General features: G+C 69.4%; 41 protein-coding genes, 2 pseudogenes and 1 riboswitch (1 of these 44 running past the window's edge). Of the genes and pseudogenes, 22 read left to right on the top strand and 21 right to left on the bottom strand.

Going from position 1 to position 57,671, the window contains the following annotated elements:
- From ACWD04_RS27665 to ACWD04_RS27635, 7 genes are all read right to left on the bottom strand, one after another.
- Positions 1-1,069, bottom strand: the 5' portion of a protein-coding gene (locus ACWD04_RS27665) for a bifunctional 3,4-dihydroxy-2-butanone-4-phosphate synthase/GTP cyclohydrolase II (protein WP_451136377.1). It extends 218 nt beyond the left edge of the window; the window shows 1,069 of its 1,287 coding nt (coding positions 1-1,069); it begins with the start codon at positions 1,067-1,069; its stop codon lies off the left edge, out of view.
- A complete protein-coding gene (locus tag ACWD04_RS27660) occupies positions 1,066-1,710 on the bottom strand; it encodes a nicotinamide mononucleotide transporter family protein (RefSeq protein ID WP_451136375.1) in 645 nt (214 codons plus the stop codon). Before ACWD04_RS27660 ends, ACWD04_RS27665 begins: the two co-directional genes overlap by 4 nt.
- A complete protein-coding gene (locus ACWD04_RS27655; protein WP_451136373.1) occupies positions 1,707-2,327 on the bottom strand; it encodes a riboflavin synthase in 621 nt (206 codons plus the stop codon). The genes ACWD04_RS27660 and ACWD04_RS27655 overlap by 4 nt, the downstream gene beginning before the upstream one ends.
- On the bottom strand, positions 2,328-3,428 hold the full coding sequence (gene ribD / locus ACWD04_RS27650; protein WP_451136371.1) for a bifunctional diaminohydroxyphosphoribosylaminopyrimidine deaminase/5-amino-6-(5-phosphoribosylamino)uracil reductase RibD: 1,101 nt from the start codon (positions 3,426-3,428) through the stop codon (positions 2,328-2,330). It lies immediately after the preceding gene.
- 161 nt (positions 3,429-3,589) lie between these two features.
- A riboswitch (FMN riboswitch) is annotated at positions 3,590-3,720 on the bottom strand.
- Positions 3,721-4,133: 413 nt separating this feature from the next.
- Entirely contained in the window at positions 4,134-4,484 is a 351-nt protein-coding gene (locus tag ACWD04_RS27645; RefSeq protein WP_451136369.1) for a hypothetical protein, read from the bottom strand.
- Between the two features lie 152 nt (positions 4,485-4,636).
- Positions 4,637-5,272, bottom strand: coding sequence for a hypothetical protein (locus tag ACWD04_RS27640; RefSeq protein ID WP_451136367.1), 636 nt, complete (start codon positions 5,270-5,272; stop codon positions 4,637-4,639).
- 53 nt (positions 5,273-5,325) lie between these two features.
- Positions 5,326-6,552, bottom strand: coding sequence for a DNA sulfur modification protein DndB (locus ACWD04_RS27635; protein WP_451136365.1), 1,227 nt, complete (start codon positions 6,550-6,552; stop codon positions 5,326-5,328).
- Between the two features lie 176 nt (positions 6,553-6,728).
- Here ACWD04_RS27635 and ACWD04_RS27630 point away from each other — a divergent pair, with 176 nt between their 5' ends.
- The 4 genes from ACWD04_RS27630 to ACWD04_RS27615 all read left to right on the top strand — a co-directional run bounded on the left by ACWD04_RS27630 (position 6,729) and on the right by ACWD04_RS27615 (position 15,596).
- Positions 6,729-8,903: an N-6 DNA methylase gene (locus ACWD04_RS27630; RefSeq protein ID WP_451136363.1), complete on the top strand. Its 2,175-nt coding sequence runs from the start codon at positions 6,729-6,731 to the stop codon at positions 8,901-8,903.
- A gap of 95 nt (positions 8,904-8,998) precedes the next feature.
- On the top strand, positions 8,999-11,116 hold the full coding sequence (locus tag ACWD04_RS27625; protein ID WP_451136361.1) for a type I restriction-modification system subunit M: 2,118 nt from the start codon (positions 8,999-9,001) through the stop codon (positions 11,114-11,116).
- Between the two features lie 119 nt (positions 11,117-11,235).
- Complete coding sequence (locus ACWD04_RS27620) at positions 11,236-12,420, top strand: restriction endonuclease subunit S (protein ID WP_451136359.1); 1,185 nt, start codon at positions 11,236-11,238, stop codon at positions 12,418-12,420.
- Positions 12,417-15,596: a type I restriction endonuclease subunit R gene (locus ACWD04_RS27615; protein ID WP_451136357.1), complete on the top strand. Its 3,180-nt coding sequence runs from the start codon at positions 12,417-12,419 to the stop codon at positions 15,594-15,596. The genes ACWD04_RS27620 and ACWD04_RS27615 overlap by 4 nt, the downstream gene beginning before the upstream one ends.
- A gap of 71 nt (positions 15,597-15,667) precedes the next feature.
- Here ACWD04_RS27615 and ACWD04_RS27610 read toward each other — a convergent pair whose 3' ends face one another.
- Both ACWD04_RS27610 and ACWD04_RS27605 read right to left on the bottom strand, forming a co-directional pair.
- The gene (locus ACWD04_RS27610; protein WP_351773273.1) at positions 15,668-15,871 is read right to left on the bottom strand and encodes a DUF397 domain-containing protein; all 204 of its coding nucleotides are present in this window, start codon (positions 15,869-15,871) and stop codon (positions 15,668-15,670) included.
- Positions 15,868-16,752, bottom strand: coding sequence for a helix-turn-helix domain-containing protein (locus tag ACWD04_RS27605; RefSeq protein WP_109881709.1), 885 nt, complete (start codon positions 16,750-16,752; stop codon positions 15,868-15,870). The genes ACWD04_RS27610 and ACWD04_RS27605 overlap by 4 nt, the downstream gene beginning before the upstream one ends.
- 312 nt (positions 16,753-17,064) lie before the next feature.
- On the opposite strand from ACWD04_RS27605, the gene ACWD04_RS27600 reads away from it, so the two are divergent.
- Complete coding sequence (locus ACWD04_RS27600) at positions 17,065-17,364, top strand: NIPSNAP family protein (protein ID WP_398970558.1); 300 nt, start codon at positions 17,065-17,067, stop codon at positions 17,362-17,364.
- A 15-nt stretch (positions 17,365-17,379) separates the two neighbouring features.
- On the opposite strand, the gene ACWD04_RS27595 is transcribed toward ACWD04_RS27600, so the two are convergent.
- On the bottom strand, positions 17,380-20,928 hold the full coding sequence (locus tag ACWD04_RS27595) for an nSTAND1 domain-containing NTPase (protein WP_451136354.1): 3,549 nt from the start codon (positions 20,926-20,928) through the stop codon (positions 17,380-17,382).
- A 514-nt stretch (positions 20,929-21,442) separates the two neighbouring features.
- Between ACWD04_RS27595 and ACWD04_RS27590 the strand changes: the two genes are divergently transcribed.
- From ACWD04_RS27590 to ACWD04_RS27550, 9 genes are all read left to right on the top strand, one after another.
- A complete protein-coding gene (locus ACWD04_RS27590; RefSeq protein WP_451136352.1) occupies positions 21,443-22,495 on the top strand; it encodes a MarR family transcriptional regulator in 1,053 nt (350 codons plus the stop codon).
- Positions 22,496-22,610: 115 nt separating this feature from the next.
- The gene (locus tag ACWD04_RS27585; RefSeq protein WP_451136350.1) at positions 22,611-24,374 is read left to right on the top strand and encodes a hypothetical protein; all 1,764 of its coding nucleotides are present in this window, start codon (positions 22,611-22,613) and stop codon (positions 24,372-24,374) included.
- Positions 24,375-24,508: 134 nt separating this feature from the next.
- Entirely contained in the window at positions 24,509-25,003 is a 495-nt protein-coding gene (locus ACWD04_RS27580) for an ATP-binding protein (RefSeq protein ID WP_451136348.1), read from the top strand.
- Between the two features lie 48 nt (positions 25,004-25,051).
- Positions 25,052-25,543 carry an SseB family protein gene (locus ACWD04_RS27575; protein ID WP_451136346.1) on the top strand — a complete coding sequence of 164 codons (492 nt, stop codon included), beginning with the start codon at positions 25,052-25,054 and terminating at the stop codon, positions 25,541-25,543.
- Positions 25,540-26,187: a hypothetical protein gene (locus ACWD04_RS27570; RefSeq protein ID WP_451136344.1), complete on the top strand. Its 648-nt coding sequence runs from the start codon at positions 25,540-25,542 to the stop codon at positions 26,185-26,187. Before ACWD04_RS27575 ends, ACWD04_RS27570 begins: the two co-directional genes overlap by 4 nt.
- A complete protein-coding gene (locus ACWD04_RS27565; protein ID WP_451136342.1) occupies positions 26,187-30,851 on the top strand; it encodes a putative T7SS-secreted protein in 4,665 nt (1,554 codons plus the stop codon). Before ACWD04_RS27570 ends, ACWD04_RS27565 begins: the two co-directional genes overlap by 1 nt.
- Positions 30,852-31,052: 201 nt before the next feature.
- Complete coding sequence (locus ACWD04_RS27560) at positions 31,053-31,472, top strand: contact-dependent growth inhibition system immunity protein (protein ID WP_451136340.1); 420 nt, start codon at positions 31,053-31,055, stop codon at positions 31,470-31,472.
- A gap of 347 nt (positions 31,473-31,819) precedes the next feature.
- The gene (locus tag ACWD04_RS27555; protein ID WP_451136338.1) at positions 31,820-33,409 is read left to right on the top strand and encodes a serine/threonine-protein kinase; all 1,590 of its coding nucleotides are present in this window, start codon (positions 31,820-31,822) and stop codon (positions 33,407-33,409) included.
- 46 nt (positions 33,410-33,455) lie between these two features.
- Positions 33,456-35,621, top strand: a complete 2,166-nt coding sequence (locus ACWD04_RS27550) for a UvrD-helicase domain-containing protein (RefSeq protein ID WP_451136336.1) — start codon at positions 33,456-33,458, stop codon at positions 35,619-35,621.
- 49 nt (positions 35,622-35,670) lie between these two features.
- Here ACWD04_RS27550 and ACWD04_RS27545 read toward each other — a convergent pair whose 3' ends face one another.
- Positions 35,671-36,870: an ROK family transcriptional regulator gene (locus tag ACWD04_RS27545; RefSeq protein ID WP_451136334.1), complete on the bottom strand. Its 1,200-nt coding sequence runs from the start codon at positions 36,868-36,870 to the stop codon at positions 35,671-35,673.
- 141 nt (positions 36,871-37,011) lie between these two features.
- Here ACWD04_RS27545 and ACWD04_RS27540 point away from each other — a divergent pair, with 141 nt between their 5' ends.
- The 3 genes and pseudogenes from ACWD04_RS27540 to ACWD04_RS27530 all read left to right on the top strand — a co-directional run.
- Complete coding sequence (locus tag ACWD04_RS27540; RefSeq protein WP_451136332.1) at positions 37,012-38,241, top strand: MFS transporter; 1,230 nt, start codon at positions 37,012-37,014, stop codon at positions 38,239-38,241.
- Positions 38,242-38,399: 158 nt separating this feature from the next.
- Complete coding sequence (locus ACWD04_RS27535) at positions 38,400-39,794, top strand: uracil-xanthine permease family protein (RefSeq protein WP_451136330.1); 1,395 nt, start codon at positions 38,400-38,402, stop codon at positions 39,792-39,794.
- A gap of 279 nt (positions 39,795-40,073) precedes the next feature.
- Positions 40,074-40,308, top strand: a pseudogene (locus ACWD04_RS27530) (DUF5995 family protein); the annotation flags it as partial.
- A gap of 15 nt (positions 40,309-40,323) precedes the next feature.
- On the opposite strand, the gene ACWD04_RS27525 reads toward ACWD04_RS27530, so the two are convergent.
- The 5 genes from ACWD04_RS27525 to ACWD04_RS27505 all read right to left on the bottom strand — a co-directional run bounded on the left by ACWD04_RS27525 (position 40,324) and on the right by ACWD04_RS27505 (position 46,789).
- Positions 40,324-42,015 (bottom strand): flavin monoamine oxidase family protein, encoded by a 1,692-nt coding sequence (locus ACWD04_RS27525; RefSeq protein WP_451136328.1) that lies wholly within the window; start codon positions 42,013-42,015, stop codon positions 40,324-40,326.
- A 13-nt stretch (positions 42,016-42,028) separates the two neighbouring features.
- Positions 42,029-42,859: a carbon-nitrogen hydrolase family protein gene (locus ACWD04_RS27520; RefSeq protein WP_451136326.1), complete on the bottom strand. Its 831-nt coding sequence runs from the start codon at positions 42,857-42,859 to the stop codon at positions 42,029-42,031.
- A 210-nt stretch (positions 42,860-43,069) separates the two neighbouring features.
- A complete protein-coding gene (locus ACWD04_RS27515; protein WP_451136324.1) occupies positions 43,070-43,525 on the bottom strand; it encodes an Lrp/AsnC family transcriptional regulator in 456 nt (151 codons plus the stop codon).
- Between the two features lie 127 nt (positions 43,526-43,652).
- Complete coding sequence (locus ACWD04_RS27510; RefSeq protein WP_451136322.1) at positions 43,653-45,113, bottom strand: aldehyde dehydrogenase family protein; 1,461 nt, start codon at positions 45,111-45,113, stop codon at positions 43,653-43,655.
- A gap of 209 nt (positions 45,114-45,322) precedes the next feature.
- Positions 45,323-46,789, bottom strand: coding sequence for a GuaB1 family IMP dehydrogenase-related protein (locus ACWD04_RS27505; RefSeq protein WP_451136320.1), 1,467 nt, complete (start codon positions 46,787-46,789; stop codon positions 45,323-45,325).
- Positions 46,790-47,082: 293 nt separating this feature from the next.
- On the opposite strand from ACWD04_RS27505, the gene ACWD04_RS27500 reads away from it, so the two are divergent.
- Entirely contained in the window at positions 47,083-48,135 is a 1,053-nt protein-coding gene (locus tag ACWD04_RS27500; protein ID WP_451136318.1) for a terpene synthase family protein, read from the top strand.
- Between the two features lie 59 nt (positions 48,136-48,194).
- Here ACWD04_RS27500 and ACWD04_RS27495 read toward each other — a convergent pair whose 3' ends face one another.
- Positions 48,195-49,187: a sugar-binding transcriptional regulator gene (locus ACWD04_RS27495; protein ID WP_451136410.1), complete on the bottom strand. Its 993-nt coding sequence runs from the start codon at positions 49,185-49,187 to the stop codon at positions 48,195-48,197.
- A 132-nt stretch (positions 49,188-49,319) separates the two neighbouring features.
- Positions 49,320-50,003 carry a ribulose-phosphate 3-epimerase gene (gene rpe / locus ACWD04_RS27490; protein WP_451136316.1) on the bottom strand — a complete coding sequence of 228 codons (684 nt, stop codon included), beginning with the start codon at positions 50,001-50,003 and terminating at the stop codon, positions 49,320-49,322.
- Between the two features lie 565 nt (positions 50,004-50,568).
- Here rpe and ACWD04_RS27485 point away from each other — a divergent pair.
- From ACWD04_RS27485 to ACWD04_RS27475, 3 genes and pseudogenes are all read left to right on the top strand, one after another.
- Entirely contained in the window at positions 50,569-50,895 is a 327-nt protein-coding gene (locus ACWD04_RS27485; RefSeq protein ID WP_451136314.1) for a hypothetical protein, read from the top strand.
- Positions 50,852-50,980: pseudogene (locus ACWD04_RS27480) on the top strand (ABC transporter ATP-binding protein); the annotation flags it as partial. The gene ACWD04_RS27485 and the pseudogene ACWD04_RS27480, both read left to right, overlap by 44 nt.
- 67 nt (positions 50,981-51,047) lie before the next feature.
- Positions 51,048-51,983 carry a TauD/TfdA dioxygenase family protein gene (locus ACWD04_RS27475; RefSeq protein ID WP_451136312.1) on the top strand — a complete coding sequence of 312 codons (936 nt, stop codon included), beginning with the start codon at positions 51,048-51,050 and terminating at the stop codon, positions 51,981-51,983.
- Between the two features lie 32 nt (positions 51,984-52,015).
- Here the strand turns inward: ACWD04_RS27475 and ACWD04_RS27470 are convergent, their stop codons facing one another.
- Together ACWD04_RS27470 and fmt are read right to left on the bottom strand one after the other, a co-directional pair.
- Positions 52,016-53,449, bottom strand: coding sequence for an RsmB/NOP family class I SAM-dependent RNA methyltransferase (locus tag ACWD04_RS27470; protein WP_451136310.1), 1,434 nt, complete (start codon positions 53,447-53,449; stop codon positions 52,016-52,018).
- 79 nt (positions 53,450-53,528) lie between these two features.
- Entirely contained in the window at positions 53,529-54,461 is a 933-nt protein-coding gene (gene fmt, locus ACWD04_RS27465) for a methionyl-tRNA formyltransferase (protein ID WP_451136308.1), read from the bottom strand.
- Positions 54,462-54,719: 258 nt separating this feature from the next.
- Here fmt and ACWD04_RS27460 point away from each other — a divergent pair, with 258 nt between their 5' ends.
- The gene (locus tag ACWD04_RS27460; protein ID WP_451136306.1) at positions 54,720-55,232 is read left to right on the top strand and encodes a hypothetical protein; all 513 of its coding nucleotides are present in this window, start codon (positions 54,720-54,722) and stop codon (positions 55,230-55,232) included.
- Between the two features lie 64 nt (positions 55,233-55,296).
- Here the strand turns inward: ACWD04_RS27460 and ACWD04_RS27455 are convergent, their stop codons facing one another.
- On the bottom strand, positions 55,297-57,441 hold the full coding sequence (locus tag ACWD04_RS27455; protein WP_451136304.1) for a primosomal protein N': 2,145 nt from the start codon (positions 57,439-57,441) through the stop codon (positions 55,297-55,299).
- Positions 57,442-57,671: the final 230 nt, after the last annotated feature.

Genomic DNA, 57,671 nt, shown 5'->3' with positions numbered 1-57,671 from the left:
TCCGGGCGCCCGCCGCGTAGTCCCGCGCGTCGGCGGGAAGCCCGAGTTCGAGGTTGGCGTCGAGGGTGTCGGAGCCGAGCTCCTGGAGCTCGTACGCGCGCAGTTTGGACAGCAGTCCGATGCCCCGGCCCTCGTGCCCGCGCAGATAGACGATGATCCCGCGGCCCTCGGCCGTGACGCGTTCCATGGAGGTGTGCAGCTGGGGGCCGCAGTCACAGCGCTGGGACTGGAAGATGTCACCGGTCAGGCATTCGGAGTGGACCCGGACGAGGACGTCCTGGCCGTCTTTGATGTCGCCGTGGACGAGTGCCACGTGCTCGACGCCGTCGGCGACGGAGCGGTAGCCGTACGCGGTGAACAGACCGAAGGCGGTGGGCAGCCGGACCTCGGCCTCGCGGCGGACGGTGGGCTCGAAGCTGCGGCGGTAGGCGATCAGGTCCTCGATGGAGATGATCGTGAGGCCGTGCTTGCGGGCGAACGGGATCAGTTCCGGCAGTCGCAGCATCACGCCGTCCTCGCCCGCGATCTCGACGATGGCGCCGGCGGGGCGCAGCCCGGCGAGCCTGGCCAGGTCGACGGCGGCCTCGGTGTGGCCGTTGCGGACGAGCACACCGCCGGCGCGGGCGCGGAGCGGGAAGACGTGGCCGGGGCGTACGAAGTCGCCGGGGCCGGCCGTGCCGCCCGCCAGCATCCGGAGCGTGGTGGCGCGGTCGGCCGCGGAGATCCCGGTGGTCACGCCGTGTTCTGTGGAGGCGTCCACGGAGACGGTGAAGGCCGTCTTCATCGACTCGGTGTTGTGCGTGACCATCTGCGGGAGTTCGAGGCGTTCCAGCTCGTCGTCCTCCATGGGCGCGCAGATCAGACCGCGGCACTCGCTCATCATGAAGGCGATGATCTCGGGGGTCGCCTTCTCGGCGGCGATGACGAGGTCACCCTCGTTCTCCCGGTCCTCGTCGTCGACGACCACGACGGGCCGTCCGGCGGCGATGTCGCGGACGGCCTGCTCGACGGGGTCGAGCGTGAGGTTTTCGAGGGTGCGGTCGTGCAACCAGGTGGGCTGGGCAGTCATGCCGTGGCTCCTTCCAGAGCGGGTGTCCGCGTACGCAGCCACCAGTCGCGCATGCCCCACAGGACGAGTGCGCCGTAGACGACGTAGATGAGGCCGGAGAAGGCGAGTCCGCTGTGGAAGTTGAGCGGTACGCCGACGAGGTCGACGAGCAGCCAGGCGAACCAGAACTCGACCATGCCGCGTGCCTGGGCGATCATCGCCACGAGGGTGCCGGCGAAGATGTAGGCGTCCGCCCAGGGGCTCCAGGAGAGCGACGGGAAGGCGGTGAACAGCCCGCCGACCGCGAGCGTGCCGAGCGCGGCGCCGCCCACCAGGTACCCGCGCTCGCGCCAGGTGGCGAAGCGTACGGCGATGGACCCGTCCTGCGCCTGCTGCCTGCCGCGGGTCCACTGCTGCCATCCCCAGACGGCGACGGCGATGACGATCAGCTGCTTGCCGACGCTGCCCGCCTGCTGCACGGAGACGTTGGCGGCGACCAGGACGGCGCCGGACAGGAGCTGGGCGGGCCAGGTCCAGACCGAGCGGAGCCAGCCGAGGGCCAGGGCGATCAGGCCGATCGTGTTGCCGAGCATGTCCGACCAGATGATGTGCTGTCCGAAGGCGGTGAACGCCTCCGAGTTCAGCCAGTCCAGGGCGTTCATGCGACGGGCTCCCCGGGTTCCGGCGCGACGCCGTGGCCGAGAAGCCGTTCGACGTACTTCGCGAGGACGTCGACCTCGAGGTTGACCGGGTCGCCGGGCTTTTTCAGGCCGAGCGTGGTCAGCGCGAGGGTGGTGGGGATGAGGCTGATGGTGAAGTAGTCGGGGCCGGCGTCGACGACGGTCAGGCTCACGCCGTCGACGGTGATCGAGCCCTTCTCCACCACGTAGCGGGTCAGACCGGCGGGCAGGGAGATCTTGACGATCTCCCAGTTCTCGGAGACCTGGCGCTCGACGATGCGGCCCGTGCCGTCCACGTGTCCCTGGACGATGTGACCGCCGAGACGGCCGCCCAGAGCCATGGGGCGCTCCAGGTTGACCCGGGAGCCGACCGCCAGGGCACCGAGGCTGGAGCGGTCCAGTGTCTCGGCCATGACGTCGGCGGTGAACTCGTTCTCCCCGAGGTCCACGACGGTGAGGCAGACGCCGTTGACGGCGATGGAGTCGCCGTGCTTGGCGTCCTCGGTCACGACGGGGCCGCGCAGTCGGAAGCGGGAGGCGTCGTCGAGCTTCTCGACGGCGGTGACCTCACCCAGTTCTTCGACAATTCCGGTGAACACTCAGTTTCCCTTCCGAGCAGGAACAGGGACGGCGGTGATGCGCAGATCGGGGCCGATACGGACGGACTCGGTCACGTCGAGGCGCAACGCCTGGGAGATGGTGGAGATTCCGGCGTCGGCGAGGGCCGCGGGGCCCGCGCCGAGGAGAACCGGGGCGAGATAGCCGACGACGGTGTCGACCGCTCCCGCGGCGACGAAGGAGCCGGCCAGGACCGGCCCGCCTTCGAGGAGTACGGAACGGATGCCCCGGCCGTGGAGGGCGGCGAGCAGGGCGGCGATGTCCAGGCCGGGCCCGGTGGCGGCGCGCGGCAGGCGCAGCACGGCCTCCTCGGGGAGGTGGCCCGCCTCGGCGTCGTCGGCGACCGCGATCAGGGTGGGCGCGGACCCGTCGAGGACCCGGGCTCCGGGCCGGACGGCGGTGGCACCGGTGTCGACGACCACCCGGAGCGGCTGGGTGGCGCCCTCGATGCCGCGTACGCCCAGCTGGGGATCGTCGCTGCGTGCGGTACCGGAGCCGACCACCACGGCGTCGGCCTCGGCGCGCAGACGGTGGACGTCGGCGCGGGCCTCGGGGGAGGTGATCCAGCGGCTGGTGGCGTCGGCGGCGGCGATCCGGCCGTCGAGGGTCGCCGCGTACTTCCAGAGGACGTACGGGCGGCCGAGGCGGACCGAGGTGAGCCACGCGGCGTTGCCGGCCTCCGCCTCGTCGCGGAGGAGGCCCTCCTCCACCTCGACGCCGGCGGCACGCAGGGTGGCCGCACCGCCGGTGGCCTGCGGGTTCGGGTCGCCCACCGCGTACACGACACGGCGGACGCCGGCCTCGGTGAGCGCCTGGGCGCAGGGGCCGGTGCGTCCGGTGTGGTTACAGGGTTCGAGGGTGACGAGGGCGGTGCCGCCACGGGCCCGCTCGCCGGCCTCGCACAGGGCGTGGATCTCGGCGTGCGGTCCTCCGGCGCGCTGGTGGAAGCCTTCGCCGGCCTGTTCTCCGGAGGCGTCGAGGATGACGCATCCGACGACCGGATTCGGGCTGGTGGCGCCGAGTCCGCGGGCTGCGAGCGTGATCGCCCGCCGCATGGCGGTTCTTTCGGCTGCGGTGGCCACCGGGTCCTCCTGCCTCTTCGGGCACGGACTCCGGGGCCTGTCGATGACGACAGATGAAGCGGAACGCAACAGGGGAACGCCGAAAACCGAAGACACGGATGTGGTCGTCCCGGGAATTCCCGGAACGCATCCGCCTACGGCGGCGTACCTGTGACGGCCCGCCGCGCACTGCCTCCCATCCGGACTTTCACCGTCGGTCCAGGAATCTCACCTGGTCAACCGGCCACTGGATGCGGACGGGTCGCGGACTATAACCGCCGGTTCGGAATTACACCGACCCCGGAGTGCGCTGCTGCTGGTACAGGGTCATTGTGCCACGGCGCGCAGTGATCCGAACGGGTTACTTCTGTGGGGCGGCTCACAGCTCCCGCTGCGGCTGCGGCTGCGGCTGCGGCTGCGGCTGCGGCGACAGTGGTCGGGGCCAGGGCTGACGACCAGGAAAACGTTCCAGCCCGGCTCCGACCCGGGAGCCAGATGCCCGCCCCCAGGGCCGGGCGTCCCATGAGCCGCGCGTTCGCGATCGAGAGCGACATCGCCCCTGCTATTCGGGGGTCCGCAGCTCTCCAGCATCACCCTGACGCGGCCGCTCTCCGGCCGACACATCCCACACCAGTGCCTGCTCAGCCGCGCCTTGCTGCACTTGGCTGCGAAGTCGGCCTCCGGTGAGCAATCGTCGTAATCATGGCGCAGCTCGAAGCGCGGGAATTACAGGTTCAAGACGTCGTCAGGCGCGCAGTTGCGCAGGGTGGTACCGACTGCGGGCAGCAGGCCGTCCACATCCGGGGATTCGTCCAGGGCTTGGCGTAGGTGCTGCTCATGGCCGTCTTGGAGGTGCTCAAGGACGTCCGGCGAGCGAAGCATCTCCGCGAGAACGTCCCGCACGGCGATGACAGCGTCCGCGCCGTTGACTCCGAGCCATCGCCACTTGCGGAGCACAAAGCCGTTGGGCCGGTGTCCCGAGGCGGCCTCCCGTGACTGCTGCCGCTGTTCCTGGTCGGCAAGCCGCTTGAGCTCGGCCTCGACGGCAGCCTGCTGGGCTGCGACAGGGTCGGTCATGTCATACACCCGAGCGGCGTAACGGTAAGCGCGGACGAAGGTCCTGACCCGCCCATTTCACCTGCACCTCAGTCAGTTGGGACGGCGTCTGCCGCCTCGGCGCGGCTCCGGGTGCAGCACGCCACCCACCCGCCTCTACCAGGACCGCCCACTCAGCCGACGCGCTTCCACTCCTGACAGCGGGTCGACTTGAACACCTCACCTTTGTTGACGGTGACCCGGCCGCTGCCGTCCAGGTTGCCGTTGGCGATGATCGCGTCGAACTCGCCGCTGGCGTTGCTCGCCCGCTCCCAGTAGCAGCCGAAGCTCCCCTCGGGCCCTGACGTCTTGTACGTTCCCGCTTTCATGTCCTCACCCACCAGGTATTCGCCGTCTCCCTCGACGGTGGTGGGCAATCCCTTGGGCTTCGGCGGCTTCGGCGGCTTCGGCGGCGGAGCCGTGACCGTCGCGGTCTTCGTCACGGTGACCTTCGGCCCCGGCACTTCGGCCTCCTTGGTGACGGTCTTGGTGACGGTCACCTTCGGAGCGGGGCCTGCGGAGTCCGTGGCCTGGGCCTGGTCGTCCGAGATGCCGATCCCGACGCCGAGGAACAGGGCGACGAGACCGACGGCTCCGTGGGTGAGCCATTTCTTGCCCTGCGACGGCTTACCGGGGACAGGCGAGGGAGGCATGAACGCGCCCGGGAACGCGCCGTGCGGCGGCGGGGCGGGCCGGGTCGGGTACGTAGCGAAGGGAGGCGGGGTGGTCGGGTAGGGCGGGCGGGGCTGCCGCGGGCTGTCGGAATTCATCGTGCGTGCTCCTGGTCGTCGTGAGGTCGCGTCGGCAGAGGTGAGGAGTCCGGTCACTGGCCCCGGATGCGCCGTCCCGCCTCCGTGCCCGGGTAGAGCATCGCGTCGGCGACACGGCCGCCGGAGTCCTTCACGCCGCCGCTGAAGTTGAGCCGACCGGTCGCCCCGGCCTTCGCGGCCACGCCGTCCCAGTAGCGCGCTTCGCGCTCCCACCGGATGTCGGCGAGGAGCCGCTGCAGCGCGTCGGTGCTCAGCGCGTTCGCCGGGTCGGCCCACGGCGTCGTGTGGTGGACGGCGATCCCGAGTCCGGCGAGCACGGCGGGCGCGGTGAGGGCGCTGCGCGAGACGAAGTGGGAGCTGTGCTCGGCGATGAGCCGGGCGAGCAGCGGTACGACGTGTCCCTCGACCTGACCGGCGTCGGTACCGGCGGGCAGCTCGTCCTCCTGGACGGTCTCCGCGGACCGGGAGAGTCCGTTGCGTCCGTAGATCGCCGTGATGACCAGGGCCCGCAGAGCGGAGAGGGTGATCACCTCGGGGTCGCTCTTGCCGACCTGGCGCTTACTGGCGTTGACGAGTTTCGTGAACGGCACGAGCTTGCCGTCCACGTCCACCTTGACGGCCTCGGCGACGCGGTGCGCGAGCCGGGTGGCGAAGTCCCGCTGGTCCATGGACATCGCCAGGTTCTTCGCGACGGCCACGCCCTGGACGTTGCGGTCGTAGAAGATCTGTCGCGCGTCGGCGACGCTCAGGTCGACGTACAGCTCGAACGGCACGCGGATCGTGGCGAGTTCGGCGTAGGTGAGCCCGAAGTGCTCCGGGTCGTCGTACAGCTCGTGCCAGGCCGTCGTCTGGGTCTCGCCGTCGATGGCGACGACCGAGGTGCCGGGCGTGATGGTCAGGGTCCGCAGTCCGGTGCCGGGCAGCAGTTCGTCGCTGAGCGCGGCGAGGGGTCCGGCGTGCCAGAAGGTGATCGGCGGCGTGGACCAGCCGGCGCCCAGCTCCCCCTTGACGCCGTCGGCGATGTACTCGGCGTACGAGCCGACGTTCTTCCCCTTCTGCGTGGACTTCAGCGCCCGCTGCACGAGCGACCGCAGTTCGGCGTGACGACGCACGGCGCCGGAGGCGGCCTTGAGCGTCTTCGTGTCCTCCTCGCGGCGGGGCGAGGGAACGAGCTGGACGAGCGTCGGGACGGACATGGTCCCGATCACGGCGTCCGCCCGGAACGGCATGACGGTGAGCTGGGTGCCTTCGACGACAGCGGTCGACATGGTGATGCGCATGGCGATTCCCCCCACGGGATCGGCGAGTTGCTCGGACCCCCCTCGGGCCGAGCACCTTCGCTTGGAAGCAACAACAGAGAAGCATCACCGTGAAAGCATTGTCAAACAGCTTGACGCGTTTGACCGACGGTGTAAGTTGTGAGCTGTCAGCTACCGAGAGGCCCAGGACTCCCGCCATGCCCCAGCCACCAGCCCAGGTGACCGCCGCCGAGATCTCACGCATCGCCGGAGTCACGCGCGCCACCGTCAGCAACTGGCGCCGTCGACACGACGACTTCCCTGCGCCGTCCGGGGGCACCGATTCCAGCCCGCTGTACGACCTGGTGGGCGTGCAGAAGTGGCTCGGCGCCCGGGGTCACGCCTCGACGGCCGACCCCGCGGAGGAGCTGCGCACCACGCTGCGACTGCACCCCGGGGGTGGCGGCATGACCGGCGCCCTGCTTCCCCTGGCACTGGCCACGGCCCGGCGAACTCCCGAGGAGCGGACCGCACTGGCCGGCCTGTCCGACGCCGAGCTCGTCGCCCGCGCCGACAGGGCGGTGGCCGACCTCGCGGAGCTGGTCCCCGGCGCGGAGGCCGTCCACTTCACGGCGCCTGACGTCGATGTCCTGCGGGCGCTGCTGCGCTGCGTACAGGACGACGCGAGCGGCGAGGCGGCGCTCGCCGTCCTGGCGGAACGGGAGCTGGAGGACAGCGCGGCGAGCGGCACCTATCGCACCCCGGTGCAGCTGGCCGACCTCGTAGCCCGCCTGGTGCCCGGCCCGTACGCACAGGTCATGGACCCGGCGTGCGGCAGCGGCTCCCTGCTCTCGGCCGCCGCCCGGCGTGGTGCGACGACGCTGTACGGGCAGGACAGCGTGCCCGTACAGGCGCAGCGCAGCGCGGTGAGCCTGCTGCTGGCGGCCCCGGGCGCCGACATCACGGTGCGTGTGGGAGACAGTCTCCGCGCGGACGCCTTCGGCGGGATCACCGTGGATGCCGTCCTGTGCAACCCGCCCTACGGCGACCGCGACTGGGGCCACGACGAGCTGGCGTACGACGCCCGCTGGGCGTACGGCGTACCGCCGCGCGCCGAGTCCGAGCTCGCCTGGGTTCAGCACGCGCTGGCTCACCTGGTGCCGGGCGGCCACGCCGTCCTGCTCCTCCCCCCAGCCACCGCATCCCGCGCCTCGGGCCGCCGGGTCCGCATGGAGCTGGTCCGCAGCGGGGCTCTGCGCGCGGTGGTGGCGCTGCCTCCGGGCGCGGCGGCGCCGTTCCACGTCGGGCTGCAAATCTGGGTGCTGCGCCGCCCCGAGCCGGCGGGCCCCGCGCACACGTCGGTCCTGTTCGTCGACACGTCCGAGGCGGCGGGAGCGGGCGGTGACGCGGCGACGGGTGGGAGTACGCGAACGGGCGGCACCGCCTCCGGTACGCGCACCGGCCGCGCCCCACTGAACTGGACGGCTCTCACCGAGACGGCCCTCACCCAGTGGTCGGCCTTCACGAAGGACCCGGACGCGTACGCCGACGAGCCAGGCACCGCCCGCGCGGTCCCGGTGGTCGACCTCCTGGACGACGTCGTGGACCTCTCCCCCGCCCGCCATGTACGCGCCTCGCGCACGGACGTCGCCCCGGCGGAACTGGCCCAGGAGGCGGACGAGGTACGCCGACGGCTCGTCGCCGGTGCCAAGGCACTGGGCAGGGCTGCCGGTTACGACGACTGGAGCGCGGCCGGCTCCTCCCCGCGCGTGTGGCGCACGGCCACGGCGTCGGACCTGTCCCGGGGCGGTGCACTCACGTTGCTGCGCACGGCGCCGGACTCCAAGGGCTCCGCCGGTGCGGCATCGGTGACCGCCGTGCTCACCGGCCTGGACATCGCGCGCGGTACGGCCCCATCCGGTGACCCGAGCGGGCTGCGGGCGGACGGCGCGCCGGTGATCGCTGCGGGCGACGTGCTCGTACGGGCGGTCGCGGGGGGCAGCGGCGCGATGGCCCGAGTGGCGGACGACGCGGACGCCGGGGCACTGCTCGGCCACCAGGTCCACCTGTTCCGGCCGGATCCGGCAAGGCTCGATCCATGGTTCCTGGCCGGCTTCCTGGGCGCGGAGGAGAACATCGCGAGCGCGTCCACGGGCAGCACAGTGCTTCACGTCAGCCCGGGCCGCCTGCGCGTACCGCTGCTTCCACTGGAGGAGCAGAGACGCTACGGCGAGGCGTTCCGCCGCGTCCACGCCCTGAGAACCGAGGCCGCGCGCGCCACGGAACTGGCCGAGGAGACCGCGCGGCTGCTGGTCGGCGGGCTGACGGGAGGCGGGCTGGTTCCGTCGGCCCCGGCGGCGGCCGGCAGCAGGGCCTCCGCGGAATCGGCCTGAACCAGCACTACGGCCTTCACGCAACCACCACACTTGTCAGTACCCGCTCCGGTAGACCGGAGAGCGGGGGGTCCGAAAGGAAACCGGGGAATCCCTTGAACAGCAGCAAGCACACGGAGTTGGCGAACCACGCCTGGTCCGTCGCCGACCTTCTGCGCGGCGATTACAAGCAGTCCGACTACGGAAAGGTCATCCTTCCGTTCCTGGTGCTGCGCCGCCTCGAATGCGTACTGGAGCCGACACGGGAGAAGGTCGCGGAGACGGCCGCCCGTTTCGAGGGCCAGGAGATCGACACGGACCACTTCCTGCGCCGGGCGTCGGGCCACTCGTTCTACAACACCAGCAGCCTGACCCTGCGGAAGATCGCCGGCGACGCGAGCAACGCGGCGGCGAACCTCCAGGTGTACGTCGGGGGCTTCTCCCCCAACGCCCGTGAGGTCATGGAGAAGTACGAGTTCGCCCAGCAGATCCGCAAGCTGGACAGTGCGAACCTGCTCTACCAGGTCATCGGCAAGTTCACGGACCTGGACCTGCGCCCGGAGGTCGTGCCCAACCACAACATGGGCTACATCTTCGAGGAGCTGATCCGGCGCTTCTCCGAGCAGTCCAACGAGACCGCGGGCGAGCACTTCACCCCGCGCGAAGTCATCAAGCTGATGGTCAACCTGTTGATCGCCCCGGACGGCGACGCGCTCAGCCTGCCGGGTGTCGTACGCACGGCCATGGACCCCGCCTGCGGTACGGGCGGCATGCTCAGCGCGGCCGAGGACCACATCAAGTCGTACAACGACGGCGCCACGGTGGAGGTCTACGGGCAGGAGCTCAACCCGGAGTCCTGGGCGATCTGCCGGTCCGACCTGATGATCAAGGAGCAGAACCCGGAGAACATCGCCTTCGGCAACTCCTTCTCGGACGACGGCCACGCGCGGGAGAAGTTCGACTACCTGCTGGCCAACCCGCCGTTCGGCGTGGAGTGGAAGAAGGTCAAGGACGAGGTCGAGTACGAGCACAGGAACCTCGGTGACTCCGGCCGCTTCGGCGCGGGCCTGCCCCGCATCAGCGACGGCTCACTGCTCTTCCTCCAGCACATGATCGCGAAGATGAAGCCGGTGGACGTGAACGGCGGTGGTGGCTCCCGCATCGCCATCGTCTTCAACGGCTCCCCGCTCTTCTCAGGTGCGGCTGGCTCGGGTGAGTCGGAGATCCGCCGTTGGATCCTGGAGAACGACTGGCTTGAGGCGATCGTCGCCCTGCCGGACCAGCTCTTCTACAACACGGCCATCTCCACCTACTTCTGGATCCTGACGAACCGCAAGGACACCCAGCACAAGGGCAAGGTCGTGCTGCTGGACGCGCGCGACCAGTGGGTGAAGATGCGAAAGTCGCTGGGCGACAAGCGCAAGGAACTGGGCGACGGCACGGGCGGCAAGCCGAACCACATCGGCGACATCACCCGCCTGTACGGGGAGGCTGTGGCCGCCGCGGCGGACCCGGAGCACCCGATACACGCCAAGGTGAAGGTCTTCGACAACACGGCCTTCGGCTACCAGCGGATCACGGTCGAGCGACCGTTGAGGCTGCGGTTCGAGCTGTCGGACGAGACGCTGGCGGCGCTGCTGGCGTCGAAGCCGGTGCAGAAGTGGGCGGAGGAGCGCTTCCTGCCGCGCGAGCCGGAGCTGGCGGCGAAGGTGAAGGCCCGCCGAAAGCTGACGGACGAGGAACAGGCCCAGTTCCAGAAGCTGGCCGACGCCGAGGCGCAGGTGCTCGGGGACGCGCTGAGCCCGCTGCTGAACACGGAGTGGGCGACCAAGTCCGAGGCGCAGGTCGCGGTACGGAACGCCATGGCGGAAGCAGGCGTGCAGGGCCCGACGGGCGCGACGTTCACGAAAGCGCTGCGGGACACGGTGGGGGTACGCGATCCGGAGGGCGAGAAGCAGCTACTCAAGGGCGGCAACCCGGAGCCGGACAGCGAGCTACGTGACTACGAGAACGTGCCGCTAGGCGAGGACATCGAGGCGTACCTGAAGCGGGAGGTGCACCCGCACGTGCCGGAGGCATGGATCGACCACTCGAAGACGAAGGCGGGGTACGAAATCCCGTTCACGCGGCACTTCTACGCGTATGAGCCGCCGCGGCCGTTGGCTGAGATCGACGCGGAGCTGAAAACGCTCGAGGCGGAGATTCAGGCACTGTTGGGAGAGGTGACAGAATGACCCAAGCAATCATTAGCTCCTTCCCCGTGACCCCACTTCGACGATTCATCAGGAACTTGACAGACGGTCCCTTCGGGAGCTCGCTCACAAGTAGTCACTACTCAGATGAGGGCGCCCGAGTGATTCGTCTCGGGAATATTGGATCAGCCGAGTTTCGAAATTCCGACGAAGCGTATATTCCACTGAAATATTTCTACGAGCTGCAACGCCATGAGGTGAGAGCAGGAGATCTAATCATTGCTGGCCTTGGCGACTCCAACCATCCGGTTGGCCGTGCTTGCCTGGCACCAGAAGACTTGGGGCCGGCAATAGTCAAAGCCGACTGTTTCCGCGCTCGCCTTGATGAATCTCGTCTCACACATCGCTACGCCGCCTGGGCGCTGAGCTCGTCAGCTGTCTCTCAGCAAATCCGCACACTCACCCGCGGAACGACGCGCACTCGAATCAATCTCGATGTCGTACGCGAGATCCAAGTGCCGATGCCTCCACAAGAGGAGCAGCGCCGCATCACCGAATTCCTCGACGCTGAGACCGCCCGTATCGATAAACTGCGCAGCAGGCGAGAGTCACAGGTTTCTCTCATCGAAGAACGCTTGTTCGCAATCTGGGCACAGGTAATCACAAGTGACGGAGATTCTGACGCCGGGTGGGTTCCCCTTCGTAGGTTCATTAACGCCATCACCGACGGGCCGTTCGGCAGCTCCCTGACCAGTACCCATTACGCGGATTCAGGCGCCCAAGTCATCAGGCTCGGGAATCTCGGCAGGGCCGAGTTCCGGAACAGGGAACGCGCATACATTCCACTCGACTACTTCGCAGAGCTCAAAAGGCATGAGGCCGTCCCAGGGGACCTCATTGTTGCGGGGCTTGGAGATCAGACTCACCCACTCGGACGAGCATGCGTGTTGCCGGAAGGGCTTGGCCCAGCGATGGTCAAGGCTGACTGCTTTAGACTTCGCCTCGACCAGAAGATCATGTCTCATGAGTACGCCGCGTGGGCATTGAGTTCGCCGCCCGTCGCGGAGCAGGTATCGCTGCTCGCTCGTGGATCTACTCGCGCCAGAATCAACCTGGAGGTTGTGCGGGAAATTATGGTCCCCGCGCCCTCGCTCGAAGGTCAAGGACGTTCGACCGCACGGCTGACCGAGGCGCGGGCTGCCACACAAGCGGTGATCCGAAGCTGCACTCGGCAACTGGACCTTCTCTCCGAACGCCGCCAAGCCCTCATCACCGCCGCCGTAACCGGCCAGTTCGACGTCTCCACCGCCAGCGGCCGCAACGTAACGGACGGAGTGCCGGGATGAGCCCCATCCATGACGAGTCCGCCTTCGGCAACGCCATAGTCGCCGCCATGGCTGGGCGCGGATGGCGCGAAGCCCACCCCGAGGACTACCAGGCCGACCTCGGCCTGGACACCAACGAGCTGTTCACCTTCCTCGGCGAGAGCCAGCCCCGCGAGTGGGACGAACTCCTCGCCGTCTACGGCAACGACCCCAACGCCGCCCAGCGCGGCTTCGCCCAGCGCCTCGACAAGGCCATCAGCGACGACGGCCTCCTCCACGTCCTCCGCAACGGTGTCAAGGACCGGGGCGTCCGCCTCCGCATGGCCTACTTCAAGCCGAACCTCGTCGCCGACGGCTCCGTCCTCAACGGCTACCGCGCCAACCGCCTCACCGTCGTACGCGAACTCGTCTACGCCACCAAGCAGGCCGACTGGGGCAACAAGCTCGACCTGACCCTGTTCCTGAACGGCATTCCCGTCGCCACCGCCGAGTTGAAGAACCCGCTCACGCGGCAGGGCGTCGAGCACGCCAAGGAGCAGTACCGCACCGACCGCGACCCCACCGAGCTGATCTTCACGCGCCGCGTCATCGCTAACTTCGCGGTCGACCCGGACCTCGTCTTCGTCGCCACCCAGCTCCGGGGCAAGAACACCCGCTTCTTGCCCTTCAACACCGGTTCCAACGGCGCCGGCCTGCCCGGGGGTGCCGGAAACCCGGCCCCCACCGCGTACGGCACGTACGCCACGTCCTACCTGTGGGAGCAGGTCTGGGCGCGGGACAACTGGCTGGACCTGCTCCAGCGTTACGTACACCAGCAGAAGACCAAGACTCCCGGCGGCGGTACCACCAAGTCGACGATCTTCCCGCGCTTCCACCAGTGGGACGTGGTCAAGAAGCTCACCACTCACGCGGCGACCTTCGGCGTGGGCCAGAACTACCTCGTCATGGCCTCCGCCGGCTCCGGTAAGTCGAACACCATCGGATGGCTCGCCCACCGCCTGAGCGACCTCCACGCCGGTACGGACCCCCGCACGCTCGACCCGGATGCGCTGTCCGCTGGCCGGATCAAGCCGGGTGCACCGGTCTTCGACAAGGTCATCGTCATCACGGACCGCCGCAACCTCGACGCCCAGCTCCGGGAGACGGTCGGCAGCTTCTCGCAGATCGAGGGCCTGGTCGTGAAGGTGGACGAGAAGCACGGTTCGAAGAGCGAGCAGCTCGCCCGCGCGCTGTCCCGGGACACAGGCAAGATCGTCACGGTCACCCTGCACTCGTTCCCGGCGCTCCTGGACTACATCCAGCGCAACCCAACCAAGATCGAGGGCACCAGATTCGCCATCATCGTGGACGAGGCGCACTCCTCCCAGTCCGGTGACGCCGCCACCGCTGTCCGCGCGGCCCTGCGTAACCTCGGTCTGGACTCCGACTCGGAGGATCAGGGCGCGACGGCCGTCACACTCGACGAGAAGTTGAAGAAGAAGGCCGCGGAGCGCTCGAAGGCCGCGAACCTCTCCTACTTCGCGTTCACCGCCACTCCGAAGGCCAAGACGCTCGAACTCTTCGGCACGGAAGACACCGTGGACGGCAAGGCGGCCTACCGTCCCTTCCACACGTACTCCATGCGCCAGGCCATTGAGGAAGGCTTCATCCTCGATCCGCTGCGCAACTACGTCACGTACAACACGTACTGGAAGCTGGTGAACCAGAATCCGGACGAGCGCGAGGTGGATCCCTCGAAGGCCAACAGCCTGCTCGCCCGGTACGCGCTCACCCACGAGTACACCGTCTCCCAGCACGCCCAGGTGATCGTCGAGCACTTCCTGACGCACTCACGCGGTCGGCTCGGCGGGCGGGCCAAATCCATGGTGGTGACGGCCAGACGGCAGTCGGCCGTGGAGATGGCGCGGGCCATCAAGAGTTACATCCAGGACCGGGACTACGACACCAAGTACCCGGACCTGGGTGTCCTGGTGGCGTTCTCCGGCTCGCTCACGATCGACGACGAGGAGACGACCGAGCCGAAGGAGAACGGCGGGATCGCGGAGAGCGCGCTGCCGAAGGCGTTCGCGTACACCCGGGCCGACGACAAGGCGGTCGGCGCGGGCGGCCGGGGCCAGCAGGAGTACAAGATCCTGGTGGTCGCGGAGAAGTATCAGACGGGCTTCGACCAGCCGCTGCTGACGACCATGTACGTCAGCAAGAAGCTGACCGGTATCTCAGCCGTCCAGACCCTGTCCCGTCTCAACCGCACGGCCGACCGCAAGAACCAGGCGGACCTCGCGGTCCTGGACTTCGCGAATGACGCCGAGGACATCCGCGACGCGTTCCGCCCGTACTTCGAGGAGGCCAACACCCTCCCCTCCGACCCGAACTTGCTCTACACCGCGCAGAGCCGGGTCATGTCGGCGCCGATCATCTCGGAGTCGGAGATGGACGAGTTCGCCGCGGCGTACTTCGCGGCGAAGGAGAAGGCGGCCGGCTCGCAGGCCAAGTGGGAGAAGCTGCACGCGGAGCTGTACCGGCTCCTCTCCCCCGCCGTCGCCCGCTTCACCCCGCTCATGGAGAGCGAGGAGGAGGACGACGTGGAGACGGCGGAGGACTTCCGCGCAGACCTGAACGACTACGTCCGCAAGTACGGCTTCCTCGCCCAGATCGTTCCGTACCGCGACGCCGAGTTGGAACGGCTCCACCTCTATGGCCGCTACCTCCTCAACCGGCTCCCGCGCCGCGCGGACGGTGGCGTGGACATAGGGGAGATCGACCTCAGTCACCTGCGGGTGGAGAAGACGGGCGAGTACGACGTCTCCCTGTCCCCCGAGGGGTCCGCCCAGCTCCCCGGCTTCGGTGACGGCACGGGCGGCGCGGCAGAGGCGGAGAGGTCGCTGCTGTCGGAACTGATCGAGGCGTTCAACGCCAAGTTCGGCACGGACTTCACCGAGGAAGACGTCCGCAAGCCGTTCAACAAGACCACGGAAGACCCCAAGGTCCGGGCGGCGGCCGTCGTCAACGACGAGGCCAACTTCGGCAAGGTCTTCGACCGGGCCTTCGCCGACAACATGGCCGACCACATCGAGACGACCGCCGGCATAGGGCGTCAGTACTTCGGCCCCGACAAGAGCTTCCGGTCCAACCTGGACCGCAGCGCTCGACGGGCGGCGTGGCGGATGATCCGCCGCGAGGAGAACGTGGACGAGTAGTACCCGTGCGAACGGGAGAGGCCCGCCGCGGCGCTGGGTCGGCGTCGCGGTGGGCCTCTTCCCTACGCTGCTCAGCCAGCGACGAGCCCGACGAACCCGGCCCATGCGCCAGGGCCGATGGTCAGCACCGGGCCGTCGGGGTGCTTCGAGTCCCGGATGTGCACGTGCGCGGCCTCGGTAGCGAACTCAACGCACTCGCCGCCGTTGCCGGTGCTGTAACTGCTCTTGGACCACGTCAAATCGAGGGTCGCCAGCCTGGTGTGGTGAATGGTCATTTCTCTCCCAGAAGCTTCTCGATGAACTCCGAGGACTCACGAGGAGTGAGAGCCTGTGACCGGATGATGCCATAGCGGGCTTCAAGCTCGCGGACCGCTGCACGGCCTGTGTAGAGACGGCTGTCACCCTGCACTTCGGCATAGGCAATGCGCTGCCCTTGCGCGGTGTCGATCAGCGTGAAAGGTCCGCCGAGTGCCGCGTGGTCCTCACGGTCCAGGGGCATCACCTGCACTTCGACGTTGCGCTTCTCACCGAGGCGCAGCATGTGTTCCAGCTGGCCGTGCAGCGCTGTCCGACCACCGATCGGCCTGCGAAGTACAGCCTCATCCACAATGAAGCTCAACAGCGGCGCGGGGCGTCGATCGTAGATCTCCTGCCTGGCCAGTCGAGCAGACACTCCCTGCTCAATGATCTCGTCGTCAAGCAACGGCCGTTCCTGCTGGAACCCTGCCCGCGCATAGTCTGCCGTCTGCAACAGGCCTGGCACCGCATAAAGCCCGTACACACAGAGGGCTACCGCCTTCGCCTCCAACCGCGCAGCATCCCGAAAGAACGCCGGATACTGCGACCGCGCCAGCTCCTCCTTCAACGCCACCAGCAGTCCCCCGGCGTCCAGCACGCGGTCCGCCTTGTCGATGAACTCCGGTTGCGGAATCCGCCGCCCCTGCTCGAACGACGCGACGGACTGCGCCGCGTATCCCACCCGCTTGCCGAACTCCACCCGGTCCAGCCCCGCCCTCACCCGCAACAGCTTCAACTGCCGCCCGAACGCGACCGCAACCCCGTTCTCCGCCTTGCCCTCCGGCTGGGCTGAGGCACCCGACGAGCGCTCCGCGCCCTCCTCCGTACCCACGCCCGCATCCATCTCGTCCTGCGTCATCCGCCACCGCCTGTCCCCGTACGCACACGCACCACGTCCGTCGCGCTCAACCGTCACACAACAGAGAGCACTTCACAGCTCACCCGGCAGGACGACATCACCCACGTCTGCGGCCCCCGAACCACCGCGCCCGCCTTGCCTCGTCCCGCTCGGGCACCGTAATCACCCGCTCGCACGCCTGCACAGCGTTCACAGGCAAGTCCCTCCAAAGAGTGGGTACAAGCGGGCCGACGCTCGTCCATCCCGGCCACCCGTGGATCACATAGCCTCTGCGGGTGGCGCACCCTGTCGACCCGCGAGAGGACACTCCTCATGGCCAAGACCACCCAGCTCCGCACCTACACCGTCCGCGAAGGCCTGCTGGACGAGTGGGCGCAGCGGTGGAAGGCCGACATCCTGCCGCTGCGTCTTGAGTTGGGGTTCGCGATCGGCGGCGCCTGGGTCGACCGGGAGCACAACCAGTTCGTCTGGCTGATCTCCTACGAGGGCCCGGAGACGTTTGCCGAGCGCAACGCGATGTACTGGGACTCGCCGGCCCGCAAGTCGATGGACCTCGATCCGGACGACTACCTCGTCAGCACCGAGGAGCGGACGGTGGAGGAGTGGTACTGAGCCGACGCGCGCCGTCTACGCCCCCGCCAGGGGCAGCAGGTGCCGTCGCCGTTCGTCCTCGTCAAGGGTCCGGAACACACGCCCCCGGGCATGGGCTTCGAGCCGGTCGTAGTCGGGGTCGGCGGACCAGATGCGGGCTGTGCCGTCGAAGGAGGCGGTGAGCAGCCGGGTGCTGTCCCGGGACCATGCGACCGACGAGACCTTGTCCTGGTGGACGCCTACGACGGCGACCTCCTCGAAGGTGTCGGCACGCCAGACACGTACTGTCCGGTCGTCCGAGCCGCTGGCGATGAAGCGGCCGTCGGGTGACCAGGCCACGCAGCGGACGCGCCCCTCGTGGCCCTTGAGCACATCCATGCGGCGGCCCGTGGTGACCTCCCACACCGCCACCGTCCAGTCGCCGGAGGCCGTGGCGATCCATTGTTCGTCCGGGGACCATGCGACGTCGTCGACGTAGTTGTCGTGGCCTCGCAGGACGGTGAGCTGGCGGCTCTCCGCGACGTCCCAGAGGCGGCAGGTGCGGTCGTCCGATGAGCTGGCGAGGAGTCGCCCGCCGGGCGCCCAGGCGATGCGTCCCACCCAGTCCTGGTGGCCGGCCAGAGCGGTGAGCTCGGTGCCGGTGTCCGCGTCCCGTACGCGCACGATGCCGTCGTGTCCGCCGGTGGCGATGCGGCGGCCGTCGGGTGCCCAGGTGCATGACTCGACGACCTCTCCCCGTTGCTCGACCAGCACGGCACCGGTGCCGTCCACGATGCGGAAGAGGCCGTCGTTGGTGCTGAGCGCGAGTCTGCCGTCCTGGGGCAGCGGGGACCACGCCACGCTCCAGACCCGGTCGTCGAGCCTCAGCGGCTCTCCCTCAGGGGTCCCGTCGCTCGCGGACCAGCGGCGTACGGTCGCGTCGTCGCAGGCGGTGGCGATCCGCTGTTCGTCGGCGGACCAGGATGCCTGGTTCACCGGGCCGCGGTGGCCGTCGGCCGCGACGACCTCAGCTCCTCGCGGCCGCAGGTCCCACACGATCGCCGAACCGTCGGTCGAGCTGGTGGCGAGCTGGGTGCCGGAGGGCGACCAGGTCACGCCCCAGACCGTGTCGCTGTGGCCCCGCAGCACGGCCAGGACCTTCGCGTCCTGGGCGCTGACGAGGCGCACGGTGTGGTCGGAGGACGCGGAGGCGAGGGCCCGGCTGTCCGGGGACCAGGCCAGGTTCCACACGTAGTCGGTGTGGCCGCGCAGCAGCAGCCGCAGGGCACCGGTCCGGGCGTCCCAGATGCGGGCGGTGTGGTCACCGCTGCCCGTGGCGAGGGAGAGGCCGTCCGGCGACCAGGCGATGCCTTCGACGAAGTCCGTATGGCCTTCCAGCACGACATCGGTGGCACCGGTGGCAAGGTCCCACACGCGGGCCGTCTGGTCGTGCGATGCCGAGGCGAGGCGTGTGCTGTCCGGCGACCATGTGACGCCCCACACGTCGTTCCGGTGCCCTTCCAAAGCCTGCGTGAGGCTCCCCGTCCCGGCCTCCCACACGCGTACGACACAGTCCTTCGAACTGGCAGCGACGTACTGTCCGTCAGGTGACCAGGCCACCTGCCTCACGATGTCCGTGGCTCCGGTCAGCAGCCGGACGGACTCGCCCGAGGCGGCGTCCCAGATACGCACGACACGTTCTCGCCCCGCCGTCGCGACGTACGCGGAGTCCGGCGACCATGCGACCGACTCGACCATCGCTCCGTCGGACGGCAGGACGAGCAGCGACTGCCCGGACCGGGCATCCAGGATGCGGGCGCTGCCGTCACGTGATGCGGTGGCCAGCCGTCGGCCGTCCGGTGACCAGACGATGTGCCTGACGGTGTCCGTGTGCGCATCCACGCGCGTGCGGAGGTGGCTCGCCGCCAGCGCCGCCATGAGGCCGCGGCGGGCCGAGGGAGTCGGCGTGCATTCGCCGAGCGCTGCCAGGGACAGGAGTACGGCCCGCTCCGGATGCGTCTCCGCGCTTCCGAGCGCGTACTGGCCGATACTGTCCGACACGCGACGGAGGAAGGCCAGATCGCGCCGCTGTGACGACTGCACCAGCACACGAACCGGCTCGGACGCGATGCCTGACTCCTCCAGCGCGGTGAGCCTGCGCTGGGCCAGGGAGAGCCGCTCCCCTGTAAGGAGGTAGTCGTCACTGCGGCCGGAGCGTTCCCAGTCCTCGGCCCACCGCTCCAGCTCGGCGCGCTCGCGCAGTTGGTCCACGCGTGACTCGACCTCTTGGCGGAGCGGGGCCCACTGGCGGAACAGCGCCTCGTGTGTCACCTGTGCGTAGGGCTCCTCCTGGCCTGGGGTGCCGTCGCCGGCCGCGTCGGACATCAACAGGCGTGCGTCGATGAAGGCGTCCACGACGCGCCGTTCCCGGTCGGTGAGCTCGGACAGCGGGACGCGCTTCCGAGCCACTTCCTGACCCTGGACCGTCACGAACCGGAGGAGGACGCGCAGGACGAAGGCGATACCGTCGGCATGATCGAGCTCGGACACCGTGTGGTCCGCCTGCCGCGCGAGGGCGCCTGCCACGCCGCCTAATTCGCGGTACAGCTCCTCGGTCACGGTCCCGCCTGGACCGGAGGCGAAGTAGAGCTCCTGGAGGAGGTAGGCCAGCAGCGGCAAAGCGTCGTCCGTGCCGGCGTCGTCGACGATGGCGTCGACCACGCCCGGCGCGAAGGAGAGATCCACCAGTGCGGCAGGGCTCTCCACGACCTGCGCGAACTGACTCCTGCCGAGCGCGCCGACAGTGACGGGGTGTTGGCAGATCTCGGCGTGGCCGGTGGTCAGGATCCGAGCGAGGAAGTCCACCCGCAGGGTGGCGAGTACGCGGACGCTCGGGTCCTGCTCCACGCACAGGCGGAGCGCGTCGAGGAACTGGGCGCGTTCCCGGTCACCGGCGAGAGTGACGACCTCTTCGAACTGGTCCACCACCAGCAGCACGCGTCGGAACCGGCCGCCGCGCAGGCGGGTCAGTTCGGTCCTCAGCGCAGTGGGGCCCTGCCGCAGACGCCGCAGGACCGCACCTGCGGATTCCTCTCCTCCACCTGCGGCTGCAATGGCCGCGGCCATCGCGCCCAGCGGGTTCGTCCCCGGAGTGAAGGCGGGGATCAGTGTCCAACGGCGGTCGCGCAGGCGAGGCATGACACCAGCTCTGACCAGAGAGGATTTTCCGCTCCCTGATGCGCCGACGAGCACGAGGAAGCGGTCGGTCGGCCTGTCCGGGGATGTGTGCAGCCTGCGGGTCAACTCGGCGGCCAAGGCCTCCCGTCCGAAGTACACAGCCGCTTCGTCCTCCGCGAAGGCGTCCAGTCCTGGGTACGGGACCCGGTCACGTGGCCAGTCGACCTGCGGCGGCGCCGGATTCTCCAGCCGGTACACCACGACCTGGCCCACCACCATCGCGACGACCAGCACACCGATGGCGGGGACGGACGCCCTCTGGATGACCTGTAACAGCCAGGGGGCTTCGTCGGCTCCGGTGGCGTAGTTGGTGACGATGCCGAACAGGCTCGCGACCAGCACCAACATCACCTGAAGCGCGAGCTGCATCCGCTGCCTCATGGCGCACCGACGGTCAGACCGTCTTCGCTCCGCAGCACAGCGTGCCCCCGTTCCCCGTTGCCCCAGCCATCTTCAGACCCGAACCCGTCGATCTCAACAGCGTGCGACAGAACAAGCCATCGGGGTGAGGTGGCGAGCAGTACGTGGGCAAGGGCCCCAGGACTCGGGGTTCGGGCGGCGAGCTCCGAGCGCCGGGGTGGAGGCGTTCACTCGCAGGGGGGACATCTCCGGAGGCCGGGCCCGACGCTTGAGCTTCGGGATTCGGGGGTCGGAATGCGAGGCCCGGGATTCGAGCGATGTTGTTCACCCGGTAGGTAGAAGAAGGGGTTTGGGAAAACCTCCCCACCCTCCCTACCCCGTCACGGCCAGCCGATATGACTAAATGTGATCAGCTTGCGGCGCACCGTCACGGCTGCTTACGGTGCCCCCAACGAATCGACCCCGACGCGGTGCAGCAAACACCAGGCCGGGGTCTCACCCCAAGATCGAAACGAGCGATCCCGTGGCTACCGAGCACCTTAGCCCTGCCCTCAGCGCACCCGCATCCTCACGCCCGTACGCGAAAGCCAGCCCCGGCTACGGCAAACGAACCGCATCAGGACAACGCGCGGCCCAGCCAGACGACTTCGCCCTGATGCCGGAGCGCGAGCGGTATATCGCCGGATTCGTCGACCGGCTCCCGGACGGCGCGGCCATGGACATCAAGTCACTGGCCAAGAGCCTCCCGCTGTACGGCCAGATGGCCGTCTCCAGTGCGTTGAAGGCCCTCGGGGTCGCCGGACATCTGCGCCGCGTACGCTGCCAAACCGGCGACGGCGACCAGGTCCGCTGGGTCTCCCGCACCTACTGGTCCCGTACCGCACGCGACAACGAGTGGTGGGACGCCTTTCTCACTGCCGAGGGCAGCGACCCCATCCCCGTAGCCGTTCCCGTTCCCGCTCCCCCGCCGGCCAAGACCGCCCCGCAAGCCCCGGCCACACCCCCGCCCCCGCCCGTGGCGCAACCACCGGCCGCCGAGGCTGAGCCCACCCCGCAGCCGACAACCGACCCTGCCCCCGCCCGCGTACCGCAGCAGCACCCGCCCGCAGCGACGTCGGCCGCACCCTCCCCCGCGTATCTCGCCCTGGCCCACCTTGGCCGCACCGAGCCGCGCCTGGCCCTCTCCGCAGCCGACTGCCAGGCCCTGGAGCCCCTGGCCGCCGAGTGGTTCGCGCGGGGCGTGGACGCCACCTACCTCACCCGGGCCCTCACCTCGGGCCTCCCCGCACAGGTCGACTCCCCCATCGGCTTCGTACGCCGCCGCCTCACCGACAAGCTGCCACCGCACGTGGCCGGCAGCCCGGCCCCTGCCATGGCCGCCTCCCCGGGACGCCGCCTCCTGGCGGAGTGCACCGAATGCGGCCGCCCCGGCGCACCCGAAGCGCTCCCCGACGGCCTCTGCCGCCCCTGCCGGACCAACGCATCAGGCACTGCTTCGACCACCCCAACTCCGTCCGCGGAACGCGACGTACACGCACTGGTCAGCCAGCTCCGCGACCTGACCCGCCTGCCCTGACCCTCCGCAACCAACTTGGTGCATTCACGCAGAACCGCAGGGCGCTGAGCCATAGACTCCGACCGCGAACGCCGACGTCGTCAGGCCGTTGGGCGTCCCCGGTGGAGGAGATCACATGCAGGACCCTTCGGACTCGATGAAGAACGCCGAGACTGAGGAGAACGGCCGGAGCGATACCGCTGACTCACCTGTGGTGGACGATCCGACACCCGGCCCGGACGTCGACTCGATGTCGACGGTCCTGGTGGAGGTGCTCCCCGGGATGGCAGTCGTCTGCGGTGAGGTCCCGGCGGAACTCAGGCCCGATCTGATCGACTTCGGACTCGTGCCCGCCGTCGACCGCAAGCAGATCTCCGTGGTCCTCGCCTCGATCGGGAACGCGGCGACCGTGGCCGGCAACCTCGGAAACGCCTTCGCCGGCGTGCAGGGGCTCTACAGGATCGGCGCCACGGCACAGGCCCTGCTGAAGAACGGCGCAACGCTCGCAGCCAAGGACGGCGGGATCCTCGGAACGGTGATGGTGCCTGGCCGCATCCTGCATCAGACGCGCTTCTACTCCGTCAACGCGGTGAGCAAGGCGCAGTCTGCGGCCTCGATCGGGCCGGCGCTGGCCATGATCGGCCTTCAGATGATGCTGAGCGAGGTCTCCGGCCTCGTCAAAACCAACCTCGCGGTGACGAGTCAGGTCCTCACCGCCATCCGCAAGGACCAGTGGGCCGAACTGACCGGGCTCGTCGCCGCTGTCGACCGGGCGGTCGACCAGGCGCGAGAGATCGAGTCGGTCCCGACCTCCTTGTGGGAAGACGTCGCCGGCAGCGGAGCGCTGGTGCAGAAGCAGCTCGATCTCTACCGAGGGCACGTCCAGGACCACGTCAGGCAGATCGATCGGGCCGCCGCACGCAAGCACCATGAGTACCTGCAGACGAACGCCGAGGCGATTGCCTTCGACGCCTACGCCCTCCTGTCCTCCCTCAAGGCATGGACCGGTTATCACGCGCTGCGCGCCGCGAGAGCGCGAGCCGCTGGACGAGAAGACGCGGCCGAGGCGCAGTACGCGGAGGTCATCGCGCGCGACACCCGCGCGGAGTTCGACTCCTCCCTCGCCGAGGCGACGAGCCTCATCGACTCGCTGACGCGGGAGCTACGCATCATGGCCGAGCTCCCCGGACGCGACACACTGCCACTGCCCGGGAAGCGGAAGGACTCGAAGGCAGCCCGCCAGACCGTTGCCCGCCTCCTGGAGGCGATCGAGCCTCTTGCCGATGCTCTCCGTACGCCGGCCCCTCCGCTCGAGGCTCCGGACGTCGTCTGTGCACCCGGCTCGCCGGACATCGAGCCGTACCTTCTCATCCTGCGGTGGCTCCTGGAGGAGGGTGAGACCCTTCGTGTTCTCGGCTTCCCCGAGCAGCTCGACGCTCTCGATCCAGTTTCCGCGATCTTCAGCGGGGCGAAGGAGATGTTCGCAGGAGTGAGGGACAAGGCCGCGGCAGGCACACTGGTCGCCATCACGGATCGCCGCGTCATCACGGCCAAGGCGGGCGCATTCCTCGAGCAAGCCGAGATCCGTTCGGACATCCCGATCGACCAGGTGCGATACGTACGCGCAGCGGCCACCCAGGACAAGGGCACGCGTCTGACTGTCGACCTCATCACGCGCGACGAGAACATCCGTTGGCTCTTCCACGCCGACACGGACAGCACGCACGTGGACGCGTTCGCCGCCGTGCTCGCCGAGTCGATGACGATCCCGGACGCGGAACGCGACGAGCTGCAACGGCGGCGCCACATGGCCGTCGAGGCGGGCAGGAAGAACGAGAGCGCCGACGCGAGCTCCACGGAACCGAAGGGATCCGAGGCCGCGACCGCAGGCGCAGGATAGGCCCCAAGTCCCGACTCACCTCGGGCATTCCGTGTGACCCTCCTGCGTACAGGCCTGCGCACTTCACGTACACCGGGACCGTGACAGCGCGTGACCTCTGGCGACGTTCGGTCACGGCGCATCAGTGTGGAGGGATGACCGACAAGCAGCCGCTCCTCCCCGTACGACCGACGCGGGCCCCTCACACTCGATTTTCCTGGCACCACTTCACGATGCGTTTCAGCTCCACCCCGCGCGGCGCCCGTCTCGCCCGGCGCCTGACCGGCGAGCGCCTCGACGCCTGGGGCATCCCGTACGGGAGCGACGCGCACGATGCGTTGCTGCTGACCGTTGCCGAGCTCAGCAGCAACGCAGTGCGCCACGGTCACGTGTCCGGCCGCGACTTCCGCCTCCGCCTGTCCGCCGAGGGCACGGCCATCCGCATCGAGGTCACCGACACCCGGGGCGAGCGCTTCCCCGCCCCCACCGACCCGGCTTCGCTCGCTCAGGAGGGCGGCCGCGGCCTCCTGTTGGTCGCAGCCCTCGCCGACCGCTGGGGCTGGTATCCCTGCGCGGACGGTCCGGGGAAGACGGTGTGGGCGGTCCTGGAAGTCTCCCCGTGCCCGAAGCAGCAGGATTCCTGCCAGTAGGCGATTTCACGTTGCACTCGAAAATCCGTGCGTGTGATGATCCTTCGCATGACCACGGGTGGGGACGGGATACCGGAGCAGCAGCGCAGGCGGTCACGGCTGGCGGACCTGGATGATCTTTCGGGTCCGCCTCCCGAGCGGACACCCGCTGCGACGTCGGCGGAGGCTGAACAGGTTCAGTTGCGTACCGCCCGCCGAGAGTTTGCAGTGTTGCTGGGCGAGTTCCGACGTACGGCGGTGCTGGTGCCACTGGATTCGGCCGGTGACCTGTGGTCGGCGGAACAGAACGGTGTGCGCTGGATCTGCGCCTTCTCGGACGAGGAGGCGCTGGCCCGGTTCGCGTCGGCCCGTGGGGATGCCGGGCGGGAGTGGACGTATCAGGCTGTTCTGGGTGCGCGGTTGCTGGATGTGATGGTGCCGTTGCTGCCGGGGCCGGCCGGAGTGGCGCTGGACGCGGGCAGTACGGACGGGATGTTGTTCCCGCCGGTGGCGGGCATCGTGCCGGACGCGGTCGCGGTGGATCTCGGGGGGATGCAGTGAGCGGGGAGAACGCGGATCTTCAGGTGCCGCCGGAGGCGTTGGCGGAGATCGCGAAGGGAATCGATCTGGCGCATGCGGAGCTGAAGGAACTCGGCATGACCGGGGAAGCGTCGACGGGCCGGGGGTTCTCCGATCTTGCCTTGTCCGGCCTGGAGTTGGGGCATGGCGGGCTGACGTCGGAGTTCGAGACGTTCTGCAACCGCTGGGAGTGGGGTGTGCGGGCCCTGACGCAGAAGGGGAACGGCTTCGCCCTCGCTGTCGGGCTGTCTGCGGGTTCGTACGCGGAACAGGAGCAGTACGTCAAGGACTCGATCAAGATCGGTGTGAACTCCTTGAACGGGAATCCCCATGCGACCGAGGACGAGGTCAAGGCGATGAGCTGGGACACGGTCAGCACCCAGTCCGCCTACGACAACCCGGACTACAGCCGCGAGTCATGGGATGCGGCCCACGCCGAGGTGAAACAGACCTGGAAGGACACCGCCTACGACGTGGAGGACGCCGCGCTCGACTCGATGGAGCGCAACGGGCTGATGGACGCGGAGGTGCGTGCGGCGGCGGACGGGCGGCTCAGGGAGCAGCTTGATCCGTCGCAGGAAACGATCGATCAGGCTGAGCAGCCGCGGTGGGGGGAGAGTCGCTGATGGTGGACTGGGGGAAGTGGGGCGATGCCCTTTACGACGGCGCGGGCAATCTGGTCGACAAGGGCAAGGAGGTCGTCGGCGAGGGCATCGATAAGGGCACCGACGTTGTCGGGTCGGGTCTGGAGAAGGTCGGAGCGGATCAGTGGGCGGATGCGGTCGAGGACTGGGGCGATGAGACCGCGTCCTCGCTGGGTGCGGAGGTCGGGGAGCAGCAGCTCGGTCAGACCGATGAAGCGAACGAGCTGATCCATGGCAGGCCGGAGAAGATCAGCGCGGCGGTGAAGAACCTCCGTGACTTCCGACACGCGTTCGATCTCGTCGGCGGCGGGATGAAGAAGCTCGATTCCGGTCACTGGAAGGGTGAGGCTGCCGACGCGTTCCGCGCCAAGTTCCAGACTCTGCCCACCGACTGGCTGCGTGCGGCGGATGCGTTCGAGGACGCGGCCAAAGCGCTGGAGACCTTCGCGGGGGCGGTCACCAGCGCCCAGGGCAAGGCGGGTGAGGCGATCGCCCTCTACAAGGAGGGCAAGCAGGACTACGAAACGGCGGCGGCCACCTTCAAGGAGAAGGCGGAGGCGTACAACGCAGTCCGCAACACCGACCATCCGCTCCCTCATCCGGGGACGTTCACCGACCCGGGCGCGGCCAAGCGTCGGCACGCCCAGGAGATCCTTCAGCGCGCCCGGCAGGCACGCAACGACGCTGCCGAAGCGGCGAAGGGCGCGATCACCGCTGCGATGGCGCACGCCCCGAAGGAGCCCACCGGTCTGGACCGGGCCAAGCAGGAACTGATCGACTACGGGGTCGGCCAGGGCATGGAGCTGGCCCACTTCGGCGGTGGTGTCATCAAGGGCACCGCTGGGCTGGTGAACTTCGTCCGGTCGATCAATCCCCAGGACCCGTACAACCTGACGCACCCGGCCGAGTACTACAAGGGCGTCAACATGACGCTCGCCGGCCTCACCTCCACCGTCGCCAACCCCGACCGCGCGCTGAAGAACGCCTGGGACGCGGCCAAGGGCGACCCTTCCGAATTTCTCGGCCGGCTCGTCCCCGAACTGTTCGGGACCAAGGGCGCGGGGGTACTGCGAGGAGGTCTGCGCGCCGGTCTCAAACCCACCAAACACCTGCCCGAGGGGAACAAGCCGGATGGCAGCCGCGCGGATCAGGAAAAGGGTCCGGACGCGAACGGCAAACAGTACAGCGAGACTTTGTGCAAGCAGGACCCGATCGACATCGCGACGGGCCGTATGCTGCTGCCCCAGACGGACATCACCCTGCCGGGCTCGATGCCCCTCGTCTTTCAGCGTACCTTCGACTCCTCGCGCCGTTCGGGGCGCTGGTTCGGCCCAGCCTGGTCATCGACAGTGGACCAGCGGCTGGAGATCGATTCCGAGGGCGTGGTCTTCTGCTGTGACGAGGGCAGCCTCCTGGCGTACCCTCATCCAGCCCCTGGAGTGCCGGTCACGCCCACGCACGGTCGGCAGTGGCCCCTGGACCGTGTCGAAGAGGGCTACACCATCACCGATCCCGAGACCGGAAGAGTCTGGCACTTCGTCAATCAAAATGACGAGCTCGCGCTCTTGGCCCAGATCGACGACCGCAACGGCCGCTGGATCGGTTTCGAGCACGACGAGGCCGGTGCCCCGACGGCAATCGTCCACCATGGAGGCTACCACCTGAAACTCACGACTGGCGAAGGCCGGATCACTGCTCTTCACCTCGCGGGTGCGGCGCCAGACGGATCCGACCAGGAGATCCGGCGCTACGGCTACGCCGACGGCCACCTGACCGAGGTCACGAACTCCTCCGGCCACCCCCTGCGCTTCAGTTGCGACGAGCGCGGCCGCATCACCTCTTGGACCGACACCAACGGAAGCCGCTTCAACTACGTCTACGACGATCAGGACCGCTGCACCTTCCAGTCAGGCACGAACGGACACCTCGAATCGTCCTTCACGTGGGACGATGTCGATCCCGTGTCGGGGCTCCGGGTGACCACCCTCACCAACGGTCTGGGGCACACCGAGCGCCACTTGATCAACGATCGTTCGCAAGTCGTCGCCGAGATCGACGCTCTCGGAGCAATCACCCGATCCGAGTACGATCGCTACAACCGCCTACTGTCCCGCACGGACCCGCTCGGCCGCACCAGCGTGTTCAGGTACGACGAGGCAGGACAGTTGACTTCTGCGGTCCGCCCGGACGGCAGGGAAATGTCCGCGGAGTACAACGATCTCCGACTGCCGGTCCGCGTCACCAACCCGGACCGGACCGTGGTACGCCAGGCCTACGACGAGCGGGGCAATGGTGTCGCTGTCACCGACGCGTCCGGTGCCGTGACACGTAGCACGTACGACGAGGCCGGCCACACCAGCACCGTGACGGATGCGCTCGGCAACACGACCTACATCCGCAGCAACGCGGCCGGCCTTCCACTCGAGATGACCGACCCGCTCGGCGCCACGACCCGCCTGGCCAGAGACTCGTTCGGCCGCCCGGTCACCCTCATCGACCCTCTCGGCGCGATCACGCGCCTCGAATGGACCGTCGAGGGCAAGCTGGCTTCTCGTACCGACGCGGACGGGACCACCCAGTCCTGGACGTACGACGGCGAGGGCAACTGCCTCACCCACACCAATGCCATGGGGGCCGTCTCCCGCTTCGAGTACACGCACTTCGATCTCATGACGGCCCGCACCGGCCCCGACGGCGTGCGTTACGAGTTCACCCACGACCACGAACTCCAACTCACTCAAGTCCTCAACCCCCAGGGCCTGACCTGGAACTACGTCTACGACGCGGTTGGGCGCCTCGTCTCCGAAACAGACTTCGACGGCCGCACCCTGACTTATGACCGCGACGTGTCGGGCCGCCTCACTGCACGCACCGACCAACTCGGCCAAACCACCCGCTATGAGCGGGACGAACTGGACAGGATCGTCTCCAAGAACGCCGCGGGAGCCGTCGCCACCTTCGCCTACGACCTCTTCGACGAACTGGCCGAGGCCGTCAACGCGGACGCCACGGTCACGTACCTGCGTGACCGCTGCGGCCGTCTACGGTCCGAGACCGTCAACGGTCGGGAGATGACGTACGAGTACGACCGGCTCGGCCGTCGCATCGGCCGCACCACGCCTAGCGGCGCGGTCAGCACCTGGACGTACGATGCCGCAGGACGGCGTACCTCGCTCGCCACCTCGGGCCGCACCCTCACCTTCGAACATGACGCGGCGGGCCAGGAGATCGCCCGGCATATCGGCGACAGCGTCAGCTTGTTCTCACGGTTCGACATGATGGGCCGCCTCACCACCCAGCAGGTAACCGGGGCAGGCCGCAGCATCCAACGCCGCGACTACACCTACCGCGCCGACGGCCACCTCGCTGGCCTCACCGACCAACTCATCGGGGGCAAGGCCTTCGACCTCGACGTGGTCGGCCACGTCACTGGTGTCCAGGCAGCAGGCTGGAGGGAACGCTACGCCTATGACCAGGCCGGCAACCAGACCGAAGCTAGCTGGCCGGCCACACATCCTGGCCAGGAGGCTACTGGTACTCGCACATACTCCGGTACAACAATCACGCGGGCGGGCAACGTCCGATACGAACACGACGCACTCGGTCGTATCACTCTCTGCCAGAAGAAGTACCTCTCCAGGAAACCGGACACGTGGCGATACGAGTGGGACGCCGAGGACCGCATGCGCTCGGCAACCACACCTGACGGGGCACTATGGCGCTACCAGTACGATCCGCTGGGCCGACGCATCGCCAAACAATGCATCCTCGGGGACGGGCACACGATCCATGAACAGGTGATATTCACCTGGGATGGAATCACACTGTGCGAAGAAATAACACAAAGTGAGGCGCTAGCGAATCCGGTAGCCTTGTCATGGGACCACAACGGCCTATACCCGATCACGCAGACCGAACGCATCCTTTCCGACAGCTCCTCACTTCAGACAGTCAATGAGCGATTTTTCTCTGTGATAACGGACACGGTCGGCGCCCCCACAGAGCTCTTGGACGAGTATGGAAAAATCGCGTGGTCTACGCGAAGCGCTCTGTGGGGAACCACGGCATGGGCCGCGAAAAGTGACACCTACACACCACTAAGGTTCCCAGGGCAGTACTGCGACCTCGAAACCGGATTGCATTACAATCTTCTGCGCTACTACGCACCGGAAATTGGTCGATATCTCACCAGCGACCCACTGGGGTTGCTGCCCGCAGCAAACCCTTCCACCTACGTACGGAATCCCACAACATGGTCCGATCCTCTCGGGTTGGCCCCATACGAAGGGCTGGGGCTCAGTAGAGCAGCACAATCGGCACTCGAGAAGCTCTCGAACATAAAGCGAGACCCTTTGGGTGAGATAAACTCACTACCCAATCATAATCACTACGACGCCGCACGAAGAGAAGCCAACGGTGAGGTAGTCGCACGGCGCCCCGACGGCGTGCCATTCGACCACATATCTGATTTGACACAGGCAAGGAACGGCCTGGACAGAATACGAAAAGTGATTGACTTGGAGATCAGGAATGTCCCGGATGCGATCACAGAGCGAGGACTTGAAATTCTTCTGGCAAAGCGAAGCGAAGTGAACAAGCTACTAAATAACCTTAACGGCTTCCTTCATTCGATCGGACACCGATAAGCGCTTTCATTCGACGCCTACTAAAATCCGCGCTCTCCATCGAAAACAGGCGCAAGTTGCGATGTGTAGAAACATGTAAGGGTTCCCGCATTCATGCGCGCGAACACTCTTGACCTGATAATTCGATCCGGATCACACGTGTTGTATTGAGCCACAAGAAAGCCATAGGCGAGTCACCCTGATCAAGGAAGCGAGTCCACAATGAAGAAGACGCCCGATAGAAAAAAGTCTCTGGAAGATCTGGAGGGGGTTACTTGGCCAGAGCCACCGCCGAGCGCAACAGGGTTGGTGCGCACCGTGTACGCTTTGCGTAAATCCCCCATCGGAAGCCTCAATGCCCATGAACTAGCAAGAATGATTGGGCAGGACGTGGGTGTTCCCTGGCTCCTCCCTCTGGCTCTGGAAATCTTGCGAGATACCGCCCAAGAGCAGCCCGGCGGCGGATTCTACGACGACGACCTGCTGACCGCAGTCCTGACTCGCAGAGCCGACACCTGGCGCTCCGCACCCGATCTCGCTGCCGAACTCCAAGACATTCTACTCATCATCGATGAGACTTCCCCATATATGCAATCAAGCATCCGAAAATTCTTTGAGACCATAAACGATACAGGACGTTGAAATAACGATTGGAATCCACAACAGAGGCAGAAATACCTCAGAGGTGGGGTTCGAATCAGCGCAGATCTGCTGGCGGCGGCTGGACCAGCTGCACCGCGTCCTGTGCGCCGAGTTGGACGCGACCGGCGAACTCGACTGGCCCTGGGCGTGCGTGGACGGTTCCCACAAAGGACCACGTTGTGCACCGCCCGGCACACCGTCTCCGGTGACCGGAAAGTGACGCCCCCTCCCTCGCTCACCACGGCTTAGCTGGACTGGAGGTCGCCGCCCGGAGAGACTTGCCCCACCATGTCGGGTCCGCGCGCCAACACGCGCCGGCCGTCAGCGCACGCACACACGGGGGCAAGGTGCCGGACCAGCCGATCGCCGGGCGGTACGAGCTCCTGGAGGAGCTCAACAGCGGCGGCATGGGTGACGTGTGGCGTGGTTACGACGCCGTGCTGGACCGGCCGGTCGCCGTGAAGGTGGTCCGGCGGCAGGCCGTTGCCGGCTCACCGCAGCTGGCCGAGGAGTTCGCCAAGCGATTCAAGCGCGAGGCCCGCATCACCGCGCGCATCCAGCATCCCGGCGTGCCGCAGGTGTTCGACGCCGTGCTCGATGACACCTATGAGCGGCTGTTCCTCGTCATGGAGCTGGTCGACGGCGTCCCGCTGTCCGCATACATCCATCCCGATCACCCTCTGCCCGTCAGCTGGGCCGTCGCCGTCGCCGCGCAGGTCGCCACCGTCCTGTCGCACGCCCACGACGTGCCCGTGATCCACCGCGACCTCAAGCCGAGCAACATCCTGGTCGCACGGGACGGGACGGTGAAGGTCCTCGACTTCGGGATCGCGGCGATACTGCGCACGGACGTCACCAAGCTGACCGCTACCGGCAGCCCCATCGGGACCTACCAGTACATGGCGCCGGAGCAGGTCCGCGGCGGGCGGACCAGTCCGCAGACCGACCTGTACGCGCTCGGTTGCGTGTTGCACGAACTGCTCAGCGGGAGGCGCCTGTTCACCGCAGACAGCGAGTATCTGGTGATGTACCAGCACGTGAACGCCGCGCCGACCCCGCTGCGCTTGTTGCGGCCGGACATACCGGCGCCCCTGGAAGAGCTCGTCCTGCACCTGTTGCTCAAGGCGCCTGAGGCCCGGCCCGTCGACGTACAAGAGGTGTACGAGCGGCTTTGGCCCTTCCTGCCGTCGCCCGGCGAGAGGCCTGCGCCCGGCGAGGCGGGGCCGCAGGGGGCGCCCGATCCCACGGGCGTCTTCCGTCAGCCGTACGCGCCGCGCGCCCGCGCCGGTACGGGCAGGGCCGTACCCACCACAGTCGATCCGAACGCCGCACCTCCGGTTCCTGTGGCCGTACCGGAGCGGCTGCGGGAGGAGATCGCGGAGGCGTACGCGCACTCCGACGCGCTGCTGGACGAGGAGCGGTTCGCCCAGGCCGCCGAGGTGCTGAGCGAGATCATCGAGCCTGCCGCACGCGCCCTCGGGGCCGAGAACAAGAAGGTCCTGGAGCTCCGGACTCAGCGCGCCGCGATCCAGCTACTTGGCGGGGACTACCGGGCCGCGCTCCCCGAGTTCGACGCTCTGGCCGACGCGTACGCGCGTACCGGTGGCGCCAGCAGTACGCACGCCCGCGCCTGCAGGGCCCAGGCTGCGCGGTGCCGCGCCGAACTGGGCCAGGCCACCGACGCGCTGGTGGCACTGCGGGCGGTTCTGGACGTCGTCCGGGCGGTGGACGGCGACGTGAGCGAGGAGGCGGTCGAGCTGCGCCGGGACATCGGCATGCTGCTCCTGGCCCAAGGGGAGGCGCCTGAGGCGCAGTTGGTCCTGGCACCCCTCCACGACGACCTGTGCCTGGTCTACGGCCCCACGGACGACCTGTCGGAGGAGGTCGCCGAGGCACTGGCCCTGATCGAGCTCGACCTCGACGGGCCAGCTGCCTGACCCGCCATCACCTCCGACGTCAATCGCTTCCCCGGAGAGTCCGCCCATGCCCCACCTCGCTTTCGACATCGACTTCTGCGCACAGCTCAGCAAGCTTCAGGGGAGCGTCAAACAGGGGGTGTTCGACGCCTGGGAGAAGTTCGAACGCCTCACCCTGGACCAGCTCTTCAAGGATCAGGGACTGAAGCTGGAAACGCTCAAACGGGCCCGCGACCCGCACATCAGGACCATCCGCATCGATCAGAGCACGCGCGGCGTCGTCCTCGCACCGGACAGCGGGGACACCTACGTACTGCTGCGGGTGATGCCGCACGACAAGGCGATCGCGTGGGCGATCAAGCAGAAGGCCAGCATCAACACGGTCACCCGGTCCGTCGAGATCCGGGACATCGCCATGCTCGACGAGCTGACGCCGGCGTACGAACGCATCGCCCCGGCCCCCCATCGGCGCCTGTTCGCGCACGTGTCCGACGGGGACATGACCGCGCTCGGTATCGACGGGACCACCCTGCGCCAGGCCCGCGCGCTCACCGACGCGGAACAACTGGAGATCTTCGCCCCGTACTTCCCGCAGGACCAGCGAGAGGTCCTGGAATACCTGGCGGCGGGCTTCAGCGTGGAGGAGGTGTGGCGCGACGTGGTGTCCGTCAGCATGTCCACAGCGTCCGCCGGCGACCCGCCCGTGGACACCGAGGACTTCGCGACCGCCATTCGGCGCACCCGGGCCCGTATCGCGCTCGTCACCGCCTCCGAGGAACTCCGCGACATCCTCGCCAAGCCGTTCGCCGCCTGGCGGGTCTTCCTTCACCCGTCACAGCACAGGGTCGCCTACAGGCCCTCGTACTCAGGCCCCGCCCAGGTCACCGGCGGCCCGGGCACCGGCAAGACGGTCGTCGCCCTGCACCGGGTACGCCACCTGCTGGGGCATCTGCGCGACGGAGACCGGATTCTGCTCACGACGTACACCAACACGCTCGTGGCCGCGCTGCGCACCGGGCTGGCGGCGCTGGTCGAGGACGAAGTGCTGCGTGACCGCGTCGACATCATGACCGTCGACGCTTTTGCGGGAAGGGTCGTGTCGACGTCACGGAGGCCGCTGCGGGGCGGTGAGGAGGAAGCACGGTGGGAGCAGGCGGCACAGGCCACCGGTTTCACCGGCACCGCGCAGTTCCTCGCCCAGGAGTACAAGCACGTGGTTCTCGCACAGAACCTCCGGACCCTGGAGGAGTACGAGGGCTGCGAGCGTCGGGGGCGGGGCAGCGCCCTGACCGTGTCCTCCCGCAGGCTCGTCCGGCGCACGATCGAGGAGTTCACCGAACGGCTCACCACGGACGGGCTGCGCACCTACCTGGGTACGTGCGCGGAGGCCGCCGATCTGCTGGAGAGCGTCGGCCCCCGCTTCCGGCACGTGGTCGTCGACGAGGCGCAGGACCTGCACCCCGCCCAGTGGCGGCTGCTGCGCGCTGCGGCTCCGGCCCGGCCGGACGACCTTTTCATCGCGGGCGACCCCCACCAGCGCATCTACGACACGAAGGTGTCCCTGAAGGCGGTCGGCGTCCGGGTCTCCGGGCGGTCCACCAAGATGCGCAAGAACTACCGGTCCACCCACGAGATCCTCAGCTGGTCGACCGCTCTCCTCGTCGGCCGCCCGTTCGAACAGCTCGCGGACGACGCCCGCAACGAGACGCTGCTCGGTTACCGGTCGGCCCTGCACGGCACCGGACCCGAAGTGTTCGGCGGGAGCTCGGAAACCGCCGAACTCGACGCCCTCGTCACGCGGGTACGCGCGTGGCTCGACAGCGGGATCGAGCCTGGGGACATCGGGATCGGCTCCCGGTTCAACAAGAGTGCCGACAAGGCGGTGGAACGCCTCACGGCAGCGGGGATCCGCGCCGTACGCCTGCGGGGTGATGCCGTCTCCGACCCGGCCGCCGTCCAGGTCGGCACCATGCATGCGTTCAAGGGACTGGAGTTCCGGTGCGTTGCCGTCATAGGCGTGAGCAAGGGCTCCCTGCCTTATCCGAGGGCCGTGACCCCGGTGGACGTCGACCGGCTGCAGCACGAGGCGGACCTTCTGGCTGAACGCTGTCTGCTGTTCGTCGCCTGCACCCGCGCGCGGGACAGTCTGTACGTGTCGTGGTGGGGCGAGCCGAGCGATTTCCTCGTGGAAACGGGGACCGTGAGCCACCACGGTGTCCCGCACCGCAGCTGAGGAGCCGTCCCGGGCCTGACTCGGACCTGTCCCACACCCGCCAGGTCCCTCAGCCCCCCGGGCTGAAGAGGGCGTCCTGGGCGGCCTCCCTGGCCGCGAACAGCCCGCCGCGCAGGACCGCGCCGCCGCCCAGCGTCCCGGCCCTGACCTCCGTACGCAGCGGTGACATCCGGGCCAGCCGTTCCTCCACCAGCGCGGCGAGCGCGGCGCCGCCGGCGCGGCCGACCTCGCCGGCCAGGACGAGGCAGCCGGGGTCGAGCACGGACACGACGGAGGCGGCTCCGATCGCGAGGCGGTCTGCGAGCGCCGCCAGAAAGGCCCTTCCGCCCGCGTCGTCGGCGCTCAGCGCGGCCCGTACGGCGAACGCGGCGGCGGGGTCCTGCTCCTGCGCCCCTACCGCCGAGGCGTCGCTCGCCTGGATACCGTGGTCCGCGGCCAGCCCGCAGACGGCGGCCGAGCCGACCAACGAGTGAAAACCGCCCTCGCAGTTGACCGCCGAGGGCACCCCCGAGGTACCGGGGACCGGCAGAAAACCGATTTCCCCCGCCCCGCCCGACGCGCCGCGGCGCAGCTTCCCGTCGAGCATGACGGCGGCGCCGATGCCGTGGCCGAGCCACAGCAGGACGAAGGTGTCACGGTCCCGGGCGGCTCCGATGCGGTGTTCGGCGACGGCGGCGAGATTGGTCTCGTTCTCCACGAGCACGGTGGCGGACAGCCGCGCCTGGAGTTCCTTGACCAGACCCCGGTGCCAGGCGGGAAGTCCGGCGGTGTTCCTGAGCTCACCGGTGACGGGATCGATCAGGCCGGGGGCGCCGATGCCGACGCTGTGCAGCGGGGCCGTGCCCGCGGTGCGGGCGGTGCGCTCCAGCATCGCGACGGCCCGCTCGACGGCGGGCCGGGTCCCGGTGTCGCTGCCGATGGGCAGGGTGGCCTCGGCGAGCGTGACGCCGAGCAGGTCCGCGACGGCCACGGCCACGCTGTCCGTACGTACGTCGAGGGCGGCCAGGTGCGCCCGGTCGGCGACGATCCCGTAGAGGCGGGCGTTGGGTCCGCGACGGTCCGAACCGCTCTCCCCGACGACCCGGACCAGGCCGGCGTCCTGCAGGCGGTCCACCAGATCGGCGACGGTGGGGCGGGACAGGCCGGTCAGAATTTTCAGCTGAGTGGCCGTCAGCGGGCCGTCCTGCTGAAGGAGTCGCAGGGCGAGCCGGTCGTTGATGGCCCGGGCGGTGCTCGGGGATGCGGGCATGCCGGGATCCTTCCAGATCACTGACGGTCGATCGCCACGGGGTTATTTATCAGGCAGGGTTCCTGATAGTTTACGCCCCGCAGTGTGCGATGCCCTCCGGAAGACGCCGGCGGGCAGGGAGTCCAGGGGAGGGCACGGCCTATGACGAAGGATCCAGCGGTCACGGTCTTCGGCACGGAACAGGTCAGGCGGGGCAGGTACGCGATCATGGCGGTCTTCGCCGTGCACGGGGCGGTGACCGGCAGCTTCGCGACCCGGGTCCCCTGGATTCAGGACCACGCCTCCGTGAGTGCCGGACAGCTCGGGCTCGCCCTCGCCTTCCCGGCCATCGGCGCCTCGCTGGCGATGCCGCTCGCGGGCCGGGTGAGCCACCGTTTCGGCGCGCGGACCGCTTTGCGCGGACTGCTGGCGCTCTGGACGCTCGCGCTGATCCTGCCGGCCCTCGCACCGAACCTGCTCACCCTCTGCGCGGCGCTGTTCGTGTACGGGGCATCGGCCGGGATGTCCGACGTGGCGATGAACGCGCTCGGCGTGGAGGTGGAGAACCGACTCGACAAGTCGATCATGTCCGGGCTGCACGGCATGTGGAGCGTGGGCGCCCTGATCGGTTCGACGGCCGGCACGGTCGCCGCCCACATCGGGGCCGACGCCCGGCTGCACCACACGGCTGCCGCCCTGGTCCTCACCGTGCTCGGCCTGATCGCCTGCCAGGGCGTACTGGACCTGCGCAGCCGGCCGGACGAGGAGCCGCCGCCGCGCTTCACCCTGCCGCCGAAGTCGGCGCTGGTGATCGGCGCGGTCGGATTCTGCGCGGTCTTCGCCGAGGGCGCCAGCCTGGACTGGTCGGCGGTCTACCTCAAGGAGCACCTGGGCAGTTCGGCCGGTGTCGCCGCGGCCTCGACCACGGCGTTCGCGCTGACGATGGCGATCGCACGGCTCGCGGGCGACCGGGTGGTGGACCGTTTCGGCGCCGTGCCGACCGTCCGGGTGAGCGGTGTGCTGGCCACGGTCGGCGGTCTGCTGGTGGTTCTCGCCCCGAACACGGCGCTGGCCCTGTGCGGCTTCGGACTGCTCGGGCTCGGCGTGGCGGTGACCGTCCCGCTCGCCTTCGCAGCGGCGGGCCGCAGCGGGGACAACCCGAGCCGGGCCATCGCCGGCGTCGCCACCATCACGTACACCTCGGGACTCATCGCACCGTCGGCGATCGGCTCACTGGCCGAGGCGACCTCGCTGCTGGTGTCCTTCGGCCTGGTGACGGTGCTGGCGTTCGGGCTGGTGCTGGGGGCCGGGGTGCTGCGCGGCAGCGACCGCAAGGTGGCGGAGAGCGGCGCTCCGCAGGCGGCGCCGACCAGGACCCCGGCGGACAGCTGACGGCCGGGCGGAGGGCGTCGCGGGCGGGGCCGGCGAACGGCAGGTCCCTCTGGCGACGGGGTCGAGCGCGAGGTCACCGACCCGCGGCACTAACATAGCTCTGATCTTTTCCGCGGGTGGACCCCCAGGGCGCACCGCACATCAATCAGGGAGCGACCATGGGCGGCCTCGGCGTGCGCTGGACCTTGCACGGCGACGGGAAGACTCCCGCACCGGGGGCCGTGGTGCGCCCCGACGAGCGGCTCTCCTGGCCCCGTACGTTCGGCCTCGGCGCCCAGCACGTGGTGGCCATGTTCGGCGCGTCGTTCGTGGCGCCCGTCCTGATGGGTCTCGACCCGAACCTCGCCATCATGATGTCCGGCGTCGCCACCGCCATCTTCCTGCTGGCGACGAAGGGCAGGGTGCCCAGCTATCTGGGGTGCTCCCTCTCCTTCGTGGGCGTGGCCGCCACGATCCGGGCCAGTGGCGGCAGCAGTGCCACCGTCACGGGCGCGGTCCTGGTCGTCGGTGCCGTGCTGTTCCTGGCGGGGCTCGTGGTGCAGCGGTTCGGCGCGCGGATCATCCACGCGGCGATGCCTCCCGTGGTGACCGGTGCCGTCGTGATGCTGATCGGTTTCAACCTGGCGCCCGTCACCGCGTCGACGTACTGGCCGCAGGACCAGTGGACGGCCCTGCTGGTGATGCTGTTCACCGGGCTGGCTGTGGTCTGCCTGCGTGGGTTCTTCTCCCGGATCGCGATCTTCCTCGGGCTCGTCTTCGGTTACGTCCTGTCCTGGGTGCTCGACCTGGCGCTCGGAAAGATCCACTCCCCCGCCGGCGGCGCCGAGGCCGTCGACCACTGGCGGCTGGACCTGTCGGCCGTGGCGGACGCGGACTGGATCGGGCTGCCGTCCTTCCACGCGCCGGCCTTCGAATGGTCCGCGATCCTGGTCGCGCTGCCGGTCGTCATCGCCCTGATCGCCGAGAACGCCGGGCATGTGAAGGCCGTCGGCGAGATGACCGGCGACTCGCTCGACGACAAGCTGGGCACAGCCATCGCCGCGGACGGCGCCGCCTCGATGCTGTCTACGGCCGTCGGCGGCCCGCCCAACACCACGTACTCCGAGAACATCGGGGTGATGGCGGCGACCCGCGTCTACTCCACCGCCGCCTACTGGGCTGCGGCCTGCTTCGCGTTGCTCTTCGGTCTCTGCCCCAAATTCGGTGCGGTCGTCGCCGCGATCCCCGGCGGGGTGCTCGGCGGTATCACCGTCATCCTCTACGGCATGATCGGGTTGCTGGGCGCCCAGATCTGGCTGAACGCCAAGGTCGACCTGCGCAATCCCCTCAACCTCGTACCGGCTGCCGCGGGCATCATCATCGGCGTCGGCGGGGTCAGCCTGAAGATCACCGACAACTTCGAGCTGAGCGGTATCGCCCTCGGCACGCTCGTCGTGATCACCGGCTACCACGCGCTGCGGGCGTTCGCCCCCGCGCACCTCAAAACCCAGGAGCCTCTGCTGGACTCGGGCACGTCCCAGTACGACGAGAAGCCGTCGGCCGGAAAGGCCTGACCGGCGCTGCCGTTCACCCCGCGGCCGGCTCGTAGGCGTGGTCCGGGGTGAACGGGAACCGGCCGGTCCCTGGCTGCCGTCGGACTCCCCCGGCAGCCTCACCCAGAGGTACGCGTCGAAGGCCGGCCTGGCCGGTGTCCGTCGTCGGGGTCCTGCCGAGCACCCGGCCCGCCGGCCGCCACGACGGCCGAAGCCACCGCGGCCATGGTGTGACGGCGGGCGGGGCGTCTCCGGCGCCACCTCGGTCCTGCCTTCCGCACGTACACCCGGCACTCGTTGCTGGAAAAGCAGATCCGCGAGGATCTGATGCCGGGCTCCGACCTGCTTACATCGCGGATCCGCTCACCCACCTGGTGGGTCCTGGAGCCTGGAGTGGGCCCGTGCGGCGTCGGGGTCGGCGGCCCGGATGCTGTGGCAGCTGCGTGGAGTGCCGCCTCTGGCCGAGGAGTTCAGGGCAGGAATGGATTCCGGAGCCGGGCTGGTGGGGCGCTTTCTGCTCACCCCGTGCCGCTGAGACGGCCGGCCCGCCTCAGCCCTCCGGGAGCTCCACCGGCGCGATCTCGTCGAAGACGTCGCCCGGCCCCGGGTTCGCCGGGTCGGTCGCGCCGCCGAACTGCGCCATCACGCCCCACACGGCGTTCAGCGCGGTCTGCACCGCTCCTTCGGCCCAGCCCGCCGTCCACGAGATGTCGTCGCCCGCGAGGAACAGGCCGCGCTTGTCGGCGGGCAACCGCTCCTGCATGAAGTGGGTGAACAGGCGCCGCTGGTAGCGGTAGTGGCCGGGCAGGTTGGCCTTGAACGCGCCCATGAAGTACGGCTCGTTCTCCCAGGAGACGGTGACCGGGTTCCCGATGACGTGCTTGCGGATGTCGACGCCCGGATAGATCTCGCCGAGCGACTTGAGCATGACGTCCATGCGCTCGTTCGGAGACAGCGGCAGCCATTTCAGGCTGTCGTCGCACCAGGTGTAGGAGAGACAGATGACGGCCGGCTTGTCGGGCCCGTCATCCAGGAGATACGTCCCCCGGGTCATCCGGTCCGTGAGCGTCATGGACATCGTGTCCCGGCCGGTCAGCTCGTCCTCGTCCAGCCAGAACGGCCGGTCGACGGGCACGAAGAGCTTGGACGACTCCATGTAGTGGGTGCGCTCCATCGCCGTCCAGTGGTCGATCGGGAAGAGCGCGTCGTCGCAGGCGATCTTGGAGAGCAGCAGCCAGGACTGGCCGGTGAAGACGGCGGCCCGGTAGGTGCGGATGTCACCGGAGGCATCGGTGACCGTGATCCGGTTCCCCGCGGTGCGGTCGAGCCGGGTCACGGCGGTGCGCGGCTGCCCGTCGTGCAAGGAGGACAGTGAGGTGCCGGAAGGCCAGTACACGGTCTTCTGCGGTTCCCGGTCCCAGAGGCGCAGCGGCAGCTGCTGGCTGCCGCCGACGATTCCCCGGTGGTGGTCGTCGGCCTCGGTGTAGACGACGCGGAGGATCTCCAGGATGGAGTTGGGGAAGTCCGTGTCCCAGCCGCCTGTGCCGAAGCCGACCTGGCCGAAGATCTCGCGGTGCCGGAAGGAGGCGAAGGCGTCGGAGCCGCAGAGGAAGCCGTAGAAGGTCTGGTCGTCGAGCTTCTCGACGAGCTTCGCCCAGATCTCCCGGATACGCGGTACGTCGCGCTCACGCATCGCGCGGTTCATCTCGGAGAAGTCGGCGCCTTCCTCCAGGCAGGAGTTCCAGGCGTCCATCACCTCGCGGTACACCTGGGGCAGGTCGTCGATGGTGCGCGCGTAGTGGGACTCGCCCTTGAGGTCGACGACGGTCGACGGGGTAGCCGGGGAGAGGGGGTTGGGGAACGGCTTGGTCTCCAGGCTCACCAGGTCGATGTAGTGCTGGAGCGCCGTGGACGACGGCGGGAAGCGCATGGCGCCCATCTCGGCGGTGAGCGACGGGTCGCAGCCGTCGAAGCCGACGGTACGCAGCCGGCCGCCGATCCGGTCCGCCTCGTAGACGACGGGCTTCAGGCCCATCTTCATGAGTTCGTACGCGGTGATGATGCCGGAGAGCCCTCCGCCGATGACGGCGACCTCAGTGCCGTGTTCGGTGGCCGGTATCTGCCCGATGCCCGCCGGGTGGGCCAGGAAGTCGTCGTAGGCGTACGGGAAGTCCGGCCCGAACATGGTGATCGGCGGCTGCGCGTCGGTGTGCTGGACGGCGTTGGGCACCGTGGACGTCATGGGGTACGGACTCCTAGCGGGGGAAGTGTGGGACGGGGGCGGGTGCTCGGACCAGGGAGCCGTACAGGCCCGGCCGGCGGTCCTCGATGTACGGGTTCGCGGCGCGCGACCGGGCGAGCGCTCCGGGGTCGGCCTCACCGACGAGCAGTTCCTCGCCGCGGCCGGCGCGCGCGCGGACCGTGCCGTCCGGGCCGGCCAGGCAGCTCAGCCCGGTGAAGTCGAACTCGCCTTCCTTGCCCGCCCTGTTGACGTACGCGATGTAGAGCTGACTCTCGAAGGCACGGACCGGCACGACGGCTTCGGCGACGAACCGGAAGGGGCGCATCAACGCGGTCGGGACCAGCAGCAGCTCGGTCCCGGCCAGGGCGTGCGCGCGCACGTTCTCCGGGAACTCGACGTCGTAGCAGATCAGCAGCCCGATCCGTACGCCGTCGAGCTCGGCCTGCACCACGGGGCGCTCGCCGGGGGTGAACCACTCCTCCTCGAAGCTGCCGAAGAGGTGGGTCTTACGGTAGTTGGCGAGTGCCGTGCCGTCGGGGCCGATGAGCTGTGCCGCGTTGAAGACGGCCTTTCCGGCCCGTTCCGGGTAGCCGTAGTGGACGGCGAGGCCGTGGCGTACGCAGATGCCGGCGACCGCTTGCGCGGAGGGCCCGTCCGCGGGCTCGGCCAGCCCGGGGACGGCGTCGCCGATGGCGTATCCGGTGAGGAACAGCTCCGGGCACACCAGCAGCCGTGCTCCGACGGCGGCAGCCCGAGCTGCGGCCTCCTCGAGCACGGCTAGGTTGTCGTCCACGGAGCCGGCTCGGCCGGAGCTCTGGAGCAGGGCGGTGCGCAACGGCGGCATGGCTGACCTCGGCGGGACGGGCGGGGGGCGGGAGACGTAATGAAGGTACGGCTCCGGGATCACAGCCGACAAGGCGCGATTGTTGCGCGTACACCGTCGATCCGTTGCGCGGGAAGCTACTCCGGCGGTGATTTGTTGTGTGGGGCGTCGTCGCAGATCAGGCGAGTGATGTGGGTCTCGCCGCGCAGCCGCCCGTCTGCCCGCCCGAGGTCAGGCCGGTGGGCCCGGCGAGTACCGCCGCAGCAGCGGGGAGAGCACGAGGACCGACTTGGTCCGCTCGACGTACGGCTCGCCGGCGATCCGCTCCAGCACCTGCTCGAAATGCCGCATGTCCGCGGCGAAGACCTGCACGATCGCGTCGGCGTCCCCCGTCACCGTGGACGCGGACGCGACCTCCGGATACGTGGACAGGCCCCGCTTGATCGCCTCGGGGGCGGTGTTGCGGCTGCAGTAGATCTCGATGAACCCCTCGGTCTCCCAACCGAGCGCCGCCGGGTCGACCCGTACGGTGAAGCCCGTGATGGCGCCGTCGGCGCGCAGCCGGTCCACACGGCGTTTCACCGCGGGGGCGGAGAGGCCGATGAGGGCGCCGATGTCCGCATAGGAGCGACGGGCGTCTTCGGCGAGGGCGTGGACGATGCGTTCGTCGAGGTCGTTCAGGCGCACTTCGGGCGGGTCACTTCTCTGCGGTGGTCGGATTCGGGGTGGCCGGGGGGTCAGCCTCTGGGGCCGCCCCCGAAGTAGACCATGGAGCGCGACGCGCAGGGCGCGCTCACCGTGGAGAACGGCCCGGTCAGAAGGGGAACTCCGAGCGGCCGTACTGGACCGAGATCCACTTCTGCGTGGTGAACGCCTCCAGCATCGACTCGCCGTTCAGCCTCCCGAGGCCCGAGCTCTTCTCCCCGCCGAAGGGGACGATGGGCTCGTCGTGGACCGTGCCGTCGTTGATGTGGATCATGCCGGTGCGGATCCGCTGTCCCACCCGTACGCCGCGCTCGATGTTGCCGGTGTGGACCGCGCCGCTCAGCCCGTACGGGGTGTCGTTGGCGATCCGTACGGCCTCGTCCTCACCGTCGAAGGGGACGAGCAGGGCCACCGGCCCGAATATCTCCTGCTGCAGGACGGGGGAATCGGCGGCCAGTCCGGTCAGCACGGACGGGCCCACCACATTGCCTTCGGCCCGGCCGTGCAGCAGTGCCGTGGCGCCCGCTTCCACAGTCTCCTCGACCAGCTTGGACACGGCGTCGGCCTGCGAGGAGCTGATCAGAGGGCCGATGTGGGTCGTCGGGTCGGCCGGGTCGCCGACGCGGAGGGAGGCGACCTTGGCGACGAACTTCTCGGTGAACTCACGCTCCACCGATCGGTCCAACAGGATGCGGTTGGCCGCCATGCAGACCTGGCCCTGGTGGATGAAGCGGCTGAAGACGGCCGCGTCGACGGCGTAGTCCACATCGGCGTCGTCCAGGACGATCAGCGCGCTGTTGCCGCCCAGTTCGAGCACCGCGCGCTTGAGGTTGGCGGCGCACACCGTCGCGACGTGGCGGCCGATCCTGTCCGAGCCGGTGAAGGAGATGACCTGCGGAACGGGGTGCTCCAGCAGGCTGTCGCCGATCTCGGCGATGTCGGTGACCACCACGCTCAGCAGCCCGGCCGGCAACCCCGCCTCCTCGAACACCTTGGCGATCAGGGTGCCGCCGCAGACCGGAGTGTTCTGGTGCGGCTTGAGGACCACGGCGTTGCCGAGGGCCAGTGCGGGCGCGACCGACTTGAGCGACAGCAGGAAGGGGAAGTTGAAGGGGCTGATGACACCCACGACACCGACCGGCAGCCGGTAGACGCGATTCTCCTTGCCCTCGGTCGGCGAGGGGAGTATCTGCCCCGTGGACCGCAACGTGAGCTGGACCGCCTCACGCAGGAACTCCTTGGCCAGGTGCAGCTCGAAGCCCGCCTTCAGCCGGGTGCCGCCGAGCTCCGCGACGATCGCCTCGCTGATCTCGGTCTCACGCTCTTCGACGACGCGCAGCGCTTTCTCCAGCACCGCCCGCCGGGCGAACGGGTTCGTGTCCGCCCATTCCGGCTGCGCCCGCTCGGCGGCCCGGTATGCCTGGTCGACCTCGTCGGCCGTCGCGACCGTGATCGAGGCGAGCTTCTCCCCGCTGTACGGGTTGAAGTCGATGATGTCCCAGGACCCCTTCCCCGGCCTCCACTCGCCGTCGATGTACTGCTGGGCCAGGTCGGTGAAGAGAGAAGTCATGAAATCCCTTACCACAGAGGGGCGGGCAGCCGATTGCCGCTCATATTACTTATCCTTCAACCAAGTTGAAGGGGAGACCGAAGTGCTCCCTGGTGAAACGAACGGGGCCTCCATCCCCGGAGCACCCTGAGCGCACACGAAAGGTGCCCCTCCCGGCGCGAACGCCGGGCAGGGGCACCCGTGATGCGGGGCCGCCGGGCCCCGCGACATCAACTCCAGCTGGCGTGCAGCGGCTTGCCCTCCGCATAGCCGGCGGCGCTCTGCACACCCACGATCGCCTTCTCGGAGAACTCCTCGAGCGAGAACGCACCCGCGTAGGTGCAGGAAGAACGCACGCCGGCGATGATCGAGTCGATCAGGTCCTCCACACCGGGGCGGGTGGGGTCGAGGAACATCCGCGAGGTGGAGATGCCTTCCTCGAAGAGGCCCTTGCGGGCCCGGTCGTAGGAGGACTCCTCCGAGGTGCGGTTCTTGACCGCGCGCGCCGAGGCCATCCCGAACGACTCCTTGTAGTACCGACCGTCGGCGGACTGCTGGAGGTCGCCGGGCGACTCGTACGTGCCGGCGAACCAGGAGCCGATCATGACGTTGGACGCGCCGGCGGCAAGCGCCATCGCCACATCGCGCGGGTGCCGGACACCCCCGTCGGCCCAGACGTGCTTGCCGTGCTTCTTCGCCTCGGCGGCGCACTCCAGCACGGCGGAGAACTGCGGCCTGCCGACGCCCGTCATCATCCGGGTGGTGCACATCGCACCGGGACCCACACCGACCTTGATGATGTCGGCGCCCGCCTCGATGAGGTCACGCACACCCTCGGCCGCCACGACATTGCCCGCGACGATCGGCACGCCCGGGTCGAGCGCCCGGACGGCGGCGACCGCGCTGATCATGGATTCCTGGTGGCCATGAGCGGTGTCCACGACGAGGGTGTCGACGCCTGCGTCGAGGAGCTGCTTGGCCTTGCCCGCCACATCGCCGTTGATGCCGACGGCCGCCGCGATGCGCAGCTTGCCGTCCGCGTCCGTCGCGGGGGTGTAGAGCGTCGCGCGCAGCGCGGCCTTGCGGGTGAGGATGCCGACGAGCCGGCCGTCCGCGTCGACCGCCGGGGCGAGCTTGCGGTGGGCGCCGTCGAGCTTGTTGAAGGCCTCGCGCGGGTCGATGTCCGCGTCGAGCACGACCAGGTCCTTGGACATGACCTCGGACAGCTGGGTGAATCGGTCCACGCCGGTCAGGTCGTGCTCGGTGACGACTCCGACCGGCCGGTGCCCGGCGTCGACGACGACGCCTGCTCCGTGGGCCCGCTTGTGCAGCAGGGACAGCGCGTCGGCGACGGTCTGGCCGGGGACCAGCACGATCGGCGTGTCGAGCACGAGGTGCCGCGTCTTGACCCAGCCGATGACCTCGGTGACGACCTCGATCGGAATGTCCTGGGGGATCACGACCAGACCGCCGCGGCGGGCGATGGTTTCGGCCATCCGGCGGCCCGCGATGGCGGTCATGTTCGCGACGACGAGCGGAATGGTGGTGCCGCTGCCGTCCGGCGAGGAGAGATCCACGGCCTGCCGGGATCCGACCGCGGAGCGGCCGGGGACCATGAAGACATCGTCGTACGTGAGGTCGTAGGGGACCGAGGGAGAGGCCGTATAGCGACCGGTGCCGGGCTCAAGAAAACGCATAACACCATATTTTCATATGAATCGGTGCAGGTCGTTTCCACAAAGACACAGCAATGCACCCCCGGGTTCGTCAGTTCCTCCAAGGAAACCGCCCGAGGGCCGGGCAAGTGGAAACCTGCCTTACCCATGGACCCTACTCGAACCGGATTCACCTCTTCGTGATCACGATCCCTGGACCGGGTGACGGGGCGTCAGGTAGCTTCACATCCGCAGGTCCCAGCGGTAGGCGCGACGCAGCCCACGAGCCCGGAACACCTGTCACGCGATTGGCCGGAGAGGATGGGGACCCGCCCGTGGAGAGCGAACTGCCCGATATCTATTGCCCGTTCCCCCGACGGAGCAATCCGCATGTGGACCACACCCGCGAGCACCTCGACGCCTGGACGCGGCGCACCGGCCTGGTCCATCGGAAATCGGCCAGGCAGCGCTTCGAGCAGGCGGACTTCGGCGCCTTCGTGGCCATGGTCCACCCGACGGCGAAGAGCGAGCACCTGGACCTGGTCGCCGACTGGTTCGTCTGGCTCTTCCTCGTCGACGACCAGCTGGACGACGGGCATCTGGGCCGCAGCCCCGACCGGGTGCGCGACGTGGTGGAGCGGATGCGCGCCGTGGTCGAGAGCACGGCACGCGCCCCCCGGCCGGACGAGGAGGCCCCCGCCGCGCTCGTCGCCCTGGCGGACCTGTGGGAACGTACAGTCCCGCAGGCCGAGCCCCACTGGCGCACCCGCTTCGCCTGGCACCTCACGACGTATCTGACGACCGCCACCACCTGGGAGGCGGGAAACCGTGCCGAGGGGGTCGTGCCGTCCGAGGCGACGTACATCGCCAAGCGCCGGCACACCGGGGCGATCCATGTGTGTATGGACCTGATAGAGATCGTGGCAGGAGTGAGCGCACCCGAATCGATCCACAACGACGCCCGGTTCATCACTGCGCTGGAAGCGTCCTGCAACGTCGTCTGCTGGGCGAACGACGTCTACTCCTACGAGAAGGAGCAGGTTCTGGGCGAGATCCACAACCTCGTCCATCTGGTCCGTCACCACCGCGGCTATGGTGAGCGCCAGGCGCTCGAGCATGTGTGTGCCGAGATAGCCACCGAGACGAAACGGTTCCTCGCAGCCGAGAGCGATCTGCTGGACCTGTACCCGGAGCTGGCGGGCCTGCTCGTCCCCTATCTCGACGGGATGCGGAGCTGGATGCGCGGGAATCTGGACTGGTCGCGGCAGACCCCCCGCTACAACCCGGCGGACGTCAGCCAGTACGCGGAGCCCGGGGCGTATCTGGAGGAGTCCGTCCTCGGTGTGGGCGCAGACCACGCACGACTGGGCGCCGGCGACTACCGCTGACGCCGGGTACGACAGAGGCCGGGTACCTGTGAGGGTGTCCGGCCTCTGTCGTGAGCGGGTCACGCGTCCGGGTCGGCGCGCTCCAGCGCGGGCCGCTGCCCGGCGGCGGACTCCGTCAGGAGATAGTCGGCCGCAGCCGTGTCCGTGACGAGGCTGGTGACCAGCCCCGAGCGCAGCACCGCACCGATCGCCGCCGCCTTGCGCTGTCCTCCGGCGATGGCCACCACCTCGGGGATCCGGCGCAGCCGGTCGGCCTCCACGGTGATGCACCGCTCACCGAGATCCCGGCCGACCCGGCGACCGTCCGTGTCGAAGAGGTGGGCGGACATCTCCGCCGCGACACCGAGCGAGGCGTAGTGGCCCCGCTCCTCGTCCGAGAGCATGTCGTGGACGGTGGAGATGCCCGGCTCCCAGGAACCGATGGAGACCGCGGCGACCGTCACCTTGTCGAAGTACTCGAAAGCGCGGGCGATACCCGTCTGGTGGCGCAGTGCGGCCGCCGTCGCCGGATCGGGCAGCAGCATCGGGGCGTAGATCGGGTGCGCCTCACCGCCGGACACCTGTGCGGCCCGGCGCACCGCCTCGACCGAGCCGCGCTCCGCCGTCCCCGCGTCGTAGACACCGGTGAGCTGCACGACCGTGCACGGGGGCAGCCGGTCGAGGGCCGCCGCCATGTGGATGGTGGAGCGGCCCCAGGCCAGCCCCAGCACATCCCCCTCGTTCACCAGTTCGCCGAGCAGATCGGCCGCCACCTCGCCGAGATTCTCCGGGTCCGCGGCGTCGTCCTGCTCCTCCGCCGGTGATTCCACCACGACAGCGTGCCGCAGACCGTAGCGGGCCCGGAGCGCGTCGGAGCGCTCCGCATCCAGCTCCGCCGGTACCCGGATCTCGATCCGTACGAGATCACGCTCGAGGGCCGTCTCCAGGACCCGGGCCACCTTGAAGCGGCTGACGCCGAACTCCTCGGCGATCTGGATCTTCGACTTTCCCTCGAGGTAGAACCGGCGGGCCATGGCCGCCGCCTGCACCAGCTCCGCGGGGCCCATCCGCATGGCTGACCGACCCGCCGAGATGCCAGACACCGCGATCTCCTCACTGCTGTTCACACGCTCGTACGCCGTTCATCCTGTCAGATCCGGCGATCCTTGATCAGGCCCGTCGGGCCGCGTTCATCCGAGGTTGGTTCAGTGGCCGCATGCCCAGGGTGCGGAAGCCGTGGCCGAGTCCGCCTGGGCACGCAGCGCCCGTACCGCCTCGGCCGGGTCGTCGGCCCCGTAGACCGCCGAGCCCGCGACGAACACATCCGCACCGGCCTCGGCGCACCGCTCGATGGTGGTGGCGGAGACCCCACCGTCGACCTGCAGCCACAGCTCGAGACCGTGCTTCGAGATCAGCTCACGGGTGCGGCGGATCTTCGGCAGCATGATGTCCAGGAACGCCTGGCCGCCGAACCCCGGCTCCACCGTCATGATCAGCAGCATGTCGAGCTCCGGGAGCAGGTCCTCGTACGGCTCGATGGGCGTCGCGGGCTTGAGCGCCATGGAGGCACGCGCGCCCTTCGCCCTGATCTCCCGTGCCAGCCGTACGGGCGCGGCCGCGGCCTCCGCGTGGAAGGTGACCGAACCCGCACCGGCCTCGACGTACTGCGGCGCCCAGCGATCCGCGTTCTCGATCATGAGGTGGCAGTCCAGCGGGGTGTCCGTGGCCTTGCTCAGCGCTTCCACGATGGGCACACCGAGCGTCAGGTTGGGCACGAAATGGTTGTCCATGACATCGACATGGAGCCAGTCGGCGCCTTCCACGGCCTTCGCCTCCTCGGCGAGACGTGCGAAGTCGGCGGACAGGATGCTGGGGTTGATCTGGGCCATGCACCCAGCCTGCCATGCTCCGCGCCACTTCCCCGCCTCGGTGCGCCACAAAGCCTCACGGGATCATTACGGTTCGCACAATCTCGGTCTTTTCACCCCGAGATTCCGTCCACGGTCCCGGCCCTCCTACGACGTCCGGGAGACGGCGTACGGACTCGTCGAGTACGTCCGGTCCGTACCAGGGCGCGGACAGCCCCTGGTGCCCGCCATGAGGCTGTGTTAGAAACTCCCCGTGATCAGCGACCAGTTCCTGAAGGCGCGCCTCAGCATCGATCTCTGCCGTGTGACCAGCTGCTCCTGTTGAGCCTGGACCGGCAGCGCTGAGCGCTTCCAGAACTGTGCTTCGTCGTCCGCCCGCCTTCCGGCCGCCCCTCGGGTGAGCCGGCGGTCTCCCTCCAGAACCTTGCCCGCGAGCCGGACCGGACGGTTCCCGTCCGCGTACGGCGTACGGCCGCACACGTTCTGCAGGACCCCTCCCCCGTTGCCCGCGGGCGCATCCCCCTGCCCTGCCCTGTCCGCCCGCCCGGCGGCCCGGTGTCCTCGGCACCTCTCGACGGAGTCCGCCTTGACCACATCCACCACCACGGAGAAGCAGCCGCCCCGCTCGGCGCTCTCCGGTGAACCCGCTCCCTCCGCGCCCTCGCCGCGCCGCCGCTCACCGCAGAGGACCTGGGGCTGCGGCTGCTCGCGCTGGTCGTGCTGCTCGCCCGTGGCAGCTCGTCACCGCCCTGCGGCTGTGGCCGCCGCTGCTGGTGTTCCGCCGCCGTCGGCCGTCTGGCAGGCGCTCGTCGAGACGTCCGGCACCCATGACGGGGTGCGCGGCTACCAGGGCCACACCCTGATCGGGCGTCGCACTGGACGTCCCGATTCCCCTCCCCCGTACCGGGATTGAAAACCCGGACCGGCTGCGGGGGCTGCCCGAGTACGCCGCGCTGCGCGCCGAGATCGGATCGGCGGTACGCGACGCGGCCCGCTGAACAGACGGAGGCCGGCCGACCCTTGCGAGCGGCCTCCGCACACCCTTCACGCAGACAGGAGCCCCCCATGTCCCTCACCGCGTCCATCGGTTCCGGCACCGCGCTACGCGCCTCCCGGCTGCCTCCGGACGGGCTGTACGAAGGCCCCCGCGAGCTGCGCAGGCTGGCGCCGGGGCAGCCCGACCGGCCCTACACACTGTTCGACGTCGTTCCGCTCGGTGCGGTCATCGGAGCCGAGATCAGCGGCGTCGACCTGACCCGTCCGCTGGCCCCCGCCGTGCGCGCGGAGCTCGACCGGGCGCTGCTGGAATGGAAGGTGCTCTTCTTCCGGGGGCAGCACCCCAGCTCGGCCGAGCAGCGTGCCTTCGCCCGCAACTGGGGCGAGCTGGAGACCAACCCCCTGCTGGCCGCCGGGGACGATCCGCGGGTGGCGCGCTTCGACCGCTCGTCCGCACCGAGCTTCGAGAACGTCTGGCACACCGATGTGACGTTCCGGGAGCGGCCCGCGCTCGGTGCGGTCCTCCACCTGCGCGAGGTGCCTCCGTACGGCGGCGACACGATGTGGGCCGACATGGCCGCCGCGTACGACAATCTCCCGCCGGAGGTGAAGGCTCGTCTGGAAGGAGCGCGTGCCGTCCACGACTTCGTGCCGGGTTTCTCGCGGTTCACGCCCGAGGAACGGCTGGTCCCCTTCCAGGAGCGCTTCCCGCCGGTCGAGCACCCGGTGGTGCGGACGCATCCCGGCACCGGGCGCCGGATGCTCTTCGTCAACACCTCGTTCACCACCCGGATCGTGGGCTGGGACCGGGAGGAGAGCGACCGGATGCTGCGTCTGCTGTTCCAGCAGGCCCATGTGCCCGAGTATCAGGTGCGCTTCACCTGGCGCGCGGGTGACGTCGCCTTCTGGGACAACCGGGCGACGCAGCACTACGCGGTGAACGACTACGCCCCGCACCGCAGGGTGGCCGAGCGTGTCGCCGTCGCGGGCGACCGCCCGCGCTGACGGACCGCCCGCCCGGGTGCGGCAGCGCCGGGTCAGCCCGTGCGGCGCAGCAGGGCCAGGTACATCGCGTCCGTGCCGTGCAGATGCGGCCACAGCTGGACGTCGGGCCCGTCGCCCAGCGCGGGCACGCCGGGCAGCAGGGGACGGGCGTCCACCCACTCCGCCTCGACCGGTGCTCCTCCCCGCCCCTTGAGCACGTCCTCGACGACGACCCTGGTCTCCGCGAGATGCGGCGAGCAGGTCGCGTAACCGACGACCCCGCCGATGCGTACGGCCTTCAACGCCTCGCGCAGCAGGCCCCGTTGCAGGGGGGCGAAGCTCTCCAGGTCGTCCGCGCGGCGCCGCCAGCGGGATTCCGGTCGCCGGCGCAGCGCGCCGAGGCCGGAGCAGGGGACGTCCATGAGGACCCGGTCGAAGGTGCCGGGCTGCCAGGGCGGCCGGGTCCCGTCGGTAATGACCACCTGGTACGGCCCTGGGTTGCCGGCCAGCGCGCGCTCGACGAGGCGGGCGCGGTGCGGCTGCTTCTCCGCGGCGAGCAGGGTGGCGCCACGTCCGGCGGCGAGCGCGGCCAGCAGCGCGGCCTTGCCGCCCGGGCCCGCGCAGCCGTCCAGCCACCGGGTGTCCTCGCCCTCGACCGGCGCGTCGGCCAGGGCGGTGGCGACGAGCTGGCTGCCCTCGTCCTGGACACCGGCACTGCCGTCGCGTACGGCGGCCAGGGCGCCGGGCTCGCCGCCCTCGGCCATCCGTACGGCGTACGGCGACCAGCGGCCGGGAAGGCCGCTCTCCTCGCCGAGGGCGGCCAGCAGCTCGTCGGTGGTGGAGCGGCCGGGGCGGGCGACCAGCGTCACCTCGGGCCGTTCGTTGTCGGCCTCCAGCAGGTCCTCGATCCCGGCGCGGCCGCCGCCCAGGGCGTCCCAGAGGGCGGAGACGACCCAGCGGGGGTGCGAGTGGACGACGGAGAGGTGTTCCTCGGCGTCCTCGTCGTACGAGGGCGCGACGCGCTCCAGCCAGCCGTCGAGGTCGTGCGCGGTGACTTTGCGCAGGACCGCGTTGACGAATTTTGCGCGGCCCTCGCCGAGCACCACCCGCGCCAGCTCAACACTGGCGGAGACGGCGGCGTGCGTGGGGATGCGGGTGCCGAGCAGCTGGTGGACGCCCATGTTGAGCACATCGAGCACCGGAGGGTCGACCTCGCGCAGCGGCCGGTCGATGCAGGCGGCGACGATCGCGTCGTACGTGCCCTGACGGCGCAGGGTCCCGTAGACCAGCTCGGTCGCCAGCGCCGCGTCCCTGCCCTCGAAGTCGCCCTTGGCCCGTGCCTTCTTCAGCAGCGGGGGGAGGACGAGGTTGGCGTAGGCGTCGCGCTCGTCGACGGCCCTGAGCGCCTCGAAGGCGAGAAACCGGACGGGGTCCTTCTGAGGACGGCGATGCGGCTTGGCTGGACGGCGACGCTGCTGGTCGTTCACGTGAAAGGTGCTCCGCTGATGGTGAGGGGGCGAACCCGTCCAGCGTACGTCGCCGGGGCCGGACGCCCCCTCCCCGGTCTCAGAGGCCCAGCAGCTCCCCGTGGGCGATGCGCACGCCTCGCGCCCAGTCGGCGGCCCTCATCGGCTTCTTGCCCTGCGGCTGGACCCAGAGAAGCTCCACGGCGTGCGAGCCGGTGCCTGCGTACACGTTGTTCTTACCCGCGGACAGCTCGCCCGGGGCCAGATCCGTACGGTCCAGGACGGGCACCGCATGGACCAGCTTGAGGCGCTCGCCGCGGAAGAGGGTCCATGCCCCCGGGGCAGGGGTACAGCCTCGCACCACACGGTCGACCCGGAGCGCGGGATCGGACCACCGCACCTCGGCGTCCTCGACGCTGATCTTGGGTGCGAGGGTGACTCCCTCGGCGGGCTGCGGAACGGCGTGCAAGGTGCCGTCCTCTATGCCGTCCATGGTCGCCGCGAGCAGCCCGGCGCCCGCGAAGGCGAGCCGGGTGAGCAGATCACCGCTGGTGTCGGTGGGCCGGATCTCCTCGGTCAGGACGCCGTACACCGGCCCCGAGTCCAGCCCCTTCTCGATCAAAAACGTCGACGCGCCGGTGACCTCGTCCCCGGCCATCACCGCGTGCTGCACGGGTGCGGCGCCGCGCCAGGCGGGAAGGAGCGAAAAGTGCAGGTTGACCCAGCCGCGGGTAGGGACGGCGAGTGCGGCCTCGGGCAGCAGCGCGCCGTACGCGACGACGGGACAGCAGTCCGGGGCGATCTCCCGCAATCGGGCCAGGAAGTCCTCGTCGCGCGGCCTGGCGGGCTTGAGCACCTCGATACCCTCCTCCTCGGCGCGCTCGGCCACGGGGCTGGCGATCAGCCGTCGTCCCCGCCCGGCAGGTGCGTCGGGGCGGGTCACCACGGCGGCCACCTCGTGGCGGTCGGAGGCGATCAGTGCGTCCAGAGCGGGAACGGCTACCTCGGGGGTGCCTGCGAAGACGAGCTTCATGGGTGGCGGACTGCCTCTCGGGCGGAACGTACGTGGCGAGCAGCACACCAGTCTAGGCCGTGTCCGCGAAGTCCCGCCCGCCTGCCGTGGCATGGCGGCCGGGGGGCGTACACAGGCCCGTGCGCCCCGCGCGGTTGCCCATACGCTCTTCATGCGTGACCACATGGGCGGGTGACGCGTTGGTCAAGAGAGATTGACCGAAGTGGACCGCCGCCGCGCGGTCCGATCCCTTTCAACGCCGGTTCGAGAGGCTTGTTCATGGCCGACCACGCAACCCACGACGCCCAAGCGCGTGCCAGTCTGCACCTGTTGGTGCGGGACATCGAGCGGGTCCGGCGGCAGGTGGACGCGCTGCGTACCCTCACTGCGCAGCTGGGCAACGTCTACCGTCCGCGCCGCTCCAGCCCGTCCGCGGGCTTCGTCGTCTACGGCAGGGCGCCGGCCCCGACGGTCCGGCTCGCGCAGGAACTGCGGGACAGCGTCGAGACGCTGGTCACCGCGGCGGTGGACTTCGACCGCTCGCTGGGCTTCTCGTGGGACGCGGTGGGCTCCGCCCTCGGAGTCACCAAGCAGGCGGTGCACCGCCGTTACGGCGTGCGCCGTAACGCCCCGCAGCCCGCGCCGGCGGATACCACTCCCGAGGACGCGCACCGTGCGGTGCCCGCGACGCCGGGCTCCTCCCCCGCGCTGCCGGTCGTGCCCGCGGCCCGCTCCATGCCGCCGCAGCCCTCGGACCGCCCCGGCGTCTTTCCCGGCCCGCGCAACGGCTGACGGGAACGGCTGACGGCGGGGTCCTGGCCGGGATCGCCCGACGGGCCTTCTCGGCCCGGCCACGTCAGCCGATGTCCGGCGGATCGATCCTGATCCGTACGGGATCCGCGGTGGCCCTGGCCGTCCGTGCCGCCTGCGCCGCCTTGAGGGCGGCCGCCAACGCCGCTCCCCGCCCCGGCGGGACCCTGACCAGCGCCCGCTCCCAGGTCTCGCCGGGCGGGGGGTCCCCCTGTCTACGGGGCCTGCCGGGAGCGGCTCCCGGCACCGGGACCGGGCCGAGCACCTCCGCCTCGGGCGGCAGGTCCGCACCGGCGAGGTAGGCGGCCACCGCTTCCGGCGGTCCGGTCACCGAGGCCATCCGGGACACCGGCGGGAAACCGAGCTCGGCGCGTTCCGCGAGCTCACGGCGAGCGTGGCCTACCGGGTCCCAGCGGACCAGAGCCTGCACGGGCCGCAGGGTCGGCTCGGCCACGATCACCACCGTGCCGCCCTCAGGCTGCCCACGCACCAGCGCGGCGGCGGCCGTCCAGCGCCGCAGCGCCTCCTCGCCCGCCCGCAGGTCGGGCCGGCCGACCATCGCCCAGCCGTCCAGCAGCAGTGCTGCCGCGTAACCGCCTTCGGCCACCGGCTCCGCGCCGGGGGTGCTCACCACGAGGGCGGGCTGGTCGGGCACGGAATCCAGCACGTGGTCCCGCCCCGACGTCCGTACCGGGACGGCGGGAAACGCGCGCCCCAGCTCCTCGGCGGTCCGGCGGGCGCCGACGATCTGCGCCCGCAGCCGGACGCCACCGCAGGCGGTGCAGCTCCAGGCCGTCTCGGCCCGCCCGCACCAGGCGCAGTTGAGATCCTGCTGGTCGGGTGCCTGCAACGGCCCCGCGCAGTGCCGGCACCGCGCGGGTTCACGACAGCGCTCGCAGGCCAGCCTGGGCGCGTATCCCCGGCGCGGCACCTGGACGAGGACGGGGCCGCTGCGCAGGCCGTCCCGTACGGTCTGCCAGGCCAGGCTGGGCAGCCGGGCCGAGCGGGCCGCGCCGTCCCGCGCGAGCTCCCCGTCGCCGACCGTACGCACGAGGGGTGCCGCGATCCGCAACTGGTCCCGGTCCGCGCGCAAGGGCAGCGCCCAGCCGCTCTCGACCAGCTGGGCGGCCTCCACCGTGCAGTTCGTCCCGCCCAGCAGGAAGGCGCAGCGGCCGTGCGCCGCCCGCAGCTCCAAAACCTCCCTGACGTGCGGAAAGGGGGCGTTCTCGTCGCTGTGGCTGGAGTCCCCGTCGTCCCAGAGTGCCACCAGGCCCAGGTCGGCGACCGGGGCGAACATCGCGGCCCTGGTCCCGACCACGGCGCGCACGGAGCCGCGCCGGACCGCCAGCCACTGCCGGTAGCGCTTCTCCGGTCCGGAGTCGGCGGTCAGGAGCGCGTGGCGCCCCTCCCCCAGCACCGCGGTGAGCGCGGCGTCGACGCGCCCGGCACTCCGCCCGTCCGGTACGACGACGAGCGCGCCCCGGCCCGAGGCCAGGGCCGCGGCCATGGCGCGGGCGATCTCCTCCGGCCAGTGCGGTCCGGGCAGCGCGGTCCACACGGCCCGGGGCGCCCCGCCCTCGGCCAGCGCCCGCAGGAATCCTGGGCCCTGCGCATACCGCTCCCAGGTCCCGGGTGCCGGGGCGGCGGGCGGCGGCAGGGGGACGGGCGACGCCTTGGACTCCGCGCGGCCGTTCCTGGGCGGCACGGCGAGCTGCAGCACGTCCGCGAGGCTGCCGGCGTAACGGTCGGCGACGGCCCGCGAGAGCTCGAGCAGCTCCGGCCCGAGCACCGGCTCGGGCGAGACGACGTAAGCGAGGGCCGCCAGGGCCCCCTGGTAGTCCGACGAGGCCCGCCGCTCGATCAGGAAGCCGTCGATCAGACCGCCGCCCTCGCGCCTCCCGCCGCGGACCTGGCGTCCCCCGGCCCCGAACCGCACCCGGACCCGGACCCCGGGCTGCGCGTCCGCGTCGAGCTCCTCGGGGACTGCGTAGTCGAAGTACTGATCGAGGTGGAGCGCGCCCTTGTTCACCAGGACGCGGGCGACGGGGAACTCCTCGGCGAGCGCGGCACCCCGCCAGGTCCGCGGCTTGGCACGGGGCACCTTGGCCTGGCGCACCGTCTCCCGGATGAGCGCAAGCTGCTCCGGCGCCCCGGACCCGGGCTCGTCGGACCGCTCGTCGTCGCTGCTCACAGCCATATTCCTACCAGACCCCACTGACACGCCCCGGCTGTCCGGAGGAGCCGTCCCGAACAACCGCACGCACCGGGGCCCGGACACCGCGCGCGGTGTCCGGGCCCCGGAGAAGGTCGAACCAGCGGTGCTAGAGGCCGGCCGCCTTGCGCAGCGCGTCCACGCGGTCGGTGCGCTCCCAGGTGAAGTCGGGGAGCTCACGGCCGAAGTGGCCGTAGGCGGCGGTCTGG

It is taken from the genome of Streptomyces sp. NPDC002911, assembly GCF_053591835.1.
Note: the sequence above shows the minus strand (reverse complement) of the source record. Positions and strands in the feature narration are given on the sequence as shown.

What these genes read in the sequence shown, in the direction of transcription:
- ACWD04_RS27660 (WP_451136375.1), bottom strand. Translation starts at nt 1,710, where the DNA reads ATGAACGCCCTGGACTGGCTGAACTCGGAGGCGTTCACCGCCTTCGGA.
- ACWD04_RS27540 (WP_451136332.1), top strand. Translation starts at nt 37,012, where the DNA reads ATGACGAAGGATCCAGCGGTCACGGTCTTCGGCACGGAACAGGTCAGG.
- ACWD04_RS27610 (WP_351773273.1), bottom strand. Translation starts at nt 15,871, where the DNA reads ATGACCATTCACCACACCAGGCTGGCGACCCTCGATTTGACGTGGTCC.
- ACWD04_RS27520 (WP_451136326.1), bottom strand. Translation starts at nt 42,859, where the DNA reads ATGCCGCCGTTGCGCACCGCCCTGCTCCAGAGCTCCGGCCGAGCCGGC.
- rpe (WP_451136316.1), bottom strand. Translation starts at nt 50,003, where the DNA reads ATGGCCCAGATCAACCCCAGCATCCTGTCCGCCGACTTCGCACGTCTC.
- ACWD04_RS27630 (WP_451136363.1), top strand. Translation starts at nt 6,729, where the DNA reads ATGCCCCAGCCACCAGCCCAGGTGACCGCCGCCGAGATCTCACGCATC.
- ACWD04_RS27550 (WP_451136336.1), top strand. Translation starts at nt 33,456, where the DNA reads ATGCCCCACCTCGCTTTCGACATCGACTTCTGCGCACAGCTCAGCAAG.
- ACWD04_RS27635 (WP_451136365.1), bottom strand. Translation starts at nt 6,552, where the DNA reads ATGCGCATCACCATGTCGACCGCTGTCGTCGAAGGCACCCAGCTCACC.
- fmt (WP_451136308.1), bottom strand. Translation starts at nt 54,461, where the DNA reads ATGAAGCTCGTCTTCGCAGGCACCCCCGAGGTAGCCGTTCCCGCTCTG.
- ACWD04_RS27475 (WP_451136312.1), top strand. Translation starts at nt 51,048, where the DNA reads ATGTCCCTCACCGCGTCCATCGGTTCCGGCACCGCGCTACGCGCCTCC.
- ACWD04_RS27545 (WP_451136334.1), bottom strand. Translation starts at nt 36,870, where the DNA reads ATGCCCGCATCCCCGAGCACCGCCCGGGCCATCAACGACCGGCTCGCC.
- ACWD04_RS27560 (WP_451136340.1), top strand. Translation starts at nt 31,053, where the DNA reads ATGAAGAAGACGCCCGATAGAAAAAAGTCTCTGGAAGATCTGGAGGGG.
- ACWD04_RS27580 (WP_451136348.1), top strand. Translation starts at nt 24,509, where the DNA reads ATGACCGACAAGCAGCCGCTCCTCCCCGTACGACCGACGCGGGCCCCT.
- ACWD04_RS27525 (WP_451136328.1), bottom strand. Translation starts at nt 42,015, where the DNA reads ATGACGTCCACGGTGCCCAACGCCGTCCAGCACACCGACGCGCAGCCG.
- ACWD04_RS27510 (WP_451136322.1), bottom strand. Translation starts at nt 45,113, where the DNA reads ATGACTTCTCTCTTCACCGACCTGGCCCAGCAGTACATCGACGGCGAG.
- ACWD04_RS27600 (WP_398970558.1), top strand. Translation starts at nt 17,065, where the DNA reads ATGGCCAAGACCACCCAGCTCCGCACCTACACCGTCCGCGAAGGCCTG.
- ACWD04_RS27575 (WP_451136346.1), top strand. Translation starts at nt 25,052, where the DNA reads ATGACCACGGGTGGGGACGGGATACCGGAGCAGCAGCGCAGGCGGTCA.
- ACWD04_RS27645 (WP_451136369.1), bottom strand. Translation starts at nt 4,484, where the DNA reads ATGACCGACCCTGTCGCAGCCCAGCAGGCTGCCGTCGAGGCCGAGCTC.
- ACWD04_RS27460 (WP_451136306.1), top strand. Translation starts at nt 54,720, where the DNA reads ATGGCCGACCACGCAACCCACGACGCCCAAGCGCGTGCCAGTCTGCAC.
- ACWD04_RS27535 (WP_451136330.1), top strand. Translation starts at nt 38,400, where the DNA reads ATGGGCGGCCTCGGCGTGCGCTGGACCTTGCACGGCGACGGGAAGACT.
- ACWD04_RS27565 (WP_451136342.1), top strand. Translation starts at nt 26,187, where the DNA reads ATGGTGGACTGGGGGAAGTGGGGCGATGCCCTTTACGACGGCGCGGGC.
- ACWD04_RS27640 (WP_451136367.1), bottom strand. Translation starts at nt 5,272, where the DNA reads ATGAATTCCGACAGCCCGCGGCAGCCCCGCCCGCCCTACCCGACCACC.
- ACWD04_RS27505 (WP_451136320.1), bottom strand. Translation starts at nt 46,789, where the DNA reads ATGCGTTTTCTTGAGCCCGGCACCGGTCGCTATACGGCCTCTCCCTCG.
- ACWD04_RS27615 (WP_451136357.1), top strand. Translation starts at nt 12,417, where the DNA reads ATGAGCCCCATCCATGACGAGTCCGCCTTCGGCAACGCCATAGTCGCC.
- ACWD04_RS27605 (WP_109881709.1), bottom strand. Translation starts at nt 16,752, where the DNA reads ATGACGCAGGACGAGATGGATGCGGGCGTGGGTACGGAGGAGGGCGCG.
- ACWD04_RS27495 (WP_451136410.1), bottom strand. Translation starts at nt 49,187, where the DNA reads ATGCGGATGGGCCCCGCGGAGCTGGTGCAGGCGGCGGCCATGGCCCGC.
- ACWD04_RS27585 (WP_451136350.1), top strand. Translation starts at nt 22,611, where the DNA reads ATGCAGGACCCTTCGGACTCGATGAAGAACGCCGAGACTGAGGAGAAC.
- ACWD04_RS27595 (WP_451136354.1), bottom strand. Translation starts at nt 20,928, where the DNA reads ATGCAGCTCGCGCTTCAGGTGATGTTGGTGCTGGTCGCGAGCCTGTTC.